Source organism: Rhizobium sp. RSm-3 (genome assembly GCF_001854685.1).
Taxonomy (GTDB): Bacteria; Pseudomonadota; Alphaproteobacteria; order Rhizobiales; family Rhizobiaceae; genus Rhizobium; species Rhizobium ecuadorense.
This window is the reverse complement of the sequence record NZ_MAWZ01000024.1, coordinates 1-54,649: the sequence shown is the minus strand read 5'-3', so window position 1 is coordinate 54,649 and position 54,649 is coordinate 1. Positions and strand designations below refer to the sequence as shown.

Genomic DNA, 54,649 nt, shown 5'->3' with positions numbered 1-54,649 from the left:
CGCGTCCGCGGCCTCTCCGACAGGGCGATCGCCTGGCTGTTCATTGCGCCGGCCATCACCTTGCTGCTGGCGATCAACATCTTCCCGCTGCTTTGGGCGGTCTATCTCTCCTTCACCAATTACCGCGCCAACCGGCCGAATGCGCCGGTCGAGGGCGTCGGCCTTGGAAACTACCAACGCGTCCTCAACGATCCCGATATCTGGCAGGCGATGCAGACCACCGCGCATTTCGTGTTCTGGACGATCGTGCTGCAGACGGTGATCGGCTTCACCCTCGCATATCTGATCGACCGCAAGTTCCGCGGCCATGCCTTCTGGACGACGATTATTCTGATCCCGATGATGCTGTCGCCCGCCGTGGTCGGCAATTTCTGGCGCTTTCTCTACGAGCCGCAGATCGGCCTCTTCGCCTATGCCGTCTCGCTGGTATCGGGCATTCCGACCTCGGATATCCAGATGCTCGGCAACGTCACGCTGGCACCCTGGGCGATCATCATCGTCGATACCTGGATGTGGACGCCCTATGTGATGCTGATCTGCCTCGCCGGCCTGCGCTCGATCCCCGACTATATCTACGAGGCGGCAGAGGTCGACCGTGCCTCGCCATGGCGCCAATTCTGGTCGATCACCGTGCCAATGGCCCTGCCCTTCATCATGCTCGCCGTGCTTTTCCGCGGCATCGAGAATTTCAAGATGTTCGACATGGTGACGCTGCTCACCGGCGGCGGGCCGGGTTCGGTTACCGAGGTCGCCTCGATCACGCTGAAGCGCACCGCCTTCGAAAGCTGGGCGACCGGCCGGGCTTCGGCTTTCGCCATCGTCCTCTTCGTCGCGGTGTTCGGCCTCGCCAACATCTACGTCAAGGCATTGAACAAGGTGAAGCAACGATGAGCGCCGCCAACTCAGCCCATTCGGTCGTCGTACCGAGCCCCTCCAGCAAGCGCATCGCCGGGGCGATCGTCGTGCTCTACGCGCTGATCACCCTCATCCCGCTCGTCTGGATCTTCCTGACCAGCATCAAGTCGCCGCCGGATTCGATCAGCTATCCCCCGAAGATCGTCTTTACGCCGTCTCTCGAAGGCTATTGCAACCTGTTCACGACGCGCACCCGGCAGACCCCTGACTATATCGCTTCGCTGCCGGCGCCGGTCGGCGCCTGCGATGAGGTGACGCGCAAGCGCAACATGGTGATCGCCGGTCCGTCGAATTTCGTGCCGCGCTTCGTCAATTCGCTGGTGATCGCCTTCGGCTCCACCTTCCTCGCGGTCTTCCTCGGCACGCTCGCCGCCTATGGCTTCTCGCGCTTCAAGGTGCCGCTTGCCGACGACCTGCTGTTCTTCATCCTGTCGACGCGCATGATGCCGCCGATCGCCGTCGCCATCCCGATCTACCTGATGTATCGCGAGCTCGGCCTGTCGGACACGGCCGTGGGTATGATCCTGCTCTATACTGCCGTCAACGTCTCGCTCGCCGTTTGGCTGCTCAAAGGCTTCATCGACGAAATCCCGCGCGAATACGAGGAAGCGGCGATGATCGACGGCTATACGAGGCTGCAGGCTTTCCGCAAGGTGGTGCTGCCACAGGCCACGACCGGTATCGCCGCCACCGCGATATTCTGCCTGATCTTCGCCTGGAACGAATATGCCTTCGCCGCCCTTCTGACCTCGGGCGAGGCGCAGACCGCGCCGCCCTTCATCCCGACGATCATCGGCGAAGGCGGGCAGGACTGGCCGGCCGTTGCCGCCGGCACGACGATCTTCCTGATCCCGATCCTCGTCTTCACCATTTTATTGCGCAAGCAGCTGCTGCGCGGCATCACCTTCGGAGCCGTCCGCAAATGACCCACCTGATCGAAACACGCACCCCTGCCCGTCCGAAACGGCCGTTCTTCCTGCGTCGCGGCCCGATGGAGGCCATTGCCACCGCGCTGATCGGGCTCGGCTTCCTGATGCTGTTCCAGCCCTTCCTGCTGGTGCTCTACACCTACTCGCTGGTCACCCTGCTTGCAGGCACTGTCATGTTCATCATCGTCTCGAAATTCCCGGAGTGAACCATGGCGGATATCCGTATCGAAAATCTCCGCAAGGAGTTCGGCAGCTTCGTCGCCGTCCAGGATTCGAACTTCACTGTTCATGACGGCGAGTTCCTGGCGCTGCTCGGGCCTTCGGGCTGTGGCAAGACCACCACGCTTCGCATGATCGCCGGCCTCGAGCTGCCGAGCAGCGGCAAGATCTATCTCGACGGCGAGGACGTCACCTTCAACCGCGCCAGCGCCCGCGACATCGCCTTCGTCTTCCAGCTCTTCGCGCTCTACCCGCATATGAACGTGCGCAGGAATATCGGCTTCCCCTTGCTGTCGCAGGGCATGGCCAAGGCCCAAATCCGTCAGCGCGTCGAAGAGACCGCTCGGCTGCTGCAGATCGATCATATTCTCGACCGGTCGGTATCGGGCCTCGCCGGCGGCGACCGGCAGCGCGTGGCACTCGGCCGCGCCATTGTCCGGCGGCCAAAATGCTTCCTGATGGACGAGCCGCTCGGCACGCTGGACGCCGAGTTTCGCGAGATCATGGTCCATGAGCTGCGCGAACTGCACAACCGCATCCATGCCACGACAGTCTACGTCACCCACGACCAGCACGAGGCGATGGCGATGGCCGACAAGATCGCCGTCATGAACCATGGCGTCATCGAGCAGTTCGGCACGCCGCAGGAAATCTACGCCAAGCCGGCGACCATGTATGTCGCCGATTTCATCGGTTCGCCGCCGATGAACTTCATGCGCTTCACCTCGGGCCTGAAAAGCGGTGACTGCTCCATCCTGCTCGACGGCATCGATGTCGCCGTTCCCGAGATCCATCAGGACATGGCCGAAAGCGCGCTGGCGCTCGGCGCGCGGCCGGAGCATATCCGCTTCAGCGACGCCTCGCGGCTGCGCGGCGCCGTCTATGGCAGCGAATATCTCGGCACCAACCAGGTCGTGGCCGTGGAAACCCGGGGCGGGCTGATCAAGGCCCGCGTTCCCGCCAATCGCAGCTTCCGGATCGGCGAGACCGTCGGCCTCGAATTCAACCCGGAAAAACTCGCGCTCTTCGACTGCACATCGGGCCGCGCGGTCCCATCCCAGCTCTATCAGGAGACCCGGCATGGCTGATGTCGTCCTCAGAAACCTTACCAAACGCTTCGGTGATACCCAGGCCTTGGCCGATCTCGATCTGTCGATCCGCGATGGCGAGTTCGTCGTGCTGCTCGGTCCCACGGGCGCCGGCAAGACCACGACGCTGCGGCTGATCGCCGGCCTTGAAAGGCCGGATGGCGGCCGCATCGAGATCGGCGGCCGCGATGTCGCCGCCGAAGCGCCCGCCGAGCGCGACGTCGCCTTCGTCTTCCAGCAATATTCGCTCTATCCGCACATGACGGTTTACGAAAACCTCGCCTTCCCGCTGAAGGCGCCGGTCCGCAAGCTGAGCGCGGAGGAGATCGACCGGCGCGTGCGCGAGGTCGCGCGTATGGTCCGGATCGACCACAAGCTGGAGAACCGCTCGACCAGGCTTTCCGGCGGCGAGATGCAGCGTGTCGCCATCGGCCGGGCGCTGGTGCGCCGGCCGGCGATCTATCTGATGGACGAGCCGCTCTCCTCACTCGACGCCAAGCTGCGCGCCGAACTGCGCCTGGAGCTGAAGCGCATCCAGAAGGAATTGGGCTCGACGCTGCTCTATGTAACCCACGACCAGGTGGAAGCCATGACCATGGCCGACCGCATCGGCATCGTTGCCGAGGGGCGGTTGATGCAAGTGGGAACGCCGCGCGAGATTTACGGCAATCCCGCCAACCTGCATGTCGCCGCCCGTCTGGGCCAGCCGCATATCAACCTTCTGCCGGCGGACCTGCTTCCGGGCGGCAAGCCGCCGGCCGGCACGAAGACGGTCGGCGCCCGCACCGAGCATCTCGACATCATCGTCGGCAAGGATGCCAATGCCGAGATCGACTGGATCGAGCATCTCGGCGACCAGAACCATCTGCACATCAGGGTTGCCGATCCCAGGCAGCCTGCGCGCGATCACAAGCTCGTCACACTTGCAGATCCATATCGGTCGATCGCGCCGGGCGACCGGATCAGCCTGACGCTGCGCGATCCGCTTTATTTCGATGCGGCTGGACAGCGCCTGTCCTGACCGCCAAACAGGCATGACAACGGCATGAAAAACAAACAGACGGGTCTCAATCGATGAAACACTTCTTCAACCGCAGGGAAAGCATCGTTACCGAAGCTCTGGACGGTCTGCTTCTGACGAGCGGCAGCGATCGTCTCGCCCGCCTCGACAGCTTTCCCGACATCAAGGTGATCCTGCGCGCAGACTGGGACCAATCGAAGGTGGCGATCATCTCAGGCGGCGGCGCAGGCCATGAGCCTTCTCATGCCGGCTTCGTCGGCAAGGGCATGCTGACAGCAGCCGTATCCGGCGAAATCTTCGCCTCGCCGAGCGTCGATGCCGTGCTGACGGCGATCCGCGCCGTGACCGGCCCGAAGGGCGCGCTGCTGATCGTCAAGAACTATACCGGCGACCGCCTGAATTTCGGCCTTGCCGCCGAAAAGGCGCGCGCCGAGGGCTTCGACGTCGAGATGGTCATCGTCGCCGACGACATCGCCATTCCCGGCATCAACCAGCCGCGCGGCGTCGCGGGCACGCTGTTCGTTCATAAGATATCGGGCTATCACGCCGAAAGGGGCGACGACCTGAAGACGGTCGCCGCCCACGCCGCAGCTGCTGCCGGCGACATCGTCTCGCTCGGCGTGTCTCTCTCCACCTGCAGCGTGCCCGGCCAGGCGCATGAGGACCGCCTCGGCGAGGGCGAAGGCGAACTCGGCCTCGGCATCCACGGCGAGCCCGGCGTCGAGCGCATCACGCTGCAGCCGGTCGCCGATATCGTCGCCACCATGGTGGCCCGCCTGTCGCCCGCGCTGCGCGAGGGGGCAAGCCATGCCCTCCTCATCAACAATCTCGGCGCGGTGCCGCCGCTCGAAATGGCTGTGATTGCCAATGCCGTGCTGTCCTCGCCGCTTGGCCGCCACGTCCGGATGATCATCGGCCCGGGGCCGATGATGACCGCGCTCAACATGAACGGTTTCTCGCTGTCGCTGATCGGGCTGGATGGCGCTCGCGAGGCGGCGCTGATGGCAGCGGTCGAGCCGCATGCCTGGATGCCGGCCGTCGAACGCCACGAGATCCGGATCATCGCCGCACCGAGGACGGCGGCCGAATTGAACGGCGCTGTTGTGGCCGGGGAGAACGCCCGCAACCGCCGCCTGATCACGGCGCTCTGCGAGCATCTTATCTCGCAGGAAAGTGAACTCAATCGGCTGGACGGCCGCGTCGGCGACGGTGATACCGGCTCGACGGTGGCGACAGGCGCCCGCAGTGTGCTTGCCCGCCTCGACACGCTGCCGCTCGACCGGCCGGCGGCGACACTTGCCTCGCTCGGCGATATCCTCGGCACCAGCATGGGCGGATCGAGCGGCGTGCTGCTGTCGATCTTCTTCACCGCTGCGGCAAAGGCCATGGCTGACAAAGCCGACCTCGCCGCCGCACTCCTTGCCGGACTCGACAGGATGACGTTCTATGGCGGCGCCGCAGTCGGCGACCGGACGATGGTCGATGCGCTGTCGCCTGCCCTGCAGGCGCTCGCCTCCGGCGATGTCGCCGCAGCGGCGAGCGCCGCAGCAGCAGGTGCGGAGTCGACCAAGGCGATGACGAAGGCAGGCGCCGGACGCGCCTCCTATGTCGGCGAACGAGATCTGGTGGGCGTTGCCGATCCCGGTGCCGTCGCGGTTGCCGGCGCGTTCGGCGTGGTGGCAAGCTTCGCCTGACCGGAGTAAAGTTTGTGAGCCGTGCGGCAGATGCGGCGATAGGGAGGATGACAGTGCAGGCGGAACCGATGCTTGTTGCGGGATTGATCGAGGTGTGCCGCGCGACGATCGCGGAAAACACCGATCATCTCTGCGCGCTCGATCGGGCCATCGGCGATGGCGATCACGGAACCAACATGCGACGCGGCTGCGAGGCGGTGAGCGCCGAAGGCGAAAGCCTGTCCAGCCTGCCCTTCCCCGACGCCGTGGAAAAGATCGGGCTGACGCTGGTGATGAATGTCGGCGGTGCGGCCGGCCCGCTCTACGGCACGCTGCTGATGGAGATCGGCCGTGAGCTGCGCAAAAGCGAGGAAAAGGCCGATTTTTCGCTGGTACTGAAACAGGCGATCGATGCCGTCGCAAGGCGCGGGCGGGCGCATGCCGGCGATAAGACATTGCTCGACGTGCTCTATCCTGTGCATGCCGCGCTGGAGAAGCGGTCTCCGCTCGGTGACGTCGCCCGCAAGGCCGAACGCTCCGCCAGCCGCACGGCTGAGATGAAGGCGATGCGCGGGCGCGCGGCCTATCTCGGCGACCGTTCGATCGGCCATGTCGATCCCGGCGCGTCGAGCTGCGCACTATTGACCACGGCGATCTGCCGCTATCTCGGGGAGCACCGTCCGGAATGAATGGAAAGACCGCAAATGTGGGCATCGTGATCGTCTCCCATTCGCCGCTTGTGGCACGGGGCATTGCCGACATGGTGCGGCAGATGGTCGGCGACTGCGTGCCGCTGTCCTGGTCGGGCGGCAACGTCCATGGCGAGCTCGGCACCGATGCCGGCGGCATCCTGAGAGCGATCGAGGCCGCCTGGTCCGATGCCGGCGTTGCCGTCTTCGTCGATCTCGGCGGCGCCGAAACCAACAGCGAGATGGCAATCGAAATGCTGGGGCCTCCCCGCTCGGGCCTCGTCTCCATCTGCAACGCGCCGCTGGTCGAGGGCGCCGTCATCGCCGCCGCCGAAGCGTCGGGGGGCGCGTCGCTGGCCAAGGTCGTCGCCACAGCCGAGGAACTGTCCCCCTGATGAGCAGCGGATTACGAAAAGAGAAACAGGAGCCCGAGCCATTGCCCGAGCCATTTAAGGTGAACTGCCAGACGGAGGTGGAGGTCAAGCATGGCGTCGGGCTGCATGCCCGCCCCTCCGTCACCTTCACGCGGCTTGCCAAGTCCTTCCCCTGTTCGATCGAGATCGCGGTCAACGGCAGCGATGTCTGGCTGAACGGCAAGAGCATCATCAAGATCATGGGCGCGAGAATCCGTAAAGGGTCGATCCTCAGGATCCGCGCCGACGGCATCCTCGCCGAAGAGGCGATCCGCGCGCTGAAGGAACTCATCGAGCGCAACTTCGATGAGGAAAAGAAACATGGCCGAACCGCTTAGGCTGAAAGCAAAGAGCGCATCCCCGGGCATCGGATCCGGCCCGGCCTTTCTCGCGGAGGAGCTGAAGGCTCCTTCCGCTGCCGAGCGGCCGGGCGCTGGTCCGGCGCCCCAGACCGCCAGCGGATACGGCGCGCTGGAGAAGGCGATCGATATTTCGATCGGCGAACTCGAGCGCCTAGCCGAGGGGGCCGACGCCGAAAGCCGCGATATCATCGATTTCCAGATCGAGGTACTGCGCGATCCCAGCATCGCCGAAGCGACCGGCGCGCGCACGGAAGCCGACGAGAACGTCGTCTTTGCCTGGGTCGCCACCCTCGACGCCTATATCGGTGAACTCGAAACGGCCGACGAAGAGCAGATGCGGGCGCGCGCCGTCGATATTCTCGACATCAAGAACCGTGTGCTCGGCGCGCTCGCCGGTACCCCGACCGCCGATTTCCCGCCCGGCTCCGTCTTTGTCGGCAAGGACATGGAGCCGAGCCGCTTTCTCGCCCATGACTGGTCGAAAGGCGGCGGCATCGCGCTGTTTGCAGGCAGCACAGCCGGCCATGTCGCCCTGCTCGCCCGGGCGAAATCGGTGCCGATGGTGGTCGGCACGGGCCGCTTTTCGGCCGAAGACGGAGATCCTGTTCGCGTCGACGGCGATGCCGGCGCGGTCGTCCTTCAGGCCGGCCGGATGCCGATCCCGCCGCTGGCGCCCGCACACCCCCCTACCGGCGACATGCAAACCGAAAGCGGCGAGCTACGCACGGCGGATGGCGTGCCGATCCTCGTCTCCATCAATATCAACGACCCCGCCGAGATCGGCGCGCTCGATCCGGCAACGGCAGGCGTCGGCCTGATGCGCTCGGAATTTTCGATCACCTCGATCGCCGATGCCGCCAACGAGGAGCGGCAGCTGGGGATCTATCGCCATGTGCTGGAGCAGGCAGGCGAAAGGCCGGTGATCATCAGAATGCTAGATATTGGCGGCGACAAGCCCCTTGCTGGCCTCGAAGACCTTCCGGCCGTCGCCCCGGGTCTGCGCGGCGTCCGGCTGTTGCTTGCCCAGCCCGAGATCGCCCGCGTCCAGGCACGCGCCCTGCTGCGCGCCGCCGTCTTCGGCAGGCTCTCGGTGATGCTGCCAATGGTGACCTTTCCCGACGAAATCGACAGGATGCGCGCGATATTCCGCGAGGAGGCCGAAAAACTCGGCCGCCGTTCCCAGCTCCACCGCATGCCGCCGATCGGCATGATGGTGGAGGTGCCGGCAGCTGCATTGATGCTCGACACCTTCGGGTCGGCGGCATTCTTTTCGTTCGGTACCAATGATCTCACGCAATATCTTGCCGCCTCTGCCCGAGAGGACATCGACGCCGATGCCGGCAAGGCAGCGCCCGCCGTGCTCCGGCTGATCGCCCAGGCGGTGAAGCTTGCCGTCGGCAAGCCGGTCAGCATCTGCGGCGACATGGCCGGCGACCCCAGCTATCTGCCGGGACTGCTCGCCGCCGGTCTCCGGCATTTTTCCGTGGCGCCGGCCCGGCGTCCCGCGATAAGATCGGCGATCGTCGGACTCAATGCCGATGGCACAAGGGCAGCCGGAGAGTAGGATGGCGCGCGAAGACACTGAAGACGCCATTATCGCCTACAAGTCCATTCTGGCGCAGATCATCGACAACAGGCCGTCGGGCACGCGCCAGCGCCTGGCGACGGCGCTTGGAAAGCACCGCAGCTTCGTCACCCAGATCACCAGCCCGACCTATGCGACGCCGCTGCCGGCGCGCCATCTCGCGACGATCGTCCGCGTCTGCCACTTCAGCGCCACTGAGGAAGAACGCTTTCTCGAAGCCTATCAGGCCGCCCATCCCGGCAAGCTGCCCGACCTCGGCCACTCCGAGAAATTGCGGCACCTGTCGCTGATGGTGCCGGATTTCGGCGACGACAGGAAAAACCGCCTGCTGGAAGAGGCGATCTCCGATCTGGTGCAGAAGATCGTCGCAATATCGGGTGCGGAATGACGCGTGAACCGCTTGACGTGATGTAATGCCTTTGGCCTTGGGAGGGGCTTGATGAAGAAGTTCATGAACACCGCGGAAACCATGGTCGCCGAAAGCGTCGAAGGCTTCGTGCGCGCCCATGAGACTTTCGTGATGTTCGGGCAGGAGCGCAAATTCATTCGCCGCCGCCATCTTACCTCGGGCAAGGTGGCGCTGATATCAGGTGGCGGCGCCGGCCATGAGCCGATGCATATCGGTTTCGTCGGCCAGGGCATGCTGGATGCCGCCTGCGTCGGCCATATCTTCACCTCGCCGACGCCGAGCCAGATCATTGCCGCCATCGAAGAGACCGATACCGGCGCCGGCTGCCTGCTCGTGGTCAAGAATTACGACGGCGACCTGATGAATTTCGAAATGGCGATCGAGATGGCCGGTGACCGCCACAGCCTCGACATGATCGTCGTCAGTGATGATATCGAAACGTCGAGAACAGGCGAAAGCCGAGGCCGGCGCGGCGTCGCGGGAACGCTCATCGTCGAAAAGATCCTGGGGGCTGCGGCCGAACGCGGCATGCCGCTTGACGAGCTGAAGCAGCTCGGCGAAGGGTTGAACACGCGCATCCGCTCGATGGGAGTGGCGCTGAACGGTGTGACGGTGCCGCAGACCGAGCGCGCGACGTTTGCGCTCGGACCCGGCGAGATGGAAATGGGCGTCGGCATCCACGGCGAGCCCGGCCATGCCAGGCAGCCCTTCGCCACCGCCGACGCCATCATCGGCCATCTCTGCGAGACCATCTTTGCCGACATCTCAGTGCCGCCGGGCAGCAGAGCACTGCTATTCGTCAATGGCCTCGGCGGCACACCGCCTGCCGAACTCTACCTCGCCTATAATGGCGCCCGCCGTTTCCTCGAGGAAAAAACCATCCCGATCGAGCGCTCACTGGTCGGAACCTACGTCACCTCGCTCGACATGCAGGGGCTATCGATCACGCTGGCTTTGCTGACCGACGAGGAGGCCGCGCTCTGGGACGCGCCGGTGACGACTGCAGCGCTGCATTGGCAATAAGGGTGTACCACAGACGTCAGATGTAAAGCGCCGCCATCTTCCGCCAGGCCCCGGCGCGGTGGGCGCGGCCGTCCCAGACATGCAGCTGATGGCGAATATTCTTTTCGCCAAGCAGCCGGCTGAGATAGCGGTTATTGTCGAGGAAGGGATCGGCATCGCCGATGGTCAGCACGATGTCGATCTCGCGCAGCCTGTCCAGCCGCCAGTCCGCGCCGAGGCCGGGCAGAAAATGCGTCGGCGTGTGGTAATAGACGCTGTCGTCGTAATAGCCCTCGAACAGATCGCCGAAGGCTTCCACCTTCATCGTCAGGTCGTAGCGCCCGGAAAAGGCGACGAGCTTGCGGAAGAGATGCGGATGGCGGAAGACGAGGCTCGCCGCCTGGAAAGCGCCGAGGCTGCATCCATGCACGATGGTGCAGCAATGCGAGTTCTTCGCCGCATCAATGGCAGCACCTCGTTGAGGATATAGTCCTCCAAAGCGGCATGCCGGCGGATGCGATCGGCCGGATGGCGGTGGAAACCGTAAAGGCTGTCTGCCGCTAAGCCCTCGATGCAATAAAGCTGGAGATGGCCTGCCTGCAGTTTCTCGGCAAGGCTCGCGACCAAGCCGAGCTGCTCATATTCGAAAAAGCGCCCTTCCCGCGTCGGAAAGACCAGCACCTTGGCGCCGGCATGGCCGAACACCAGCATCTCCATGTCTCGATGCAGACGCTGACTGTACCAGCTGAGATATTCGCGGTTCATGGCACCCTGAAGAACTGTCCGATCTTGTCGCGCAGAGCCGCCTCTTGCTCAGCACTTTCAGGGTAATCGAAATGCCCGGCGTCCAGGATGAAGATTTCATTAAATTTCGGTAGCGAATTGGCGACAGCGAACTGGCAGGGCGGCGCGACGGCGGGATCGAAAAGCGCCACTGCCGTCAGCATCGGCACTTTGATCCGCCGCGCGGCCGTCGCCGCATCGTAGAAGCTGAGCGTCTCCAGCAGATCTCCATGTTCCGCCTGATATTCCTGCACCGCTTGCGCGCTGCCGACGCTCGGCAGCTTGAGGCGCAGCGGCTGGTGCCCGAAACTCGGCAGCGCGAGATGCCCGCGGTCGATGCGGTCATCATAGGCAATCGCCATCGCGCCGACACCGCCGCCGAAGCTGATGCCGCTATAGCCGATATGCCCTGAAAGCCAGGGATAGAGCGCGACGAGCGTCGAGACGGCAAGCCAGACATCCTCGACGCAGCCTCCGATGATATAGGCGTCCTTCTTGTCGATATCGTGCAGCACATGCCAGGAGGGATTCTGCGAAATCGGCGGACGGGCACTCAGCGACAGCCCGCGGCAGCAGGGAAAGATCAGCGCCGTTTCCTTGACCGGCAGCTCGAAATCCGGACGGTCCCGCCCGCCGTAACCATGCCCGACAATGAGGCCGCGCCGCACCTGCCCCTGGCGCGGCAGCAATAGCCAGCCGCCGATCCGGAACGCATCCGTGGAGAGATAGACGAGGTCGAGCACGTGCCAGTCTGGATGGGTGAGTTCGCTGCGCGAAAGCACCGGCTGCGGATCGACCGTCAGTGCCTTCCGGTAGCGCGCCTCCCAGAACGCATCGAAACCATCAGGCTCCTCGGGCGGCTCGACCGCCAGCAGGTCTTCGAGCTGCATGCCATAGGTGGGATCGAAATCAAAGGGATGTATCGTCGGAATACTCATCCGGGCTTTGTCCCGTGAAACGGTCGGCTGCGCAAGACATGCTATCTTGACGGTCGAACCGACGGCGAAATGGCCTCGCGCCGCATGCGCGCCCACATGCTGAACGCCACCGCCTAACTCAGCCGTTTCATCGAAGTCGATTTCTTCCCTAGGGAAGCGGGCAGTGGTATTTATAGTGAACCAAAGTCATCATCAGCTCGTCGCCGGTCGCTTCGCGTATGCCGGGATTCTCTTCCAGGAACGTGCAGAGCGTATTGCCGATCGCTTCCGCCGTGATTCCCTGGGGAATACAGACGTTGACGCCAACGGCAATTGCAAAATGCGCCGAGTTCACCATCCTGCTGGGTCGGGGAGCGGCTTCGGTAAAAATGCGACGGGCGAGATACTCGTCACTATTCCATTTGTCCAACCAACCGGCAACATATCCGACGACAAACTGCCGGGATCCGCTGCAATCAGAATAGAGTATGTTGCCGCTGGATAGTCCGGCGGGAATCTTTGCTGAAACCGTTGCCAACAGCGTGGCGATAAGAACCCCCGACATCACAGCTCCCTAGCTCTCGATAGCGCGGAGCTTCGATCGGGAAAGTGTCGGAAATGAGCTTCAAAAGTGTCATCTTTTTTGCTGCATTCCAAAGTTGAAATGAGCTACTGTGCTTGCCAGGTCGACAAAACACCGCTGAGTGGAGGCGGCCCGGCCCTCTCCTCCTCTGTGCCTGTCACAGGAATCCAGCCACCGCGTGTCCACGCGGTGATTGAACCTACGACATCGAAAAGAGTCTTCCGCGCCCAAGGACTTGGGCGCACTGGATTCCTGTGACAAGCACAGGAATGACGAAGGAAAGGTTAGGCGCGCCAGACCACACCAGGAATGGCAGTAAGCCGCTGCCGACGCTTCGCCTGGCGGCTCTACCGCGCGAAGGAGGTGCCGAGTTCGAGAATGGTCGGCGCCAGGAGGCTCCTGGCGTGAATATTGATGAACGGCCCGGTCTGCTTTCGCCTGACCGGCCGACAGCGCCCGAGCATACCGGCTCCTGAAAGTTAAACTTCGGCAATGATCAGGTTTCCCAGCTTTCTTGCCGTTGCGCATACAGCCGCTCTCAACTACATCATCCCCGTCAATGGCCGGGTCACCCGGCCACGTAAGCGTTAACGTCACTCAACGCGTATGATCGAACGGCTTTGCGGCTTCGATCTGCGCGACTGTGTCCTGCGGATCGAGCTCCAAAAGCTACTGAGGACACATGGATAACAATCAATTCAAAGAGCAGACTTCACCGGCCCCTGGCATCGAGCGGGTGCGCCACGAGACGCGCCGGCGCGCACTGACGGTTGAAAGCGTCGCCGACATCACCCCCGGCATGCGCCGCATCACCCTGACCGGCGACGATCTTGCCGATTTCACCAGCCTTGCGCCCGACGACCACATCAAGATCTTCGTTCCCGCCGCCGATGGCGGAGAGGAACGCCGTGACTACACGCCGCGCCGCTATGACAATGCCGCGCGGAAATTGACCATCGACTTCGCCTTGCACGAGGCAGGCCCGGTGACGCAATGGGCGATCGGCGCACGCCCCGGCGACCGGCTTGAGATCGGCGGGCCAAGAGGTTCCGCCGTGGTCTCGAAGGCGGTGACGCGATGGCTGCTGATCGGCGACGAAACCGCGCTGCCGGCGATCGGCCGCCGGATCGAGGAGAGTGCGGCCGGAACCACCATCACCGCCATTGCCGCCGTCGCCGGCCCGCTGGAAGAGCAGACCTTCGACACCTCAGCCGAGCTTGATGTCCGCTGGGCGCACCGGCCTCTCTCTGAGGCGACCGACGCCGCTGCCCTGCTGAAACTCCTGCGCACGATCGATATCCAGCCGGAGACCTTCGTCTGGGTCGCGGCGGAGGCATCGGTGACACGCGATATCCGCGCCTATCTGCTGGAGCAAGGCCACCCGCTGAGCTGGATCAAGGCATCCGGCTACTGGGTATTCGGCAAGGCCGATACGACGGAGAAGTTCGGTTAACCCGAAAGATGCCGGCTCTCGCCGCCGCTCCGCAAGCTGGGGCGACGGCCGGACACGCTGTTCGAAAACAGCTGGATACACGTTGCGATTTAATCGGATGCGATGTATGTATCCTGGCATTCAGAGTCTTGATAGGATTCCCCATGCCAACCTCCAAAACCGTGAAACAGCCTGAGATGCCTTTGCCCGCCACCCCAGGCGCGGACGGAAGGAAGCTTTCGAACTTCCTGTGCTTTGCCGTCTATTCGGCCAATCTCGCCTTCGGCCGCGCCTACAAGCCGGTCCTGGACGCGCTTGGCCTGACCTATACCCAATATATCGCCATGGTCGCTCTTTCCGAGGAGGACGAACAAACGGTCAGCATGCTGGGGGAAAAACTGTTCCTCGAATCCAACACGCTAACGCCCATTCTCAAGAAGCTGGAGTCGGTGGGTTTTATCACCCGCCATCGCGACCCCGCCGACGAGCGGCAGGTGCGTGTCAGCCTGACACCGGCAGGACGCGATCTCCTCGAAACCGATCCCAGCTCCGTCCTGATCGACGCCGTCGGCCTCGGCGACGATTTCCCCGTCGTGCAGAAATCGGTGACGCGGCTGCGCGACAACCTGCTGCGGGCGCAGGCCGAACCGGAAAAATCATGATCGCGGCGGATGTCGGCACTCGGTGACATGCCTGAGATCGCAATCGGCGCATTGATCGGGAATGGGAGCGTTCTTCTCGCCAGGCGAAGTTCGGAGCGCAAGACTCACCCGGATCGGTGGAGCCTGCCGGGCGGCCATGTCGAAGCCGGCGAAGACGGCGAGACGGCAATGCGCCGGGAATTGCTGGAAGAAATCGGCGTGACGCCGCAGCACTGGCTGTTTGCCGGAAAGTTCGTTTCTGAGAGCCCGCCGGGGACATCCGCGACCTTCCATGTCTATCACGTCGACCGATGGCAGGGCTCTCCGCGACTTATCGGCGATGAACACACCGCGTTCAGATGGTTTACCGCCGCCGAGATAGAATGCGAAACCGAGCTGGCGCCGCCGCAACTCGTTAAAATACTCCTAAACCTGCTCAAACGGGAATGAGCCCGCAGGCATGATGACGGAGGAGAAGTGGCGCCGCCCCAGCCTACAGCGCCCGCTGCCGGACCACCTCCCCACGTGCGCCCTCCTCCATCATCTCGGCCGCCTTGGCATAACCGCCGCCCATTCCGTCGAGGAAATGCAGGTGCGAATCCGGCCGGCCCGACGGCACGAGGCAGGTCATTAGCGCATGCGACTGGCGGTGCAGCCCGAAATCGATCTCGCCGCGTGCACGTGCCGCAACGAGGATGGCTTCGACACGGTCGATCTGCTCCGGCGCGCAGTCCAGCGTCAAGCGCAGGCCGTCGTCGAACTTGCGAAAATCCGAATTGGAGGCGACCTCCGACCAGCGTTGCGCGCTGACCTGCTTCGCATGTCCCCTCGCTATATCAGTATTCCCGGAAAGCGGATGGGACCGGTGCGGTGCGGCATCGAAAACCGCCAGCACGCGCTTCGCCAGCGCCGCAAAGACCTCCGGGCGCGTCTGGTCGCGAGGCTCGACCAGCAACGACAGGATCTCGCCGCGCTGGCTCGCGAACGGCGCCCAGTCGCAGCTCAAGCCCGTCAGGTCAGGCCGCATCGCATAACGGCTGGGCTTCACCAGAAACCGGCCATTCTTGATCTGCTGCTCCGCCCATTTGAGCCCGCCCCCGGCAAACATCGCATAGGTCGCGCTCTCTGAAGCGGCATAGCGCACGATCCTGACGTCGCGTCCGTTCGCGCGGATTTCGCCGACGGTGACGAGCCCGACACGCAGGTCGAGATGAAGATCGGTTCTGGCGAAGCCCGCGACATCACGCAAGGCCGATGTCGCGGCCATGATGCCGTTCGCCGGCAAGGCGAAGGCTGCTCCGTCTCCGCGAAACACGAAGGGAAAATCGAACGAACCCCAGGCATTGCCGAGGGCGGCGATGATCGATGCGCCGGCATAATTGACGTCTTCATAGCGCCCCGATCGGATCGCCGCGGTCGAGCTGACGACGTCGGTGATTCCGATCAGCCAATCGTCAGGCAACGGTTCGTAGACATCGGGATCGAGCACGAGCGAAAACTCATCATAGGTCTGGCGCTGCTCTGCCTTGCTGTGGATCATGGCATGTCCTCCGGATCGGCAGGGGTGTGCTGCCAGCTCAGAAACGGGTCTGCCGCCGATCGGCAGACCCCCGCTTGAAGATGACGGCGCGAGGCCGGCCCTTCCTGTTCAGACGAGCCTGGTTTCGACGTCGATATTGCCGTGAACCGCCTTGGAATAGGGGCAGATGCCATGGGCTGCCTCGATCAGTTCCTCTGCGATCTCGCGATCGATGCCTGCAAGGCTGACATCGAGCCGTGCACGCAGGAAATAGGAGCCGTTATCGCCGTTGAGCGTGATCTCGGCATCGACCTCCGGACCTGACGGCAGCGTGATCTTCCGCTGCGCGGCGGCGAGCTCGATGGCGCCGATATAGCAAGCCGACCAGGCGGCGCCGAACAGGTTTTCGGCCGCCGGATGCGGCTGCGGCAGCTTGATGTCGAGCGTGCCGTCGCTGCTGCGTGCATAGCCGTTGCGGCCGCCGGCGATATGGGTCTTGCCGGCGAAAAGAAGCTTCTCAGTCATTGTCGTATCCTTCGGGTTTGATAATTTATAGCGCATCCGCTTAAATCGGATACGCTCTAATACGTCGAGCCGAATTCGATGTCAACAACATTCCGATTTAATCGGATACGATTTATTTTACACAGACAAAAAACGTCAGGGGGCGGCAGGCAGGCAGGCTCGACCGGTTGCGCATAGTCACGTCTTGTCCGGGAACGAAGCCCTCTATAGGCTCTGCCTCGAGGCTCGGGGCCTCACGAGAAGGCGGAGTTGAGATGTCCTCCATAACCGAAGGCAATGCGGTGCAGTATGGCGACAGCCGCAAGCTTGCCGCCCGCGCCAGGCTCCATACCGAATATACCATCGCCGAAACGGGCTGGTTTCCGTGGGTTGCCGCGCAACTGCCGCTGAAACCGGGAGATCGCGTCCTCGATGTCGGCTGCGGGCCGGCATGGTTCTGGGCGGCAACGGCAAGTCTTCTGCCGAAAGATCTGCAGCTGACGCTCGCCGACCTTTCGTCGGGCATGGTCGACGAGGCGGTGGCACGCTGCAGCGCACTGCCCTTCGCTTCCGTTCGAGGCCGCCGGACCGATGCCGCGGCACTCGCCTTCGAAGACGGCGCCTTCGATCTCGTGATCGCCATGCACATGCTCTATCACCTGCCCGACCCGGCCGCCGGCATCGCGGAGATGGCAAGGGTGCTGAAGCCTGGCGGCTTTCTCGCCGTCACCACCAATGGCATCGGCAACATGCGCGAAATCTATCGCCTGACGACCGTCTTCGGCAGCACCCCGACCGATCCGGCTGCCGAAGCCTTTGGATATGACGCCGCCGAGCAAATGATGCGGTCGCAATTCGGAAACGTCGCCATGTCGCAGTATCCGGCAAGCATGCGGATCACCGAGCCGGAGGATGTCTTCCTGGCGCTGACCTCCTATCCACCCGGCGAAGGCGCCGACGAGCCTCAGCTTACCCGCTTCCGCCACGCGATCACCGATGCCTTCAGGCAAGGCAGCGGCGCGCTCGATGTCAGCAGGGAGACCGGGCTGTTCCTCAGCAGGAAGCCGGCCTGATCGGATCGCGCCTTTCAGGATCGCGGCCGGCCGTCGTCGAACAGCGTGGCAAGCCACTGGTAGTATCGCGGCTGGTTGGTTTTGAGCTGGTTGCGTGAATAAGGCGGCCGGTCGATATCGCCGAACAGATAGACGCTTGCCGTCACAGCGAAGAATTCGCGGTCATTGCTCATCATATAGGAATCGCCCGGCCAGAGCGCCCGAGCGCTATTGAAGAATTGTTTGATGTCGGAATTGCCAAATCCGCCTGGGAGCATCCGGTCGTTATAAGCATGGAGAAGCTCATGCAGGATGATCGGTTTGTCGGGCTCGAGCCCCCTGACACGCAGGTCGATACCGGACTTGCTGCTGTAATGGCCAGGCCCGAAACCCGCAGCAGCGGGATTGGCCCAGATCCGGATCGTCCGCATGAACTTGAGAATGTCGGGCTTCAGATCGATATGCTCGACGATGTCGAGCTGCCGCTTGACGGCCGTGATCATCTCCCGATCGGGTTCCGCACCCCTGGCATTGGTGAGATCGACCTGCCATCCGTGATAGTTGAAAACAAGCGCATCGGCCGCCGCGGTTCCCGTCGCCGCAATAGCAAAAGCGATGGCGGCACAAAGCGCCAGGATCTTCGAAATCACTCGCACCGGCCCTCCTCGGCATGTCCAACACGAACTGTCGCACAGGCCACACGGCGGCACAACCGCACGGTGACCGGCATGACACCCGGAAAAGCGGATATTGCCGGAGCGGCGCTCAGACCTTCTCTTTCTTCCTGACCTTTTCCTTCGGCTCGACCAGTGCATCCGGCGTCGGCGCCAGAAGCTTGCGCAGCGATGCGATCTTGTCCTTCACCAGTGGCCGGAAACGCGTCGCGCGGTAGGGCATGTCGGCCGCGCCGTAACCTTCCGGCCCGTCGTCATTGCCGCGATGGATTTCCGCGAGCTTCACCCCGATGAACGTGCCGTCGACATAATGGGTGTATTCGCCCACCCAGCGGATCGTATAGATCTCGCCTTTGCGAATAAGCTGGTCGATGCTGACATGCTTGAAGGTGTCGTTGATGCAGACGACCTTCTGGCCGACATGGAAATCATAGCTCATGGATCCAACTCTCAAACGGCAATCCGCCCCACCGATCTATAACGCGCTGGACGGCAGGGATGAACCATTTTCTGCCAGCGGGCTTGTTTGCCGCGACAACAGTCGCACCCGCGCCGCACGGTTCAAGGCAAAGCATATCAGTCGCAATAGACCTTGCCGCTCTTGCGCGAGCGAAGGTCGAAGTGGAAGTGGTTCCAGTGTTCGGGGTTGCTGCCCGGCCCGAGCACCGTGTTGAAATAGCGGCAGCTATCGGTGCGCACCGCCTTCAGGAGCCGGCCCTCGCGCAGCGAAAACAGCCCCTTCTTGCGCACGTCGATCTCGTGGCCGTTCTTCAGCACGAATTTACCGACGTCGATGGCGTTGCCGCGGGCGTGTTCCGACATCGGATTGTATCGCTGCCGGCTGTTGTTCATGCGACGGCAGGAATAGCCTCCGAGCGGCTGGATCGTTCTGATGCCGCTCCAGTAGCGGTAGCGGGCAGACGGCGCCAGCTCGTTCTTCACCCATTTGGCGAAGGCGAGCGTCACCTGGCAGTTGAGAGTCACCGCCGGCTTGACGCCGATATTGCCGGAAAGCCCCTTCAGCGATACCGGATACGGCACCTGGCAGGCCGGCCCGTTCGAGATCGGCGGCTTCTCGTCGAAGAGCACACCCATGCGCTTCAGCTCGCGCCGGCAGGCAAGTTCGGAGGTCGGCATGATGCTGGGGTCGACGGGTGCTGCCGGCTCGCTCATCATCGGATTGTTCGGCCGCAGCATCGCGACCTCTTCGCTTTCGTCCTCTTCCGGAACGCGCGCCGGCGCCACCACAGGGCTGCCGTCGTTCCAGGCGGGCGCCCGGCTCATTTGTGCCTGTGCCGCCGGCTGCGGCATTGCCTGCGGTGCGGACTGGTTCAGCTGTGTCGGATTGTCGGTGCCGATCCCGTCGACGACGGGCTCGGTGGCATTGCCCTCGGCGATCTGCTGCTGTTGCTCCTGCGCCAACCCGACGACGGGCTCAGCCCCGAGTTCGTCATCCATATTGACGCCGCCGGAAGGGATCGCAAGGTTCTGCGTGCCGCCCCAATTGTCGCTCGGTTGGCCCGCGGCCAACGCTTCGTCGCTGTCGATCATCGGCAGCCTGCGCCCGTTCTGCGCCTTTGGGGCGGCATGACCGGTGCCGGCAAGGTTCGGCGTGTCGAGATAATCGACGGAACCCTGGCTGTTGCCGACGGGCGCATTGGAAACGGGATAGGAGGCCTGGCTTTCCACCGGCGCCATGCGCACCGAGGGCGCCATGCGCGCGGCCGGCGCCCGTGCCGGCGAGATCGAGCTGACCCTGGTTCCGCTGTCGACATTGGCCGGCGGCACAAGCCCGTCGCTGATCGAACAGGTGGTCAGCGCCACCGAGAGCAGCAGAGGCAAAAGGGATCGCCGTGGAAAGGAAACAAACGCCATACTCTTATCGCTTCCGCAGGCCGACTGGGCAGTGACAGAAAAAACTCACTCCAATTTTAATTAAAAACGGTGAATGAAAACTTACCGGCACAATCTGAACGCGACGGAGAGGAAAAAGGCCGCTTTCGCGGCCTTGATCTGTCGTTTAACTCACGCTGCCCGTGTGTATCGGGCTCCAGGCGATTGCCCTGCCCCGCGCAGGCGGAAATTCGAAAGCAGCGTCTTCAGCTGGGTGCTCTCGTCGGCGAGCGTGCGGCTTGCCGCCGTCGTCTCCTCGACCATCGCGGCGTTCTGCTGCGTCATCTGGTCCATATGGTTGACGGAACCGTTGATCTCGTTCAGCCCGGTCGACTGTTCGCGTGCCGCGGTCGCGATCGAGGCGACGTGATCGTTGACCTGGTTGACTAGCGCCTCGATCTCGAGCAGCGCCTCGCCCGTCGAGCGCACCAGCGCCACCCCGCCCTCGACCTCGGTCGCCGACCGGCTGATCAGTTCCTTGATCTCCTTGGCTGCATTGGCCGAACGCTGGGCGAGTTCGCGCACTTCCTGGGCGACGACGGCAAAGCCGCGTCCCGCCTCGCCCGCCCGCGCCGCCTCGACGCCGGCATTCAGCGCCAGAAGGTTCGTCTGGAAGGCGATCTCGTCAATGACCGAGATGATCTGATTGATGCGGCTCGACGATTCCTCGATCCGGCCCATCGCCGTCACCGCGTTGCGGACGATGTCACCGGAGCGTCCGGCGCTCGCCTTGGTCTCGGCCACCATCTCGCGCGCCTCGTTCGCCCGCTCGGATGCCGTCTTGACCGTAGCGGTGATCTCGTCGAGCGCAGCCGCCGTCTCTTCGAGTGCGGCCGCCTGCTGTTCCGTCCGCTTCGACAGGTTGCCGGTCGCTTCGCTGATGTCGGAAGCACTCTCGTTGACGACGCGGCTCGATTCGGCGATCGCCTGGATGACGCCGTTCAGGGCATCGACAGCGGCGTTGAAATCGCCTCTCAGCTTGGCGTAATCCTCGCCGATATCGCCGATCGCAACCGTCAGGTCGCCGCCGGCGAGCTTCTCCAGACCGACGCCGAGCGCCTGCATCGCAAGCGTCTGACGCTCGGAGGCCGAACGCAGGCTTGCCTCGTTGCCACGGCGCTCGTCCTCGATCTGCCGCTGCCTCTCGTCTTCCCGCCCGCGCAGCGCGCTACGCTCGTCGACGGAGTCGCGCAGCACCAGCAGCGCCTTGGCCATCTGGCCGATTTCGTCGCGACGATCGCTGCCTGATATCTCCACCGATGCCTCTTCGGCGGCGATCGCGTTCATCGCCGTCTTCAGCCGGGCGATCGGCACTGTGACGCTGCGCACGATGGCATAGGCGATGGCAATCGTGGCGGCCGCACCGAGCAGGCAGAGCACCGCCGCCCAGATCGCATTCTGGCGATAGAGGGCGGCAAGGTCGTCGGCATAGACGCCGGTGCCGACGATCCAGCCCCAGGGCTCGAAGCCGGCGACATAGGAATATTTCAGCACCGGCTCGTCGGCGCCCGGCTTCGGCCAGTAATAATCGACGAAGCCCCTGCCGTCCTTCTTCACCTTGTTGACGAATTCGACGAACAGGAACTTGCCGTTCGGATCCTTCATCTGCGAAATGTCGGTGCCGTTGAGCGCCGGCTTGATCGGATGCATCACCATTGTCGGATGCATGTCGTTGATCCAGAAATAGCCGTCGGCGCCGTAGCGCATCGCGCCGATCACGTCCTTGGCGGCCGCCTGAGCCTGCTCGCGGGTCATCGTGCCCGCCTGCTCCATCTTGTAATATTTGTCGAAGATGCCGATCGCCGTCGCCTCCATCTTCTCCAGCCCCGCCTTCCGCTCCGCCTGCAGCTCGGAATAGGAATAGTTCAGAAAGAACACCATCGTCGCCGCGAGCACGGCAAGCGTGAAGCCGACGAGGCAGTAAAGGCGTGTGGAAATCTTGATGTTGCGCATGAGGTTCCCGGCGATTCTTCTATGTGAAATCGTGCACATACTGAAGCAGCGGAATTACTGGAGCGTAAAGTTTAATAAGAAGATGATTAAATAACGTAAGGTGAGGCTTGGGTGACGGAAATCAAAGGCTTGAAATCGAATGAAATTTCAAACGACAACGGCGGCAACAATTTTCCGCCAGCCGCCTGCAGCGCCCTGCTATGCCGTCTTTTACAGCCCATGGCCTTTGCACTAGGGTGCTCTCAGTGAATCGTCGGCCGATGCCGCACCATATGGAGACCCCTCAATGACCGATGCCGCCAAGCCAAGAGGCGAATTGACGCTGCGCACGCTCGCCATGCCGGGCGATGCCAATCCGGCCGGCGATATCTTCGGCGGCTGGGTCATGGCGCAGATGGACCTTGCCTCCGGCATTCGCGCCGCCGAGCGCGCCAAGGGCCGCGTCGTCACCGCCGCCGTCAAGGAAATGGCTTTCGAGCTGCCGGTCAAGATCGGCGATACGCTGTCGGTCTATACCGATATCGACCGCGTCGGCCGCACCTCGATCACGCTGATCGTCGAAGCCTGGGCGCATCGTTCCCGCTACGCCAAGATGGAAAAAGTCACCGCCGGCACCTTCATCATGGTGGCGCTTGACGAAGAGGGCAAACCGAAGATCGTCCCCGCGGAGTGACAAGTTAAGGCCGGGGGATAAGGGATGGAAACGGTCAGCTCGCCGGATGTCTTCCTTCACATCAAGGTGGTGATGGGTGAGACGCGGTCCCGCAAAGCGGGAGCAATCGATCCAGTGAATCGATTGCAGCGTCGAACGCCCTGAGCCAAGCGAAGGGCCGGGCGGCCGCAAACAGCCGCAGCAACTTTCGCTTCCTTTAGAGCACTCGGCCCTTCAATGGTTCCCCGACCCAATCAACCCAGCTTTGCGAGACCACCCCTCACACCGTCAAAAACTGCGACCCCTTATCAAACCCCAACCCCGGAAAGATTTTCCCCGTCAGATCGCCCACGCCGACATCGAACTGCCGATAGAGCATCGCCGCCGCCACCTCGCGCACGTCGGCGGTCGGCATCAGGTCGCGGTCGTCGAGCAGCTGGCCGTCACTGAGCCCGGGCCACTTGCCGAGGATGCGGCCGCCGTTGATTGCGCCGCCGGCAAGAAGGGCGCAGCCACCGGTGCCGTGGTCGGTGCCGGCGGAGCCGTTCTGACGGGCGGTCCGGCCGAATTCGGTCATCGCAAGCACCACGGTCTTTGCCCAGATCTCGGCCCCAAGCGTCGTCTTCAGCGTGTTGATCGCCTGCGCCAGATCCTGCGCCGGCCGCTTGAACTGGCCGGCCTGGCCGATATGCGTGTCCCAGCCTGATATGGAGAAGCTGGCGATGCGGTAATCGCCTTTCAGCATATTGGCCGCAAGCTCTGCCACATCGGCGGTCTTTTCGCCGCGCTGACCGTCCGGCTCGACCATCATCGAGGCAGTGTCGGCCCGCGTCGCCTCGGCGAGTGCCGCCGCAAACGGCGGATCGCCGGCATAGAGCCGCGCCAGGAATTGCATCTCGTCGCGCGCCGGCGCCAGATTGGAGTCCGACGCCCAGACATCGACGTCGTTCGGTCCGGAGAGGATCAGCTCGGTCGAGGTATTGACGTCGATCGCCTTGCGCACATCCGAGCGCGGAATGACCGCGAGCGCCCTGTTCAGCCAGCCGGTCTTTTCCTCGGCGACATGCTCGCCGCCGGATTCCAGCATGTCCTGCCCGTCGAAATGGCTGCGCTGGTCGCGATAGGGCGTCGACACCGCATGCACGAAGGCAAGCTCCTTGCTTTTCCAGAGCGGCATCAGATCGGCGGCTGCCGGATTGAGGCCGAAATGTCCGTCGAGATCGAGAAGCCCGGTATCGGGCGTCAGCGCCAGCGTCGGGCGGAGCGCGGCAAAACCGGCGTCGCCATAAGGCTGCACCAGATCCAGCCCGTCCATCGCGCCGCGCAGCACGATCGTAACGAAGCGCTTGTCGCCAGGCATCGCCGCGAAAGTGACCGGCGTGAAGACGGGAGCGGCGGCGAGACAGCAGGCCGAGGTCAGAAAGCTGCGGCGGGAAAGCGAGATCCGGTTCATCGACAGCGTCATGGGCGGGGGCCTCCTGAGCAGGTTCCGGAAAAGTGTCCGGCGGTTTTCCGGTCAGAACCTGCGACAAAACAAATGAGCTAAGCAGACGAAGCGTTGGCTTGCCAACGAAAGTCTGCTTAGCGGCGGTTGAACTCGGGCGATGCCAGCACCAGCGTCAGCCCGCTGATCTTGTTCGGCGCCTGCGACACCACGCGGATCGTCTCGTCGCGTGCAGCATCCCCAAGCGTCGATTTCAGGAACTCGCGCGGGTCCTCGTCGCGGCCGAACTGCGCCGCGGCCCGCCTTGCCCAGGCCAATCGCTCGGCCAGCTGGCTGCCGGTGATCCAGGCGGAAAAACCTTCCTCGAAGCCGGCCGGACTCGGCGGCAGCCAGGTCGGCTGCCCCATGCGCTTCAGCGCCCCCTGCCCCAGCGCTCGCGCTGTCCGGAAGGCTTTGAGCCGCTTGTCCCTCGCCTCGCCGGCAGGATCCGTCGCCACCGCAGATCCGGCCATGCCAGGCGTATTCGCCGCCATGTCGCCCTCCTCAGTGCCCTGCTGGTTGGCCGCCAGGAAGCTGCCGACAACGCCGTTGACCGGCCCCGCATTTAGTGCCCTCAGACCGGCGACGACATAGTCGAAGGGCTGACGCGCCTTGGCGCCTTCGTTCTGCCAGGCGACGGGATGGTCGAGCATGGCGGCGTAGACGGCGGTGAGATCGCCATCCGTCTTCTTCCAGGTGGCTGCCATGTCGGACACCATGCCTTCGTCGGGCTGGTCGGAGACGAAATGCACTGCCAGTTTGCGGCTGATATGCGCCGCCGTCTTCGGATGGACGGAAAGATCGTCGAGCATGTCGAGATAATCGTCGCGCGAGCGCTTGCGCCCGCCATAGCTGACACCGAGCACCTGATGCGCGCCCGGCTCGGCGATATTCGGCCGGAAGGCGATGTCCATCTCTTTGCGGTCGATGGTCAAGCCTGTCAGCACCATGGCCGCCGCCGTCACATCCGCCTGGCTGTAGCCGCTGCCGGCGCCGAGCGTGTGCAACTCCAGCAGTTCGCGGCCGAGATTTTCGTTCAGCCCCTTGTTGCGCTTGATGCCGCCGTCCGAATCCGGCCCGAGCGAATCCGCCTGATCGAGATAGATCAGCATGGCCGGATGGGCCGTGGCGCTGCGCAGCAGATCACCGAACTTACCCGACATGAACGGCCGGATCGCCTCAGCCTCGTAGAGCGGCACGATGAGGCGCATCGGCAGGCTCTTATTGGCGCTGGTGGAGAAATGATCGGTCCAGAAGGTCGAAAGCCGCTCGTAGAATCCGTATGGCGATAGCACCGCCTGCATCAGCCGCAGGTTCGCATCGTGCTGGAATTGCTGCTGCGCTTGCCGCTGTACGCCCTTGCGCATCTCGCGCTGCGCCGTATCGTCGGTCACCGTCTTGGCGTCCTGCCGAATCTGCTTCAGCTGTGCCTGCAGGCTGAGGATCGCGCGATGGCGCGTCTCGGGACCGCCGAGCGGAAAATCCGGCGTTGCCGCCGCCCCCTTGCTGAGCTGACCGATCAGCTCATCCTTGCTGCTGGGCGGCGCCTCGCCCGGCCGGAAACCATAGCCGAACCGGATCGCCGCCATCGTCGGGAAAGAGAGGCTCATGGCCGGTCAACTCCTGATCACGTGGTAGTGACAGGCTGCCAGCCGATTGCGACGCCAATCTGTAGGAAATGTGGCGATATCAGGACATGGACGATTTGTAATCTGTTGAAAAAGCTAAGATTTACGCCCGAAAGATGAAGGATGCTCCGATTGCGATGAGCGCGAAGCCGATCGCATGATTCCAAGTCAGGTTCTCGCCGAGCCAAAAGATCGAGAAGCCGGCAAAAACGAGGAGCGTGATCACCTCCTGCATCGTCTTCAGCTGCGCCGTCGTGTAGACCGCCGAGCCGATGCGGTTGGCCGGCACCGCCAGGCAATATTCGAAGAAGGCGATGCCCCAGCTGACGACGATGGCCAGGAAGATGGCGCTGCTCTTATGCTTGAGATGGCCATACCAGGCAAAGGTCATGAAGATATTGGACGCAAACAGCATGACGACGGGCCAGAGGGCGGCGGGAGAAAAGGACATGGAGCAACTCGGCTGTGGAGGAAATGGTCGATCCGGCGAGATACCGGCGGGCATTACCTAGCACGACGCCATTCGACGGCAAGCCCCAGAGCGCGGACCGATCGTCTCAGGCCACCGAGGCGATGCGGATTGCCGGCAGCAAAACGTTTGTTTTAGTCACCAGGATATTCGTATCTATTGTCGGACAGATTCAAAGCGTCGCATGGACAGGGGACCATATGGACAATCTAGCTGCGATGCAGCAACCCATTGCTTTGCCTTCACGCTACTTCTGGCAACGCCTTGCAGCCTTTGCCATCGACATCCTCATCTTTCAAGCCATCATCCTTGTAGCGGCTTATAACATTTCGACCGCCCTTCCCCCGAGCCTCCGTTTCCCCGGCTGGAGCTCGATTGAGTGCGTCCCGGAGGTGCCGTCTCAGCTTGCCAAGCAAATCGAAGCAGGTTGGCCGTTGAAGCCGAACGAACTTCGCACCACTGCAATCTGCGAACTGCGCCAATTCGGGTTTGGAAAGTACCGATACCTGCAGACAACAGTTCTGATGGAACCGTGGGATTACGTGACGCCAACTCAAGTGCTGACCATCCCTCTGGACGCAGACGGCAATCCGGTCGCCAGAACCATACCTGCCTATTCCAATTTGATATCAGGCATAGCCAGCACCGCGCTGATCATGCTGGCTTTCGCCTGCTTTTCCGCGAATAGCCGCCGCACAGTCGGAAAGGCGGTTTTCTTCCTCGAAGTAACGACTGTGGATGGCAAAGGCCCCGACTTCGGCACCGCCTTGAAACGCGAAATCCTGAAGTTCAGCCCGAACCTGCTTTTCAGTGCCGCCGCATTCGCGATCTCGCTGTTTCCGGCCTATCCGACGCGAGACTTCGATGCCTTGCTCGCCATGTTCCAAGACGGATATACGCCTTCAGACATCAGTACGATTTGGCTCTACGGCATCTGGACAGTCACGATCATGGCCTGGTGGCTCCTGCCGTTAGCTGAGTGGAAAGGACAGGTCTTTTACGATCGCATCTGCGCCTGCAAAGTCGTGTCGCCCCTGGAGGCGAGCCGTCCCATTGATGCACGGACCGGGCAAAACAGGCCGCGGATGTACCGCAGGCTGGCGCCTATTCGCGGTGGCCGCCGCCGGAGACGAAGGGCATACCTGAGAGTACCGTATTGAGCAGCGAATAGGAGGCCGCGCACTTGGCGCAGCCTCCATCGAAAAGAAGTCAGGCGCTATGCACCGCGCCATGCGGCGCTTGCTCCTCCTCCGTGCCGAAGCGCACATCCTTCTTCTCGTAGCCGAAGCCGGCAAGCGCCGCGACGACGAGCGCCACAACAGCCGCGACGATCAGCAGCGCATAGGCGTAGTCACCGTCCCAGCGGACCGCCAGCCCCGCCTGCAGCGTCGCGTTGCCCGAGGCGAGCAGGTTGCCGAGCTGATAGGCGAAGCCGGGAAAGGTGCCGCGCACCTCGTCCGGCGACAGCTCGTTCAGATGCACCGGCACGATGCCCCAGGCACCCTGGACGAAGAACTGCATCAGGAAGGCGCCGATGGCGAGCAGCACCGGCCCCGGCGCATAGGCCCAGAGCGGCGCGACCGGCACCGCGATCAGCGCGGCGGTGACGATCGCCCGCTTGCGGCCGATCCGCTGCGACAGCGCCCCGAAGAACAGGCCGCCGCAGATCGCGCCGATATTGTAGACGATGGCGATGGCGCCGACCGTATGGGTCGAATAGTTGCGCTGGGTCTCGAGGAAGGTCGGGTAGATATCCTGCGTGCCGTGGCTGAAGAAATTGAACGCCGTCATCAGGAGCACCGCCCAGATGAACAGCGGAATATTCTCCCGCAGCACCGTCAGGAACGGCCGGCGCCCCGCCGCCTGCCGCTTGAGGAAGGCCGGGCTCTCCTCGACATTGCGCCTGATGTAGAGCACCAGCAGCGCCGGCACCGCGCCGACGAAGAACATGCCGCGCCAGCCGATGACGGGAAAGAGCAGGAAGAACACGATCGAGGCAAGGAGATAGCCCGAGGGATAGCCGGCCTGCAGGATGCCCGAAACGATGCCGCGGCTCTCCTCCGGCACTGTCTCCATGACGAGCGAAACGCCGACGCCCCATTCGCCGCCCATCGCGATGCCGTAGAGCGCCCGGAGCACCAGGAATATGGTGAGCCCGGTGGAGAAGCCGGTCAGGAATTCGAACAGCGAATAGAGCAGCACGTCGGCCATCAGCGTGATGCGCCGCCCGTAGCGGTCGGCCGCCAGCCCGAAGATCAGCGCGCCGAGCGCCCGCATGGCGAGCGTCAGGAAGATCGCCACCGAGACGGCGGGAACATCGGTATGGAATTCCTCGGCGATATATTTGAGAACGAAGACGAGAATGAAGAAATCGAAAGCATCGAGCGTCCAGCCGAGATAGCTGGCGATGACGGTGTTGCGCTGCTGCGGCGTAAGCCGGCGCAGGCTTTCCAAAGCGGACATATGAATTCCTCCGTCCGAAAGCGGCGGCGAGGCGGTCAATTCCGGATGCCGTCGGAAGGGGTGCCCGAACCGGGCGGGTTGCGGCTGTCAGGGGCTGCGGTTGCGGGAAAGCGCATTCGCAATCGGAGACAGCGGAAACAACGGCGGCGATGCTGGCCGGGTTCCATCACGTTTGTCGTGATCGGGAGCGGCGGCTCGGTGGAGGGAGCACCTCCCAGCGCTCCTTATCCGCGGGGCGGCACCCACCAACCTCCCTCATGCTGAGGTGCGCAGCCCGATAGGCGAAGCCTCGAAGCACACGCCGCAACATTGCTTCTTGCATCCATCACCCGCGGGACACCCGCCTCGCCTTCGAGGCCCCTGCGGGGGCGCCTCAGGATGAGCCTCTCTCGAGCGTCGGAGCATCCGCAACGTGACTCAAGCCACCCTACCCCGGCACGCCCAAGCCACCGACGCAAACGACCGCGGCCCATCCGGCTCGCCGGCTTCATACGCGGCTCTCATGGCAACGCCGAGCGCCTTTCGCTTCGCTGACTCAAGCCCCCAGACATACTTGCCGAGCGGCCCCTCGCCTGCGGCGATCGGCCCCCAATAGTCCTCGAAGGAGCCGTATTCCATCCGGATCAGCAGCGACGTCTCCTCGATGTCGACAAGGCCTTGACTGACAAAACTCTGCTTCATCTCCCCCGGCCGCATCATCGGCTGGAAGCAGTATTTGCGGCGCAGCGGCAGCGCGTCCGCGTCGAGCATGACAGCCGTGTCCCACATCATCCTCATGACCGGCATGCCGCCGTAATGGTCCCAGACGGCGGCCGCAACCACACCGCCGGGGCGCACGACACGCGCCATTTCCGAAACAGCCTTGCCCGCCTCCGGCACGAAATGCAGCACGAGCAGCGACATCGCCCGGTCGAAGCGGTTGTCCTCAAAGGGCAGCGCGCAGGCGTCGCCCTGCCGGATCGCGATCCGCGGATCGGTATTGCGCCGTGTCGCCGCCTCGACGAAAACCGGCGAATAATCGATGGCGGCGATCTCCTTCAGGCCTGGTCTTTCCGCCAGCGTAAAAGCCAGGCTGCCGGTGCCGCAGCCGACATCGAGCACACGCTCCCCATCCGCAAGCCCGGCGAAATCGATCAGCATCGGCGCCAGCCGCTTGCTCCAGCGCCCCATCAGCCGCTCATAACCATCAGCACTTTCGACATGGAAACTCGACGGCATGGAAGCCTCCCTCTTCAAGGATGATCTATCGCCGCAGAGCCGAGCGGCCCGTCGCTTTGCGCGAGGCGGCTCGGGCTCTCCGTCGTCCCCGGTTCAGGCCGGGTACGACGGAGAGTGTATCAGGCGGATGCCTTGCCGAGAACGCTCCAGTCGAAGCCGCGCGCCCAATCGGCATAGCTGTGCCAGCCGACATCGGGAAAATCCCGGCGCAGGGCAGCGATGTCGACGTCGTAACCGGTGCGGTCGAACCATTCGAACATCAGCGCCGCGTCCTCGCTCTGCTGGCGCATCGCGGCGATCGGCAGTTCATGGTAGCGTATCGGCCGATCGAGCGCCTCGGACAGGAGCTTCGCCTGCTGCTCGCCGGACAATTCGTCGCCGGCAATATCGAAACGCTTGCCGAACACCTGTTCGCGCCGCTCGGCCAGCGCTGCGACGAAAGCGCCGATGTCCTTGATGGTGATCTGCTGCAGCAGGCGGGTTGGCGGCAGGGCCGCGGCATAGACGCCCTGGCGCAGCCCGTCGATCGCCCAGGGCGCTACCGTATTTTCCATGAAAGCGACGGGTGCGCTGATCGTATAGGGAATGCCGAGGCCTGCAATATGCTTTTCGACGAGGTATTTGCTGTCGAAATGCGGAATGCCGGTCTTCTTGTCGGCATCGCCGACCGAGGAATAGATCAGGTGGCCGACGCCGGCGGCCTTTGCCGCATCGGCAACAAGGATGCCCTGGCGCGTTTCCGCCTCCGTCCCGGCCTCGTAGCTGTTGCCCATCAGGAACATCGTATCGACGCCCTCAGCCGCCCTCGCCACGGATGCGCCATCGTTGAGATCGCCGGCAACGACCTCGACCCCAGCCGAGGCCAGCCGTTTTGCGCCATCGCTATCCGGCTTGCGCGAGATCGCTTTGACGTGGTGTCCCCGCGCGGTCAGGGCGCGAACGACCGCGCCGCCCTGCTGGCCGGTGGCGCCGGTGACCAGAACCCTTCTAATGTCGCTCATCTGTCTGCTCCTTGTTTGTGACTGATAAAGCAAAGTTAGGGCCTGTCGCATTGAACCATAATAGCTTATAGTTGAGAAACATCGTACCATTTGAAGATACAATGCTCGACCTCAACGATATCATGATCTTCGCCCGCGTCATTGAAGCCGGCAGCTTCACCGCCGCGGCGCGTCTGCTCGGCATGCCGAAGACAACGGTCAGCCGGCGCATTGCCGCTCTCGAGCGCGAACTCGGCGTGCGCCTGCTGCAGCGCACGACCCGCAGCCTCAGCCCGACGGATGCCGGCCGCCTCTATTACGAGGAAAGCAGCCAGGCGCTCCGCACGATCGAAGGCGCCAACCTGCGTCTTGCGGAAGCAAGGACGGAGCCCGCCGGGACGATCCGCATATCGGCGCCGGTCGGCTTCGGCGGCCACTTCCTGCAGGAGGCGATCTTCGATCTTCTGGCGACCTACCCGAAGTCGAGGGTCGAGTTGCGGCTGACCGACGACAGGCTGAATCTCGTCGAAAACGGCATAGACCTCGCCTTCCGCACCGGCATTCTTGAGGATTCGACGCTGATCGCTCGCAAGCTCGGCTCTACCCATCGCTTGCTCTGTGCGAGCCCCGACTATCTAGCCCGCTGCGGCGCGGCCGATTGCCCGGCAGATCTCGTCCGCCACGACTGCGTTGTCGCCGGCCAATCCACCCATGCGCAATGGCTGCTTGAAGGCCCGCACGGACAGGAAACAGTTTCGGTGTCGGGGCGCTTCGCCGCCAATGAAATGCAGGCGGTCATGGCCGCAGCGATCGCCGGTTATGGCATCGCCCGACTGCCCCATGGAGTCGCCAATACCTGCATCAGGGATGGGCGGCTACGCCGCGTTCTCGACGATTACACGACCCCGGTCGGCGGCCTGCACGTCGTCTATCCGAGCAGCCGGCACCTGCCGCCTCTGGTCAAGACCTTTATCGAACTCGCCGCCAGGCGGTTGAACGCGGGAGCCGATGGCAACGACGACTTCGCCATCCTATAGCGGTAGCCCGTCACACTTCCTTCAGCACCACCTTGCCGTCGAGGCTTTCGATCAAGGTGGCGCTGGCCTGATTGAGGCCCGCGACTTCCACGGCGATGCCATGTGCCTTGAAGCGCTGCACGACCTTGTCGAGCGCGGCGACCGCGGTGATATCCCAGAAATGTGCCACGGAGACGTCGATCAACACGGTCTTGCCGATCGCATCCTGAACGTCGAAGGCCTCGACGAAGACGTCGGCGGAGGCAAAGAACACCTGGCCGGACACGCGGTAGATCAGCCGCCCCGAGGATTGATCGGACGCTACATCGACGCGCAGCAGCCGAGCGACCTTGAAGGTGAAGAATACGCCGCTGAGCAGCACGCCGACCGTGACCCCGAGCGCCAGATTGGCGGTGAAGACGGTGACGACGACGGTTGCCGCCATTACGACGCTCGACGTTCGGGGATGGACCACCACGGCTCGCAGCGACGACCAGTCGAAGGTGTCGATCGAGACCATGACCATGATCGCCACCAGCGCGGCGACCGGAACCTCGGAGACCCACGGCTTCAAAAGCACCATCAGGATCAGCAGAAAGGCGCCGGCAAACAGCGTCGAGAGCCGGCCACGCCCGCCATATTTCACATTGCTCACGGTCTGGCCGATCATGCCGCAGCCGGCGATGCCGCCGAACAGGCTCGCGGCCGCATTGGCAAGGCCGAGACCGGTGCATTCGCGGTTCTTCGAACTCGGCGTATCCGTGAGATCATCGACGACGCTCGCCGTCATCATTGATTCCAGCAGCCCGACCATGGCAATGGCAAGCGCCGGACCCGCGATGATCCGCAGCGTTTCCAGCGTCAACGGCACCGCCGGCCAGCCGAATACCGGAAGCGAATCCGGCAGCCGGCCGAGATCGGCGACGGTAAGAACGGGAAGCCCTGAAGATACCGAGGCGACGGTCAGGATCAGGACGCAGATCAGCGGCGACGGGATCGCCGTGGTGATGCGCGGCGTCAGATAGATGATGACAAGCCCGGCAGCCAGTACGGCATATTCGATCCAGCCGGCGCCGATTACGTGCGGCATCTGCGCGGCAAAGATCAGGATGGCGAGCGCATTGACGAAACCGGTTCGTACGGACTTCGAGACGAAGCGCATCAGCACGCCGAGCCGCAGCAGCCCGAATACGATCTGCAGCAGCCCCGCCAGCAGCCCGGCCGCGAAGAGATAAGGTAGTCCATGGGCATGCATCAGCGGTGCCGCCACCAATGCGACCGACCCGGCCGCCGCCGAAATCATCGCCGGGCGTCCGCCGGTAAACGCAATGACGATGCCGATGACGAAGGAGGCGAACAGGCCGACTTCTGGATCGACCCCCGCCACGAATGAAAAGGCGATGACCTCGGGGATCAGGGCGAAGGTCGCCACCGCCCCGGCAAGCATTTCGCGCATGGGATTGGCGGCCCAATCACGACGGATAGAGGAAAGCAGCATGGGAAGGAGTCTCGCAAAGCATGGCCCGGCACGCTCTGCCGAGCGGTTGCGTGATGGCATGCAGGTTTTGCGTTGTCTGGCGGATCGGCGGCCAGAAGAGCCACCCGGAGTCTCACCGGGTCCGTGGTGAATGCCCGTGGTATAGACGAGGTTCATACTGCAGCGCAACATTCACTACGCAGGGATCGCCGCAGCCTCCTCTCGAGGCTGCAACGATTGGGAAGCAAGAGCCAGTCGCTTCGTCCGTCGGGCCCTTGGCGTCTACCTCTCGGGATGACGCAGGGTTGGAACGGTCACTCCCCTTAGGACGCCGAAGATTGCCCCGAACAATCCGCCGATGACGATACCTGCGGAACCGCCCGCCAAAGCTCCAATGATGCAACAGGCAATCCATTCCAGACCGCCGGACGCGTCGGCGGTCAGTATGGTCGCGGCAATACCAACCACCACCCCGATCATGCCGAAGACGATCGCTACACCCGTCACGGACTCTGATGGATCGACCGTGCGGCCGCGAGAAGAATGTCCGGCATGATCTTTTGGCGGTTGAGACTGGGGCTCAGTATCTTCCATCGCATTTCCTTCGGTGTGCGCGTCAGCCGCCCAGCGGCTTGTCGTCGTTTTCAAAAAGCATGCGTTCCGCCGCTCCCTCCAAGTCTTCGTACTGGCCATTCCGCAAAGACCACAGGAATGCACCCAGTCCGGCAATCCCCATCAATACGGCTATGGGTATGAGGAACGACAATGAGCTCATTGGACTGCTCCGGCCAGCCTGTTTTTCCGGGCAAGCCGCCACGATGCCAGGCTGTCCTTCCTATCAAGCCGCAACGCATTGGCGACAACCAAGATGGACGACGTTGACATCGCGACTGCCGCGATGAGAGGGCTTGCATAGCCTGATAGGGCAAGCGGGATACTGACAACATTGTAAACGATCGCCAGCGCAAAGTTCTGGCGGATCAGCATGGCAGCTCTTTGCGCCGTCACAAGCGCAACTTCCAGGCCATTCATATCGGCATTCAGCAGGATGAAATCGGCAGCGCTCCGCCCGATATCGCTTCCCGATGCCGGCGCCATGGAAACATGGGCCTTCTTCAGGGCAACAGCATCGTTTATCCCGTCACCAATCATCATCACCTTGCGCCCGCGACTGCGCAGCGCATCGATGACCTCGGCCTTGTCTTTGGGAAGGGCCGCTGCCGTCACCTCATCGATCCCGACCTCACGCGCCACAGCAAGGGCCGCATCCGCAACATCCCCAGTCAGCATCTGCACTGCGATCCCCTGCTCCTTCAGGAAACGCACCGCATTTGCCGACCCCGCACTGACCCGTTCTCCGAAAATGAATGAAGCGAGGACTTCTCGCCCTTGAGTGAGCACCACCGTCGAAGCCGCCGGCCGCTTCATCAAGGGACTGTCCGTCGCCCAGGCTGCTCGTCCAAGCCGATAACGTTCACCGCGAAAGCACGCTTCAAGGCCGTTGCCGGGTATTTCCCTGACATCCTCGAGCGGCAGGGTCTCCGCGTTGCCCCGCGAAGCATGGCTGACGATTGCCTTTGACAGCGGATGGCTCGAATGGCGTGCCAGTGATGCCGCCAGTGAGAGCCCCATCGGCCCGGTTGAGGTCGCAGCGACCAACATCGGGTCGTGCCGTGTCAGCGTTCCGGTCTTGTCGAAGACGACGGTGTCAACCACCGCAAGTCGCTCCAATGCGGACCCGTCCCGCGCGACGACGCCGTGCTTGAACAAGCGTCGGGCGGCAACGACCTGCACCATGGGTACCGCCAATCCAAGCGCGCACGGGCATGAGATGATCAGCACTGTGATGGATATCGTCAGGGAATGGTGGATGTCGTTTGTGGCCAGGAACCAGCCAAGGAATGCCAACAGCGACAGTCCATGCACGACGGGCGCGTAGAGTCGTGCTGCCCGGTCGATGAGCATTCTGTATTCCGACCTGCCGTCCTCGACGGCCCCGAGCATCCTCTGCAGCTCAGCGAGCGTGGAATTCTCCGGCGCGGCCGTGGCTTCCACAGTGAGGGGATGGCCGACGTTCAAATCTCCAGCTCGGACCAGCCCGCCGGGCGCAATGGTCTCCCAGCGACTCTCTCCCGTCACAAGCGAACGATCAAGTTCGGAGATGCCGGTAAGGATCGTTCCGTCAGCCGGAATTCTGTCCCCGGCTGCAATCAAAAGGTGGGTGCCGGGGGCAATGTCGCTCAGCGAGATATAGTCGATCCGGCCCTCCGGGCCTATCACATGCGCGCCCTTCGGCATCATGTCCGCCAGCGAGGCGGCGGCCGAACGCGCCCGCTTCCGCATCATTTTATCAAGCGTGCGCCCGATGAGCAGGACGAAGAGAAGCGATGTGCCCGCCTCGAAATAGGCCTGCCGTCCCTCGGCAAACGTATCGTAGGCGCTCAGGAAGAATGAGAGCAGGACGCCGATGCTGATCGGTACATCCATGTTCACCCTGCCATGCGCGAGCGCCCGCCATGCCGAGCGGTAGAATGTCGCGCCCGAAAAGATGACGGCAGGCAAAGCGAGTGCCGCGGAGATCATATGGAGCGCCTGGCGTATTGACGGGTCAGCGCCCCACCAGACCGAGACGGACAGGAGCATGATGTTCATCGAGCAGAAGCCCGCGACCGCCAGCGCGCGCAATAGTTCCGACATCTCGCCGTCGGACTGGTCATGGTCTTCGGTCGGCAGAACGGCCGTATAGCCGATCGTTCCGATCAAAGCCGCAAAATCCGGCTGGCTGTTGTTTTCCGTCTGCCAGGTGATGGTCAGCCGCTTCGTCGTCAGGTTTGCGCGGACCGAGCGAACCTCGGGCGCTCTGGCGAGTGTCGTCTCCAACCGCATCATGCATCCACCACATCGCATGTCGGGAACTGATAAGACGACCTGCCGGAGGCCACCGCCCAGATCGCGGCTTGCCAATGCCATCTCGTCGACCCCTGGCCTTCGGGGGCCGGGATCGTGGCCTTGCGTCAGATCTGGCGGAGCGCGGCTGGTCATCGTCGGCTACCGGACTGCCTTGTAGGCATGCCAGGTGGCATGCCCAAGCAACGGAAACACGACGATCAAACCGACAAAGCCCGTCAGAACGCTGGCGGCAAACAGCACCAGGACGATTGCACCCCAGACCATGAGGGGCTGCATGTTGTTCCAAACCATCGCGGCGCTTACGCCCATCGCGGTGAACGCGTCGACCCGTTCATCGAGTAGCATCGGAATTGAAAAGACGCTGATTGCGAAGGCAAACCCGGCAAACAGCGCACCGACGGAAAAGCCCACGACGAGCATGCCCCAGCCCTCGGGCGTCGTCAGCAGTAACCTCGTAACGCCGTTGAGACCCGGGAACGGATTAACACCGAAGAACAGCGCATAGATGATCACAGCAGCCCTCATCCAGAGGAGCATGAGCATGCAGAGCACCATCCCGGTGAAGAATACCTGTTTGCCGGCAAGTGGACGCACGCCGAGCATGGCGCGAAGTGTCACGCGCCCGCCGTCCGCCAGCGTCCGGCTCTTGATATAAAGCCCGGCAGCGAAAAGTGGGGCGACGATCAGCAATCCCGCCAATGCGGGAAACAGAAGATAGTCGAGCCCCGATCGGAACAGGGTCAGGACGGTGCCGAACGCGATGAGGAAGACGACGAAACCGTAGGCCAGGCTCGTGAAGGGCTGCCGGACGAGGTCGCGCCAGCCTTGGCGCAGCCAGTCGAACGGAACGCCGACGGGCAGATGCCGCTGCCACTTCGCGTTCCTCGTCTCCTCGATCCCGGATACCTCGCTCAGATATCGGCCCGATTTGTCGTCCTGCGCCATCTGATCTTCCTCCTGTGTTCAGCACGCGGCCGCAGCCGCCCTGAATTCCGCGGGCCGCTGGCCTTTTTCCTTGATGTGCTCGACGCAGGCGGGCTGGCTTGCGATCGCAACATAGACGAGATGGGCGTTGGCTCCGACGAATGTCGCAGCCGCCAGCCCGATCAAAACCCATTTGACGGTTCTCGTCGAAGGCATGTTCCCGGCCGTCATGGCTGCCTTTTCCCCATTCCGCTCACGTAGAGCGCGAGAATTTTGATTTCGGCGGGTGTCAACCGCTCGTCCCAGGTCGGCATGTGACCCTGTCTTCCGCCATGCACGGTTTCGACGATACGGCTGAGTGTTCCGCCGTAAACCCAGCTTGCGTCGGTAAGGTTGGGCGCACCAAGGTCGATCTTTCCCTTGGCGTTGTCACCGTGACAGGAAGCGCAGGTTGTCTTGAACAACTCGCGGCCAGCCTCGATATCGCCGACGCGCTCTTCGGAGGAGGCTGAGTTGCTGAGAGAATAAACATAGGCGGCGACATCGGTCACCTGTTTGCGGTCGAGCATCTCGTCCGCTCCAAACGCAGGCATCTGCGAGACACGGCTGTTCGAGTGACGCGAATTGACACCGACCGTCAGGGTCTCAACGATCCGGTCGGGCTCGCCGCCCCACAGCCAGTCATTGTCCGTCAAGTCAGGATAGTTCTGTCCACCCTTTCCGTCTCGGCCGTGGCAGGCCGCGCAATTGTCTCCGAACAACTGGTGGCCGCTGGCGTTCACCTTGGACATCAATTGTGCATCTGCGCGGATTTCGTCGAAGGAAGCTTTTTCGATCTTCGCGGTCCAGGGAGCGCGCGAGGCCGCGGCTTCCACGATCTTGCGTTCCACCGTCTGCTTCTGGCTGCCCCCGATGAGGCCCTTCGTATAGGTCGTTCCAAGCGGCCAGGCCGGGAGCAGTATCCACCACAGGAGGGCAAACAGATGGGTCACGATCAGAAAGAGGAGCACACCGCGTGGAATCGGCGTATCCAGCTCCTTGATGCCGTTCCAGATGTGACCCGTCGTCCTGCGACCTGTTATCTGGTCGATTTCCTCTATCGCCATGGCTTGTCGTCCTTGTCGAATATCTCCGTTTCTGCCCGGTTGAAGCGAGTTCGATTGGAAGGCCAGAAAGTGTAAACGACCACTCCGATCGAGAATAGAATCAGGTACAGCAGGCCCCACACCTGGGACAGTTCCAGCATGGTTTCGTGGGAAAGGTCCATTTCAATCCCCTTCACATTCAGTTCTTGGGGTTCGGTATTTGCTCGGGCGCTGCAGTGTTTTCGTAGGCCGCGTTTGTCAGACGGCCGACGACCTGGAGATAGGCAACGAGGGCATCCATCTCGGTGACGGTTTTCTTGACGCCATCGAAAGCCGAGACCTGTGTCGCATCCCCGTAGCGCTCGATCACTCCCGACGACTGATCGCTGTCCGGATCGGACTGACCGTAGGCGTCCGCTCCGGCATGGGCGATCATCTCGTCGGTGTACGGAACCCCAACTGCTCTCAAAGCAGCAAGATTGCCGCCCAGATCGGACAGGTCGAGCTGCGTGGTCGCCAGCCAGCGATAGGATGGCATGTTGGACTCCGGAACGACGTCTCGCGGGTTGATCAGATGCGCGACGTGCCAGAGATCGGAGTATTTGCCACCGATGCGAGCCAGATCGGGACCCGTTCGTTTTGATCCCCACAACATCGGATGATCGTATTTGGATTCGACCGCGAGCGAGTAAGGACCATATCGCTCCACCTCGTCGCGCAACGTCCTGATCATCTGGCTGTGGCAGGCGTAACAGCCTTCTCGGACGTATATATCGCGGCCCGCTATTTCGAGGGGAGTATAGACCCTCATGTCAGGCGCGTCTTCGACAGTCTCGTGGATCGTGAACAGCGGAGCGATCTCCACGATGCCGCCGACGCTGCCTGCCAAAACAATCGCAAGCATGAACCCGACCGCCGTCCGTTCCAGTTTTCTGTGTTGTCCCTCTCCCATGTCTCACTCCGCCGGAGAAGGTGCCGCACCGTAGACTTCGGTGTCGAGCGGGGCATCGGCAGACGCGCGGTCAGCGGCCGGAACCATCCGAACCGTCATCCAGATATTAAAGCTCGCCACGACTGCCCCGATGAGAAACAGCAGCCCCCCGAAGGTGCGTGCGATGTAATACGGATACATTGCCAGCAGACTGTCGACGAATGAATAGACGAGTGTGTTGTCCGGCGAATATGTGCGCCACATAAGTCCCTGGATGATACCGGAGTTCCACATGGCGAAGACGTAGATCAGGGTGCCGATCAGCGCCAACCAGAAATGCACTTCGACGAGCCTCGACGAATACATCCGTTCGCGCTTCCAGATGGATGGCACGAGCGTGTATAACGATCCGAAGGTGATCATCGCCACCCAACCGAGCGCGCCCGCATGGACGTGTCCTACGGTCCAGTCGGTATAGTGCGACAGCGAGTTGACGGGTCTGATCGCCATGAAAGAGCCTTCAAACGTCGACAGCCCGTAGAAGAACGCCGCCATCATGATAAAGCGCAGGGTGGCGTCGTCACGAACCCGGTGCCACGCACCATTCAAGGTGAGCAGCGCGTTTCCGGCCGATGCCCATGACGGGACGAGCAGCATCACCGAGAAGGTCATTCCGAGGTTCTGCACCCAGAGCGGCAGCGCTGTGTAATGGAGATGATGGGAACCCGCCCACATGTAGAAGAAGGTGATCCCCCAGAAGCTGATGATCGACAATCGATAGGAAAAGATCGGTCTCTCGGCGCGGATCGGCAGGTAGTAATAGAGCATTCCAAGGAAGCCTGCGGTGAGAAAAAACGCCACTGCGTTATGGCCGTACCACCATTGGACCATGGCATCCTGGACCCCCGACCACACCGTATAGCTCTTCGCATGGCCGAAGGAGACAGGCACCGTAAGGTTGTTGACGATGTGGAGGATGGCGACCACGACGATGAAAGCCAGATAGTACCAGTTGGCGACGTAGATATGCGGTTCCTTGCGCCGCGCGAGGGTGCGCACGAAAAGCAGGAAGTAGACGACCCACACGACGACCAGCCAAAGGTCGGCGTACCATTCCGCTTCCGCGTATTCCTTCGATTGGGTGACGCCCATGAAATAACCGCTGACCGCGATCAGGCAGAAGAGGTTGTAGCCGAAAATGACGAACCAGGGCGACAACTGATCAGCCAGCCTGGCGCGCGACGTCCGCTGCACCACATGGAACGACGTCGCGATGATCGCGTTTCCGCCGAAGCCGAAAATGACTCCCGTGGTGTGGGCGGGGCGTATGCGGCCAAAGCTTGACCATGCCATATCGAAGTTGAGGACAGGCCACGCGAGCTGCGCCGCCGCCCAAACACCGATGAACATGCCGAACACCGCCCATACCATTGTCAGGGCGACGCCGACCTTGATCGGATCGTCGTAATAGTCGGCGAACCGCGTCGCATCCGGCTCTGTGCCGAAGTATGACGTGAGTATCCACCAGAACAGCGCCCCGGATGAGAGGAAAATCATTGTCCCGTGGACGCCCATCGGATCAAAGCGCCCGGCAGCCGACATGGTGATGCCGAGGATCATCAATACGACGAGTATGGCGGATGCGAACTGTCGTTCGCCGGTCGTGAGCTGCCCCATGCTTCCCCACCCCCGATAGCACCGCAGCATCGTGCTCCAGTCGGATCGAAAACGCAAATGACTATAAATCTTGTATTTCTGACACAATCACCAACCGATATCGGAACGAACGCCGGACCGCGACAGCGCCGAAGGCCCTCTCTTCGGAATCTAACCTGCCGAGCGCACAGCGTGTGATGTTCAACGTCGTTCCGCTTGTAAGGGATGACGCTATTGCCAGAGGAAGTCCGGACCCGTGTTCTGGGACGTGAGCTTCAGCCTCCCGTCCGGCTGAACCACATAGGTCTCGAATACACGGTAGCCGAATTGGCCGAGAAAGGTATGTTTGACCACCGTTCCCGGCCGATAGGGGGAATGGACGACCTTGCCGCCATAGGTAAGACTGCCGGCAAGAGGTACAGGACCGCCGGCCGCGCCGGTGCAGGCCGTGAGGGTGAGGAGAATGGCAACAAATGCGTGCTTCATCCGGATGACCTCCCTGGAAGGCACCCATTAAACGACGTCAATCCTGATCAGACCGCTGCCTTGCTGTCGAAATCCTTGCGTCGGGCCTCTGCCCGCGACAGCGCGCTGACAATCCTTTCGTCGGTGAAAGGCTTGGATATCACATCGAGCGCCCCCTCGATACCATTGCCGACATTCTCAGGACTGCCGGTCACGAAGATGACGTCCACCCCGAAGCGGTCGATCAGCCGGCGCGCAAGCTGGGCGCCGCTCAGCCCGTCCGAAAGGCTGAGATCGACGAGCGCCACATCGCTTCTCGGAGCATAGGCGAGCGCTTGCTCCATGGTCGAAACCGGCCCCACCGTCTGGTGTCCGGCCTCTTGCGCGATGCGTTCGAGCTCCAGAGCGATGATATTCTCATCTTCAACGATCATGACCTTCATCAATAAGTCTCCCTGTCAAAGCCGGGGGGCGGGCGCAATGCCGGTAGCGGGTACAACGCGGCTGCCCCAAAATGTTTCCACCCTGCATTGAATTTCTTTGAAGATCTCAGACGCCATCGCTCGATACCGCCGCTACGGACGACAGCGCTTCGGCCGAGCGGAACGCGCCATAACAGACCGAATATGCCGGCGGCGCAGAAGTTCCCGACATGCCGGGCTCAGCCCAGTAACGAATACTCTTCTGTCCGGTGTTCCTACAGAGGCGCGTGCCGCAGCGGGAGGACAGCGGATTTGTGCCGACTTCGGCAGGCCAAGCTGCCCTCACTCGTCTCTGTCTAGGAACCAGCTGATGGCGGCGTCGTTCCGGCATCGCGAGAGCGGCAATTGCCGCATGGAATGAATGCGGGTGATCCCACCCTCGCCGTCCGTATCGACGTCCATGCAGGCGCAGGCATAACCGTGCGTGGCATGGGTGTAGACATACTCGCCGGTCGTCAGGTCCGGGATCCTGTCGATTCCCTCGGCCTTGTAGCCGCTGCCATTCTCCATGATGGTCCAGCCGCCGCCGGCATCCATGAGCGACCAGTTGGCCGTCGAGGGATTGTCCAGCCAGCCGCAGCGCCGTTCGGCATGCGCCGCGGCGGGCGCGAGAAGCATCATCAAAACAAGCGCATGCAATCTGGTCATCGCCCCCTCCGCGTCGCCGGCCACTATGCATGCACCGGGGCCGGCAAGGCAATTGCCCTATTGGCGGCAGCCAGGTTCGGCCGTTCTAAGAGCATGATGTTACCCGAAACCACTGACGCTTTTCGGCATCATGCGCTCGTCACGATTTCTCGTTTGCGCTTTCCTCCCGGAACGCCGCCTCGCCGGCATCGGAAACCTCGACCCATTTCTTGTCGGGCGCGGCGTCGGCGACATAGGCATCGTGCCAGTTCCACCACTTGTAGGTCGGGGTCTGGGGATAGCCCTCCGGCGAATCCTCCCAGACTTCCTGGCGGCCGAGCGGGGTGATGTCGAGATAGTTCCAGGTGCCGCCCATCTGCTCGTCGCCGCGATTGTTGATGAAATAGGTGCGGAAGATGCGTTCACCGTCGCGGTAGAACACGTTGGTGCCGTGCCACTCGTCGACGCCGAAATCCTTGTCGAAGTCGTCGGTGACGGTCACCCACGGCATCGTCCAGCCCATGCGCTCCTTCAGGCTGGCGATATCGGCCTGCGGCGCGCGCGAGGCGAAGACCAGAGTCGTGTCGCGGGCGTTGAGATGGGCGACATGGGCAACCTGATCGGCCACCATCGAGCAGCCGCGGCAGGCATGCTCGGGCCAGCCGAAGACGCCGGGCTCGTAGAAGGCGCGGTAGAGGATGAGCTGGTGTCGCCCTTCAAACAGATCGCGCAAGCTGACCCTGCCCTGCGGCCCTTCGAATGCGTAATCCTTTTCGACCGCCATCCACGGCATCCGCCGGCGCTCGGCGGCAAGTGCATCCCGGGCGCGGCTCTGGGCCTTTTCCTTGACGAGCATCTGCTTCCAGGCAGCCTCCCAGGCTGCCTCCGACACGACCGCAGGCTTGTGCATGGCCGGCTGGCCGCCGTTCTGGGCTGTTGTGGTCATTTTGAAATCTCCTGATTGCAGTGAATGCCCGCGCCTCGCCGGGCAAAGCGCGCTTACGTCCGCTGCTTGTCACTGTTCACTGTTGCGGGAGATAGTCTGGCAGCCGATCTCGGCCAGTGGGAGTAACAAGTGTGGCGCTATTCATATGTCGCCTTGGAGAGTTGCCAAAAGCAGGCGAGTATCGGAAGCTTGTTCTTTGGCTATCAGGCGATGGATTGTTCGATATGACGACAGCCTCTTCCAGTGAGCCGACCAGGCACGGCAGCGCCAGGATCTGCCGCGGCTGCTGGGACCAAATGCACATGCCGATCCCGATCGGCGGTCCGCTCGCTTTGCCCTTCCGCGCCTTCGGCATCACCCGCAGCAAGATGAACCCCGATATCTGCACGATCTGCGAACGGTCCTTCCAATATGTCAAAAAGCAGCGCCAGATCACCGTCGGCGCCACCATCCTGTTTGCCGATATCAGGGGCTTCACCGATCTGTCCGAGCGCATCGAGGCGGTACGCTTGAGCGAGATCGTCAGTCTGTTCCAGGATCGCTGCGCGCAGGCGATCTGGGCGCATGACGGCATCGTCAACAAGCAGATGGGCGATGGCCTGATGGCAATCTTCAATTTCCCGATCGTCAGCAAGGATCACGCCGCCGCCGCGATCCTCGCCGCGCAGGAGATCCAGCGCAACTGCGCCGCCGCACTGAACAGCCTGGCGCTCGAGGCCCTGCCCGGCCGCACCCTCGGCGTCGGCGTCGGCATCCATTCCGGCGAAGTGCAGATCGGCGAATTCTCGAGCTTCCGCAGCGATTTCACCGCCATCGGCGGCGTCGTCAACCAGGCCGCCAGGCTGGAATCCCAGGCCGCCGCCGGCGAGATCCTGATCTCGGCGGAAACGGCGGCGAAAGCTTCCGACCTGGCGGCGGGCGCCGAAACCCGCATGCTGGCCCTGAAGGGCATCGAGCAGCCGGTGCAGGCACGTGTGCTGGTCAAGCACTGAGCGACGGCGATTGCGGCCTGCTCAAAGCATCATCCCGCCGCCAACATGGCAGCCGCAGTTTCTCACGCTATGATTGCGAAACATATTCGATTACCAGCCGGTTAATCCTGCGGAAACAAACATCGCTTATCTCTAAGCCGTTTTAACAGCTGGGGTTTCTCATGGGCAGTTTTTCTCTGTTTCACTGGTTGATCGTCTTGATCCTGTTCGGCGTGCCATTATTCTTCGTCTTCAGAAAACCGCTGGTTGGGCCGAACCGCTTCGGCGGCCGGCCGCCGGCCATGGGTTTCGGCCAGGCGATTGGAAGCTATTTCAAGAACTATGTGAACTTCAGCGGCAGAGCGAGCCGATCGGAATTCTGGTATTCGGCACTCTTCGTCTCTCTCGTCGCCATCGCTTTGCTTGTCGTGGATCGGACCCAAACCTTGAACCGGATCTGGTCGCTGGCCACGTTTCTTCCGTGGATCGCCGTGGCCGCCCGACGCCTTCACGACGTCAACCGAAGCGGATGGTGGCAGCTTCTCGCACTATTAGTTCCCATTGGATCGGTGGTCGTGCTCGTATGGTACTGCAGGGCGTCGACAGTGGATGATTCCAGGGAAGCCGTTTTTGCTTGAGCAAAGTGTGAGGATGGTCCTCGCGGTTTAGCCGGTCCGAGGCACCGGTCATCGTCGTTACGCGGACTGCGGGGCGCGCGGTCCGCTTCTGACGGCATCCGGAAGGGACCGGCGAGGTTGGCAAAAGCCCGCCTCTGCCTCAGTACTTCATGTTCCGTAATTCAGGAAAATCATAGTAACGCAGCCGCTTGTCATGGCAGCGAGGGACATTTTTTGACAGGTCCACAATCATGTTGTTTTTCAAGGTAAGGCCGATATAAGACCAGTCCGGATTGCTGCGTTCCGTCGTGCGCGTGCAATAAGCATATATCTGCTTTTCCGGATTCAGCAGGACTACGCTCGAAATCTCGGCCTTTACGAAGTTCCCCGCTTTAATGGTTCCCCGCAGCGCGTCGACGTACTCGCGTCGAACGGCGCTGGAAGGCGGCCGCTGGGAATCTGCAACGGATTGCGGCACCGGTGTTTGGCAGCCGGCCAGCACCAGCAGTGCAGCGCAGACAAGGTATTTGTTTTTCATTCGGCTGGATCTTTCTCTACGAAAATTGACGAACCGAGCTTTCCTGATGGCGGCGCTCCCACGACGCTGGAGGCAAATGACGCCGCCGCTCGCCAAAGCCTGGAGCGGCAACGCAGCCCGAGCCTTCGCGCCTGCTTCAGCTCTTCATGCCGGTCAGCTCAGGAAACGGGTAGTAGCGCAGGCGCTTGTCTTTGCAGCGATTATCATTTGCCGTCCCGCCGAGGATTTGGCTATCCGTGAAGGAGACGCCGAGATAGGCCCAGTCTCCCCAGCTGTGCTTGGGCACCACGCGTACACAGTAAGCATAAATCTTCTTGTCAGGATCAAGCAGCACCACGCTCGAAATCCGGGCCCAAACCACCTCTCCCGCTTCGTGTCTATAACTTCTCTTGAACACGATGTTGACGAAGTTCTGCCGGACGTCACTCGAGGGCGGACGCTGGGAATCCGCAACGGATTGCGACACAGGGGCGTTGCAACCGGCCAGCATCAGCAGGGCAGCGCAGGCAAGAAGTTTTATTCTCATTCAGGTGAATCTCCAAGAATCGGAGCGTAATAAACGCTGCGCATTCCTACAAACACAGCGGGAACAATATTTGCAATACACGAAAATAAACTTATTGCCCCCTACGCATGTGACCGCGTGAGCGTGGATACGGTGGATACGGCTGCGTCGCTCGACTTATACTAGAGGGTTCGAAACAGAGCTTGCGATCCCATTCTCATCATCGGCGATCGCCACGCCGGCTTCCAGCGCCGCGAGGATAAAGGCCTGCCGCACTGTCTCGGCCGGCATCCGCCCGGCAAGCCAGGCACGGCAGAAATCGATGGCTCTCTGCTGATGGACGCCGTCATGGATCGGCCAGTCGGAGACCAGTGCATAAAGCGCATCCTGCGGTGAGCGGAGAACCAGCCGTTCGCCGGCATCAAGATCGATCGAGATCGTTTTTTTCCAGAAGGCGGAATGGTCGCTAATGGCAGTCGCACCTGCAGCTGAATTGACCACGAATAACTGCCGAAGGTCAATCTCGGTTCCAGTATGGGGCCGGTGGCGTCACTGTTGGAAAGGCCGTGCGCCGCGGAAGGATGCAAGAAGCAGCGTTGCGGCGCGTCCTTCGAGGCTCCGCCCGATGGGCTGCACACCTCAGGATGAGGAACGTCGGGGATGCCGCGCCGGCACTCAAGAGAGACCTTGAGATGACCGCCAGAACCCAAGAGAGCCTCATCCTGAGGTGCCCCACAGGGGCCTCGAAGGACGAGGCGGGTGCGCCGACCTAGCGGCGCCACGTCCCCCACGTGTCCTGGCAATGGAGCCGCGGCGCCGCCCGCTATCAGGCGGGCAACTTGCAGCCCTTGCTCATGCCAGCGGACTGCATGGCGGAAACCTTGCCTTTGGATGCAGCAATTTCGCCTTCCTTGTCTCCCCCCGCAACGCTGCCGATCGGGACGCCGACGAGAAAGACGCCGAAGGCATCGCCGTTCGCCGCACTGATCTGCTGCTTCGACAAGTCGTCCAGCTTGGCCCGCTCTCTCTTGAGTTCGCCGGCAAGAGCTTCGCAGCTGAGGTTCGTATAAGCCGCCATCGGAATATCGACCTGCACGATGGCGTCAGGACGTTTGGCGCAACTGGCCAGTGCAGCGGTCGCCGCGAATGCGATAATGATCTTTTTCATGAATGGTCCCCAATTCCCGCAGCAGCTGTAACATCACCGCCCGCAATACGGGAGACGGACAGACCTTCAACCACAGACTTTTGTTTATTCGGCCGCAGCCCGTTCGAGAACCTGATTGCGGGGCTTCCTGCGTGGGTTCCTCGGCAAAACTATTCACCCAATCCGAACGATTCATTCGTTTCCCTTTTGTACTCTTTGCCTCTTCCCTTTCGCGCTGACTCTCTCCATATTCCCGCCATGGCCAAATCTCCGAAGAAATCTCCCGCCCCGAATGGCTTCGAGGAAGCCCCGCAGTCGTCCTTTGAAGGCGCGCCCCTCTCCGGCTCCGTCGCCGATTGGGTGAAGCAGCTGGAGGCCGATGCCGAAGCCTCGGGCGTCGAGACCCAGCGCCAGATCGCCTCAAAGGCCGGCAAACACCGCAAGAAGGTGGAGATTGCTGCCTCGAAATCAGCAAGAGGAACGTCGATGGGCGGCTCGACCGACCCGAAGACGCGCGCGGCCGCCGGCCTCAATCCCGTGGCCGGCATGAATACGACGCTGGAGGAGGCTTCGTCGCTGCAGGCCGGCACCGCCGTCACCGCCACCGTCGAGGCACTGTCGGCGCTGATCGAAAGCGGCAATCCGCTGCACAAGAACGGCAAGATCTGGACGCCGCACCGCCCTGCCCGGCCGGAAAAATCCGAAGGCGGCATTACGATCCGCATGCAGTCGGATTACGAGCCGGCCGGCGACCAGCCCACAGCCATCCGCGATCTCGTCGAGGGGCTGGAGAATGGCGACCGCAGCCAGGTGCTGCTCGGCGTCACCGGCTCCGGCAAGACCTTCACCATGGCCAAGGTGATCGAAGCGACGCAGCGCCCGGCCGTCATCCTGGCGCCGAACAAGACGCTGGCTGCCCAGCTCTATTCCGAATTCAAGAATTTCTTCCCCGACAATGCGGTCGAATATTTCGTTTCCTACTACGATTACTACCAGCCGGAAGCCTATGTGCCGCGCTCCGACACCTATATCGAGAAGGAAAGCTCGATCAACGAGCAAATCGACCGCATGCGCCACTCGGCGACGCGCTCGCTGCTCGAACGCGACGACTGCATCATCGTCGCCTCGGTCTCCTGCATCTACGGTATCGGCTCGGTCGAGACCTATACGGCGATGACCTTCCAGATGTCGGTCGGCGACCGGCTCGACCAGCGCCAGCTGCTGGCCGACCTCGTCGCCCAGCAATACAAGCGCCGCGACATGGATTTCACCCGCGGCTCCTTCCGGGTGCGCGGCGATACGATCGAGCTCTTCCCCGCTCACTTGGAGGATGCCGCCTGGCGCATCTCGATGTTCGGCGACGAGATCGACGCCATCACCGAGTTCGATCCGCTCACCGGCCAGAAGGTCGGCGACCTGAAATCGGTGAAGATCTACGCCAATTCGCACTATGTCACCCCGCGCCCGACGCTGAACGGCGCCATCAAGTCGATCAAGGAGGAACTCAGGCTTCGCCTGGCCGAGCTGGAGAAGGCCGGCCGGCTGCTGGAGGCCCAGCGCCTGGAGCAGCGCACTCGCTACGATATCGAAATGCTCGAAGCCACAGGCTCCTGCCAGGGCATCGAGAACTATTCGCGTTATCTCACCGGCCGCGACCCCGGCGATCCGCCGCCGACTCTGTTCGAGTACATCCCCGACAACGCCCTGGTCTTCATCGACGAGAGCCATGTCACCGTGCCGCAGATCGGCGGCATGTACCGGGGCGACTTCCGGCGTAAGGCGACGCTGGCCGAATACGGCTTCCGGCTGCCCTCCTGCATGGACAACCGGCCGCTGCGCTTCGAGGAATGGGACGCCATGCGCCCCGACACCATCGCCGTTTCGGCCACCCCCGGCGGCTGGGAGATGGAGCAGTCAGGGGGCGTCTTCGCCGAACAGGTGATCCGGCCCACAGGCCTGATCGACCCGCCTGTCGAGGTCCGCTCGGCCCGCACCCAGGTCGACGACGTGCTCGGCGAGATCCGCGAAACCGCCGCCAAGGGCTATCGCACCCTGTGCACCGTGCTGACCAAGCGCATGGCCGAGGACCTCACAGAATATCTGCATGAGCAGGGCGTGCGCGTCCGCTACATGCACTCGGACATCGACACGCTGGAACGTATCGAGATCCTCCGCGATCTTCGTTTGGGTGCTTTCGACGTGCTCGTCGGCATTAACCTTTTGCGCGAGGGTCTCGACATTCCCGAATGCGGCTTCGTCGCCATCCTCGACGCCGACAAGGAAGGTTTCCTGCGCTCCGAGACCTCGCTGATCCAGACGATCGGCCGTGCCGCGCGTAACGTCGACGGCAAGGTCATCCTCTATGCCGACCAGGTCACCGGCTCGATGAAGCGGGCGATGGAAGAAACCGGCCGCCGCCGCGAAAAGCAGATGGTCTATAACCAGGAGCACGGCATCACCCCGGAATCGGTCAAGGCCAGGATCTCCGACATCCTCGACTCGGTCTACGAACGCGACCACGTCCGCGCCGATATATCAGGCGTCTCCGGCAAAGGCTTCGCCGATGGCGGCAACCTCGTCGGCAACAACCTGCAGACCCATCTCAACGCGCTCGAAAAGAGCATGCGCGACGCCGCCGCCGACCTCGACTTCGAAAAAGCCGCCCGCCTGCGCGACGAAATCAAACGCCTCAAGGCCGCCGAACTGGCTGTCATGGACGACCCGATGGCCCGTGAAGAGTCGAAGGCGATGGAGGGCAGAAACGGCCGCCCCAATGGTAAGAACAAAGCGGCGGGCTCCAGTAGCAGCCCTCATGGTGAGGAGGCCCAGAGGGCCGTCTCGAACCACGAGGGCGGGCGTGGAACCTCCTACTTCGCCAAACCCTCGATCGACGACATGGGCCCAGGCACCGACACCGCCACCCCGCTCTTCCGCAAACCCGCTCTGGACGACATGGGCCGCGACATCGCCGAACCCGCCAAGAAGAGCCTGTTCCGCAAAAACGACCTCGACGAAATGACCGTCGGCCGAACGGAAAAGCCGGTCATCGGCGCTCTGCCGGAGAAGCCGGAAGCCGCCAAGGGCACGAAGCGGTTTTCACCGTTGCTGGAGGGCCAGCCGGAACGCGATAATGGCTTGCGGCCGGTGGTGCGCGGAAAGACGGGTGTGGGGAGCTATGAGGACCCGGGCGAGCAGAAGCGCAAGGGGCGCACAAAAGGGAAGACTGGGCGGCCGGGGCGGTAACAGAGAAGCGGCGAGGTGACGGAGATATATGCTAACTTGAAATAAATGCGCTATTACGCAAGTATTCTGGCGAATACATCAACAAACCGCCTCAAGGAACGGCAATTATTTTCTGGTAAAGTCAAAAAATCTATTATTGCGCTAAATTTTGCCTGATCGACCGTTTCTGAGTAAAACCTGTTCGGCTTGAGGACGTGTTGCTCGAAATACCCCTTTGCATCTCTGATTTGATTTAAGTTGTTGACGTTCGGAATCGGATCCACGCAGTCTTGGTGGCCAGCGAAACATTGAACCGCCGACAGGAACCAAGTTTCATACTCGCGTGATGGAGCCACAAAATGTAGCTCTATTTTACCCTCAGGAACCACGACGTTCTGCTGTATCGTCGCCTTGAGTTCAACGGGACAATCATCGTCAGCGTCGCACATCACCAAAACCAAACCCTTGTCAGTCGGTGCCGACATCCTTTCCTTCAGTCGGTTGAAAACGAGAGTGGAAACCGGAGGCCATTCGGAGGGCTGCTTCATTTTTCCTTTCGGCATGCGATAAGGATGAAGAACTTCAAATTCATAATGTTCAAATCGATTGTTCAACAAATTCCGTATTAAAACCGGAATAGCGCGCTCGTCCCCTTGACCCTCGACAATTGGAAATACATAGAGCATTCAGCTATTCCACAAATTCATTTGAATAGGCTTAGTTCTATCTGGCTCAAGCTGATTTTTTCGAAGTAAATCCCCCGGACTCATTAAGTTTTTCCTGACCACCTCTTTGCTGGCGCTGTCCGCAGGCAGTATTTTTGTATCCCCGTCGTTCGAGCGTACAATTCTTATGTTATCTATCCCCACGGCCTGATGATCTATGAGGTCGGGGCTGTGCGTAGTTATAAGAATCTGCTTGCTTTTGGATGCCTCCACTATTGCATCCGTAATTACGGCACATGCAGCTGGATGAATGGTTGACTCGGGCTCTTCGATGCCAAGTAAGATGTTTCCATGACTACTCGAAGAACGCTGAAATAAGGCGACTAATATACCTAGCGATCGGAGTGTCCCGTCAGACATTTGAGAGGCGAAAAATCGCCATGGATTTTTTTGACCAACTACGCGCTGCAGGAATTCTATCGTTTCGGACGGTCCCAAATTTTTATGTTGTATGCCTTCTAGCTGCTCCACGATTTGGCTCATATACTCGCGGATTCTTCCAAACTCGTACGGATAATTGCTCTCCATATTCCTGATGACGGAGGCGATGTTCTTTCCCGTTCTGAGCAGAAACTCCCCACTATCATGAGCCAAGGGAAGCCTAAAATCTTCCGGGTAAATATTATAAAAGCGCATAGTTGACAGCGCGTCAAAAACCTCACGGACTGGCCGAATGCTTGAAAGTAGCTGTAAAGACAGCCTGTCGTCAGAAAGGCTGTCTGGCGCAATGCTTTCCGAACTAAATATTTTCAGACCATTCTCATACCTAATCTCGGTTAATCCGACCCCCTCACCGGACACTGCTAAATATTCCCTTTGCACTTTGTGCGACCCATCAGCTGCAGCACCGACTTGAAATGAATAGGTGGCGTTGCGACCTGAGGGCAGCGATATCCGAAGGCTAATGGCAAAATTTGTGGGATGTCCGCCAGAACGCTTACGAACCGCGGACAAACCTGAACGCTGACGAATAGCGAAATCTAACGTCGAATTTAAAGCATCAGATACAAAGTTAAGCGAGTCGATAAAGTTGCTTTTCCCGCTACCGTTAGGACCAACCAAAACGGTCAGATCGGACAGATCAACAACGCACGCGCCGATGCTCTTGTAATAACGCAGACTGACTTGATTGATAATTCTCATGATTTTAGCCTTCAGCGAGCAAGGATGCTGCGCTTCGTGTGATGGTAGCGATACTCTAACCCGAATAAATACCCTTTAAACGATATCCCCAAAAACCAGACGATTTAAGATCGAAGCGTTTGCCGTGAACGAATCGCGGCTGATCTCGGGAGCGACGAGTTATCCGCACGAGCGGCGGCGAAAGGCGCATGTTGACTTCGAGCGCACCCTGCCTCGTTTTATAGAGCTGCGCCCCACTCACCCACACCCCATTCTCCCCGTCCCCGCCACCAGCGCAAAGTAAATCCGCTCCACCCGACAGGCAGCACTCCTGGCGCTCGCCTCATACCCCGCCGCCGGCCATCCGCGTCGAGGGCTGCCGTCGGCCGCGATCAGCCAGTACCAGCGCTCGTCTGACCCCGTCAGATCGATCTTGAAGATGCGCCCCATGCAGGCCTCGCCGTGGAAGCCGATGAAATCGTCGCCGGGCTTTTCCTTCCAGGAGTGACGCCATCTTCCCCTCGGCGTCTCGCCGCTGATGACCATCTCCCAGCTCTTCCAGCCATTATAGTCCGATTGCGCCGTCAGCGATCCATCATAGGGTTTCGGCTCGATCTGCAGGCAGCCTTCCAGATACTCCGCGACCGAGTTGCAAACGCTGCTCCATGCTTCGTCACTGTGCCAGGTCAGCTTGTAGGCGAACTCATCGGAGACATTCTTCAAGGCTGCGGCGACGGCAGAGGCGACGCCTTCCCGGCTCGCCGGTTCACCGCGCAGCCTGATGCGGAGATAGGTGCAGAGAAATTCCGCCGTATCCCAGGCGATCGGCTCGATGACATGCAGCTTTCGGCGCTTGCCGACCTCATAGCCGCCGAAATCCCGGATGCGACGCTGAGGCTGTTTGCGAAGGGCATTATTGAGGAACGATCTCAGAAGCGTTCCGATATCGTCTAGCATGCGTTTCCTCTCCTGATGAGGATGTCTCTGCCGCATGGTTTCGTGAATGGCTCCGCCCGAGCCGGTAAAATCAGAGCCATCCCGACAAAACCGCCGCGCGCTTTTGCCGGAACTGCTCTAGGGCCTGCCGTCAGTTGAGCGAAATGAAAGCGGCGACGAGCTGAACTGCTCCGAGAAAGGTGGCGGCGAGTTTGTCGTATCGCGTTGCTATAGCTCTGAATTGTTTGAGATTATTAAAGAAACGTTCGATGAGATTGCGCTCGCAATAAAGTGCGAAGTCTGTTGGTCTGCGCGTAATGCGATTGGCTTTTGGCGGAATCACCGGGGTGATGTGGCGGGCTTTGAGATGGTCGATGAGTGCATCGGCATCATAGGCTTTGTCAGCCAAGAACGCCTGAGGATCAACTTCCTCTAGAAGAGGCTGGGCCTGCGCCAGATCTGATGCCTGGCCCGGCGTCAGTGAGATCGCAACCGGATTTCCGAGCGCATCGGCGATCACATGGATCTTCGTCGTCAGTCCCCCACGGGATCGGCCGATCGCCTGGTCCCCCCTTTTTGCGCGCCAGCACTATGCTGGTGGGCGCGCACGACGGTGGAATCCAGCATCATATATTCATTGTCGTGATCGGCGGCCAAGTGTTTGAATATACGCTCGAAGACGCCGCCTTCGCACCATCGGCGCATCCGCTTGTGGACGATCTTCCAGTCTCCGAACCGCTCAGGAAGATCGCGCCAGGGTATTCCAGCACGGTATCTGTAAAGCACAGCTTCCACGAACAGGCGATTATCGGCCGCCGTGCCGCCAACATGACCTTCCCGCCCAGGCAGAAGGTCCTTGATCCGATCCCATTGATCGTCTCGCAATCCATAACGACGTGTCATAACCAGCCCTCCAGTGGCCGGTCTGCTATGAATCACATAAAATCCGATTTGGGAATCTTGCCCAGCAAGGCATGGAACTGACGACACACCCTAGATCAGGATGATTTTAGGCCGGATCGGCCAAAAATCTGAATCCTGTTCTAAATTAAAGAGTTAGAGCATGATGTCGCCCGAAAACCGCTCACACTTTTCGGCATCATGCTCTAGGAGCTGTGGACACTTATCTGAGCCATAGGATTGTTGCGGCCAGAGCGATCATGGCTTTGTAGTTTCGAACGGTTTTCTCATATCGTGT

General features: G+C 61.7%; 57 protein-coding genes, 2 pseudogenes and 1 other annotated feature (1 of these 60 cut by a window edge). Of the genes and pseudogenes, 22 read left to right on the top strand and 37 right to left on the bottom strand.

Annotated features, from left to right (window positions below; genetic code table 11):
• The 12 genes in view from BBJ66_RS19350 to dhaK are tightly spaced (at most 53 nt apart) and all read left to right on the top strand, a layout consistent with a single transcriptional unit that may run on beyond the window.
• Positions 1 to 891 carry the 3' portion of a carbohydrate ABC transporter permease gene (locus BBJ66_RS19350; protein ID WP_071089623.1) on the top strand. Its footprint begins 78 nt before the window's first position, so the window shows 891 of its 969 coding nt (coding positions 79-969); its start codon lies beyond the left edge, outside the window; it ends in the stop codon at positions 889 to 891.
• Positions 888 to 1,841 (top strand): carbohydrate ABC transporter permease, encoded by a 954-nt coding sequence (locus BBJ66_RS19345; RefSeq protein WP_071089011.1) that lies wholly within the window; start codon positions 888 to 890, stop codon positions 1,839 to 1,841. The genes BBJ66_RS19350 and BBJ66_RS19345 overlap by 4 nt, the downstream gene beginning before the upstream one ends.
• Complete coding sequence (locus BBJ66_RS19340; RefSeq protein WP_049731833.1) at positions 1,838 to 2,050, top strand: hypothetical protein; 213 nt, start codon at positions 1,838 to 1,840, stop codon at positions 2,048 to 2,050. Before BBJ66_RS19345 ends, BBJ66_RS19340 begins: the two co-directional genes overlap by 4 nt.
• Before the next feature lie 3 nt (positions 2,051 to 2,053).
• Positions 2,054 to 3,151 carry an ABC transporter ATP-binding protein gene (locus BBJ66_RS19335; protein WP_071089010.1) on the top strand — a complete coding sequence of 366 codons (1,098 nt, stop codon included), beginning with the start codon at positions 2,054 to 2,056 and terminating at the stop codon, positions 3,149 to 3,151.
• Complete coding sequence (locus BBJ66_RS19330; RefSeq protein ID WP_071089009.1) at positions 3,144 to 4,172, top strand: ABC transporter ATP-binding protein; 1,029 nt, start codon at positions 3,144 to 3,146, stop codon at positions 4,170 to 4,172. Before BBJ66_RS19335 ends, BBJ66_RS19330 begins: the two co-directional genes overlap by 8 nt.
• A gap of 53 nt (positions 4,173 to 4,225) precedes the next feature.
• Positions 4,226 to 5,866, top strand: coding sequence for a dihydroxyacetone kinase subunit DhaK (locus BBJ66_RS19325; RefSeq protein WP_049731830.1), 1,641 nt, complete (start codon positions 4,226 to 4,228; stop codon positions 5,864 to 5,866).
• Positions 5,867 to 5,913: 47 nt separating this feature from the next.
• Positions 5,914 to 6,534 (top strand): dihydroxyacetone kinase subunit DhaL, encoded by a 621-nt coding sequence (gene dhaL, locus BBJ66_RS19320; RefSeq protein WP_049731829.1) that lies wholly within the window; start codon positions 5,914 to 5,916, stop codon positions 6,532 to 6,534.
• Entirely contained in the window at positions 6,531 to 6,929 is a 399-nt protein-coding gene (gene dhaM, locus BBJ66_RS19315; RefSeq protein ID WP_049731828.1) for a dihydroxyacetone kinase phosphoryl donor subunit DhaM, read from the top strand. The genes dhaL and dhaM overlap by 4 nt, the downstream gene beginning before the upstream one ends.
• Positions 6,929 to 7,285 (top strand): HPr family phosphocarrier protein, encoded by a 357-nt coding sequence (locus BBJ66_RS19310; RefSeq protein ID WP_049731827.1) that lies wholly within the window; start codon positions 6,929 to 6,931, stop codon positions 7,283 to 7,285. The genes dhaM and BBJ66_RS19310 overlap by 1 nt, the downstream gene beginning before the upstream one ends.
• Positions 7,269 to 8,873 carry a putative PEP-binding protein gene (locus tag BBJ66_RS19305; RefSeq protein ID WP_071089008.1) on the top strand — a complete coding sequence of 535 codons (1,605 nt, stop codon included), beginning with the start codon at positions 7,269 to 7,271 and terminating at the stop codon, positions 8,871 to 8,873. Before BBJ66_RS19310 ends, BBJ66_RS19305 begins: the two co-directional genes overlap by 17 nt.
• 1 nt (position 8,874) lies before the next feature.
• On the top strand, positions 8,875 to 9,282 hold the full coding sequence (locus BBJ66_RS19300; protein WP_010001912.1) for a hypothetical protein: 408 nt from the start codon (positions 8,875 to 8,877) through the stop codon (positions 9,280 to 9,282).
• Between the two features lie 51 nt (positions 9,283 to 9,333).
• On the top strand, positions 9,334 to 10,326 hold the full coding sequence (gene dhaK / locus BBJ66_RS19295; RefSeq protein ID WP_071089006.1) for a dihydroxyacetone kinase subunit DhaK: 993 nt from the start codon (positions 9,334 to 9,336) through the stop codon (positions 10,324 to 10,326).
• Between the two features lie 16 nt (positions 10,327 to 10,342).
• Here dhaK and BBJ66_RS19290 read toward each other — a convergent pair.
• From BBJ66_RS19290 to BBJ66_RS19280, 3 genes and pseudogenes are all read right to left on the bottom strand, one after another.
• A pseudogene (locus BBJ66_RS19290) lies at positions 10,343 to 11,070 on the bottom strand (esterase family protein).
• Positions 11,067 to 12,026 (bottom strand): acetylxylan esterase, encoded by a 960-nt coding sequence (locus BBJ66_RS19285; RefSeq protein WP_071089620.1) that lies wholly within the window; start codon positions 12,024 to 12,026, stop codon positions 11,067 to 11,069. Before BBJ66_RS19285 ends, BBJ66_RS19290 begins: the two are co-directional and overlap by 4 nt.
• Positions 12,027 to 12,174: 148 nt before the next feature.
• Complete coding sequence (locus tag BBJ66_RS19280; RefSeq protein WP_071089004.1) at positions 12,175 to 12,570, bottom strand: Rap1a/Tai family immunity protein; 396 nt, start codon at positions 12,568 to 12,570, stop codon at positions 12,175 to 12,177.
• Between the two features lie 700 nt (positions 12,571 to 13,270).
• Between BBJ66_RS19280 and BBJ66_RS19275 the strand changes: the two genes are divergently transcribed.
• From BBJ66_RS19275 to BBJ66_RS19265, 3 genes are all read left to right on the top strand, one after another.
• Entirely contained in the window at positions 13,271 to 14,041 is a 771-nt protein-coding gene (locus BBJ66_RS19275) for a siderophore-interacting protein (protein WP_071089002.1), read from the top strand.
• A 143-nt stretch (positions 14,042 to 14,184) separates the two neighbouring features.
• On the top strand, positions 14,185 to 14,682 hold the full coding sequence (locus BBJ66_RS19270; RefSeq protein WP_071089000.1) for a MarR family winged helix-turn-helix transcriptional regulator: 498 nt from the start codon (positions 14,185 to 14,187) through the stop codon (positions 14,680 to 14,682).
• A gap of 27 nt (positions 14,683 to 14,709) precedes the next feature.
• Positions 14,710 to 15,111: an NUDIX hydrolase gene (locus BBJ66_RS19265; RefSeq protein ID WP_071089617.1), complete on the top strand. Its 402-nt coding sequence runs from the start codon at positions 14,710 to 14,712 to the stop codon at positions 15,109 to 15,111.
• A 43-nt stretch (positions 15,112 to 15,154) separates the two neighbouring features.
• Here the strand turns inward: BBJ66_RS19265 and BBJ66_RS19260 are convergent, their stop codons facing one another.
• Entirely contained in the window at positions 15,155 to 16,201 is a 1,047-nt protein-coding gene (locus tag BBJ66_RS19260; protein WP_071088998.1) for a DUF3095 family protein, read from the bottom strand.
• A 108-nt stretch (positions 16,202 to 16,309) separates the two neighbouring features.
• Positions 16,310 to 16,705: an Ohr family peroxiredoxin gene (locus BBJ66_RS19255; protein ID WP_071088996.1), complete on the bottom strand. Its 396-nt coding sequence runs from the start codon at positions 16,703 to 16,705 to the stop codon at positions 16,310 to 16,312.
• Positions 16,706 to 16,959: 254 nt separating this feature from the next.
• On the opposite strand from BBJ66_RS19255, the gene BBJ66_RS19250 reads away from it, so the two are divergent.
• Entirely contained in the window at positions 16,960 to 17,757 is a 798-nt protein-coding gene (locus BBJ66_RS19250; RefSeq protein WP_071088994.1) for a class I SAM-dependent methyltransferase, read from the top strand.
• A gap of 14 nt (positions 17,758 to 17,771) precedes the next feature.
• Here BBJ66_RS19250 and BBJ66_RS19245 read toward each other — a convergent pair whose 3' ends face one another.
• The 4 genes from BBJ66_RS19245 to BBJ66_RS19230 form a co-directional block, all read right to left on the bottom strand.
• The gene (locus tag BBJ66_RS19245; RefSeq protein WP_071088992.1) at positions 17,772 to 18,392 is read right to left on the bottom strand and encodes a hypothetical protein; all 621 of its coding nucleotides are present in this window, start codon (positions 18,390 to 18,392) and stop codon (positions 17,772 to 17,774) included.
• Between the two features lie 109 nt (positions 18,393 to 18,501).
• Positions 18,502 to 18,849, bottom strand: a complete 348-nt coding sequence (locus BBJ66_RS19240) for a CAP-Gly domain protein (protein WP_071088990.1) — start codon at positions 18,847 to 18,849, stop codon at positions 18,502 to 18,504.
• Between the two features lie 137 nt (positions 18,850 to 18,986).
• Positions 18,987 to 20,285: an extensin-like domain-containing protein gene (locus tag BBJ66_RS19235; RefSeq protein ID WP_071088988.1), complete on the bottom strand. Its 1,299-nt coding sequence runs from the start codon at positions 20,283 to 20,285 to the stop codon at positions 18,987 to 18,989.
• Between the two features lie 150 nt (positions 20,286 to 20,435).
• Positions 20,436 to 22,256 carry a methyl-accepting chemotaxis protein gene (locus BBJ66_RS19230; protein ID WP_071088986.1) on the bottom strand — a complete coding sequence of 607 codons (1,821 nt, stop codon included), beginning with the start codon at positions 22,254 to 22,256 and terminating at the stop codon, positions 20,436 to 20,438.
• Positions 22,257 to 22,542: 286 nt separating this feature from the next.
• On the opposite strand from BBJ66_RS19230, the gene BBJ66_RS19225 reads away from it, so the two are divergent.
• A complete protein-coding gene (locus BBJ66_RS19225; RefSeq protein WP_071088984.1) occupies positions 22,543 to 22,929 on the top strand; it encodes an acyl-CoA thioesterase in 387 nt (128 codons plus the stop codon).
• 259 nt (positions 22,930 to 23,188) lie between these two features.
• Here the strand turns inward: BBJ66_RS19225 and BBJ66_RS19220 are convergent, their stop codons facing one another.
• From BBJ66_RS19220 to BBJ66_RS19210, 3 genes are all read right to left on the bottom strand, one after another.
• A complete protein-coding gene (locus tag BBJ66_RS19220) occupies positions 23,189 to 24,373 on the bottom strand; it encodes a DUF1501 domain-containing protein (RefSeq protein WP_071088982.1) in 1,185 nt (394 codons plus the stop codon).
• A gap of 116 nt (positions 24,374 to 24,489) precedes the next feature.
• Positions 24,490 to 26,001: a DUF1800 domain-containing protein gene (locus BBJ66_RS19215; protein WP_071088980.1), complete on the bottom strand. Its 1,512-nt coding sequence runs from the start codon at positions 25,999 to 26,001 to the stop codon at positions 24,490 to 24,492.
• Between the two features lie 121 nt (positions 26,002 to 26,122).
• Complete coding sequence (locus BBJ66_RS19210) at positions 26,123 to 26,470, bottom strand: DMT family protein (RefSeq protein ID WP_071088978.1); 348 nt, start codon at positions 26,468 to 26,470, stop codon at positions 26,123 to 26,125.
• Positions 26,471 to 26,493: 23 nt separating this feature from the next.
• On the opposite strand from BBJ66_RS19210, the gene BBJ66_RS19205 reads away from it, so the two are divergent.
• On the top strand, positions 26,494 to 27,648 hold the full coding sequence (locus BBJ66_RS19205) for an RDD family protein (protein ID WP_071088976.1): 1,155 nt from the start codon (positions 26,494 to 26,496) through the stop codon (positions 27,646 to 27,648).
• Positions 27,649 to 27,697: 49 nt separating this feature from the next.
• On the opposite strand, the gene BBJ66_RS19200 is transcribed toward BBJ66_RS19205, so the two are convergent.
• From BBJ66_RS19200 to BBJ66_RS19190, 3 genes are all read right to left on the bottom strand, one after another.
• Complete coding sequence (locus BBJ66_RS19200; RefSeq protein ID WP_071088974.1) at positions 27,698 to 28,951, bottom strand: MFS transporter; 1,254 nt, start codon at positions 28,949 to 28,951, stop codon at positions 27,698 to 27,700.
• Between the two features lie 417 nt (positions 28,952 to 29,368).
• On the bottom strand, positions 29,369 to 30,169 hold the full coding sequence (locus tag BBJ66_RS19195) for a class I SAM-dependent methyltransferase (RefSeq protein ID WP_071088973.1): 801 nt from the start codon (positions 30,167 to 30,169) through the stop codon (positions 29,369 to 29,371).
• Positions 30,170 to 30,288: 119 nt separating this feature from the next.
• On the bottom strand, positions 30,289 to 31,170 hold the full coding sequence (locus tag BBJ66_RS19190; RefSeq protein WP_071088971.1) for an NmrA/HSCARG family protein: 882 nt from the start codon (positions 31,168 to 31,170) through the stop codon (positions 30,289 to 30,291).
• A 101-nt stretch (positions 31,171 to 31,271) separates the two neighbouring features.
• Between BBJ66_RS19190 and BBJ66_RS19185 the strand changes: the two genes are divergently transcribed.
• On the top strand, positions 31,272 to 32,186 hold the full coding sequence (locus BBJ66_RS19185) for a LysR family transcriptional regulator (RefSeq protein WP_071088969.1): 915 nt from the start codon (positions 31,272 to 31,274) through the stop codon (positions 32,184 to 32,186).
• 10 nt (positions 32,187 to 32,196) lie between these two features.
• On the opposite strand, the gene BBJ66_RS19180 is transcribed toward BBJ66_RS19185, so the two are convergent.
• The 14 genes from BBJ66_RS19180 to BBJ66_RS19115 all read right to left on the bottom strand — a co-directional run bounded on the left by BBJ66_RS19180 (position 32,197) and on the right by BBJ66_RS19115 (position 43,668).
• Entirely contained in the window at positions 32,197 to 33,663 is a 1,467-nt protein-coding gene (locus tag BBJ66_RS19180) for a SulP family inorganic anion transporter (protein WP_071088963.1), read from the bottom strand.
• 70 nt (positions 33,664 to 33,733) lie between these two features.
• Positions 33,734 to 33,789: a sequence feature (sul1 is cis-regulatory element that is thought to sense ions involved in sulfur or methionine metabolism; They are found in Alphaproteobacteria), on the bottom strand.
• Positions 33,790 to 33,924: 135 nt separating this feature from the next.
• Entirely contained in the window at positions 33,925 to 34,236 is a 312-nt protein-coding gene (locus BBJ66_RS19175; protein WP_071088961.1) for a hypothetical protein, read from the bottom strand.
• 22 nt (positions 34,237 to 34,258) lie between these two features.
• The gene (gene ccoS / locus BBJ66_RS19170) at positions 34,259 to 34,417 is read right to left on the bottom strand and encodes a cbb3-type cytochrome oxidase assembly protein CcoS (protein ID WP_071088959.1); all 159 of its coding nucleotides are present in this window, start codon (positions 34,415 to 34,417) and stop codon (positions 34,259 to 34,261) included.
• Complete coding sequence (locus BBJ66_RS19165; protein ID WP_083335587.1) at positions 34,414 to 36,684, bottom strand: heavy metal translocating P-type ATPase; 2,271 nt, start codon at positions 36,682 to 36,684, stop codon at positions 34,414 to 34,416. The genes ccoS and BBJ66_RS19165 overlap by 4 nt, the downstream gene beginning before the upstream one ends.
• A gap of 6 nt (positions 36,685 to 36,690) precedes the next feature.
• Positions 36,691 to 37,497 (bottom strand): DUF2189 domain-containing protein, encoded by an 807-nt coding sequence (locus BBJ66_RS19160; RefSeq protein WP_071088956.1) that lies wholly within the window; start codon positions 37,495 to 37,497, stop codon positions 36,691 to 36,693.
• A gap of 18 nt (positions 37,498 to 37,515) precedes the next feature.
• Positions 37,516 to 37,707, bottom strand: coding sequence for a hypothetical protein (locus BBJ66_RS19155; RefSeq protein ID WP_071088954.1), 192 nt, complete (start codon positions 37,705 to 37,707; stop codon positions 37,516 to 37,518).
• A complete protein-coding gene (gene ccoP / locus BBJ66_RS19150; RefSeq protein WP_071088952.1) occupies positions 37,704 to 38,582 on the bottom strand; it encodes a cytochrome-c oxidase, cbb3-type subunit III in 879 nt (292 codons plus the stop codon). Before ccoP ends, BBJ66_RS19155 begins: the two co-directional genes overlap by 4 nt.
• Positions 38,573 to 38,743 (bottom strand): CcoQ/FixQ family Cbb3-type cytochrome c oxidase assembly chaperone, encoded by a 171-nt coding sequence (locus tag BBJ66_RS19145; protein ID WP_071089614.1) that lies wholly within the window; start codon positions 38,741 to 38,743, stop codon positions 38,573 to 38,575. Before BBJ66_RS19145 ends, ccoP begins: the two co-directional genes overlap by 10 nt.
• Positions 38,744 to 38,760: 17 nt before the next feature.
• On the bottom strand, positions 38,761 to 39,513 hold the full coding sequence (ccoO, locus tag BBJ66_RS19140) for a cytochrome-c oxidase, cbb3-type subunit II (RefSeq protein ID WP_071088950.1): 753 nt from the start codon (positions 39,511 to 39,513) through the stop codon (positions 38,761 to 38,763).
• Between the two features lie 3 nt (positions 39,514 to 39,516).
• Positions 39,517 to 41,169: a cytochrome-c oxidase, cbb3-type subunit I gene (gene ccoN / locus BBJ66_RS19135; RefSeq protein WP_071088948.1), complete on the bottom strand. Its 1,653-nt coding sequence runs from the start codon at positions 41,167 to 41,169 to the stop codon at positions 39,517 to 39,519.
• A 210-nt stretch (positions 41,170 to 41,379) separates the two neighbouring features.
• On the bottom strand, positions 41,380 to 41,634 hold the full coding sequence (locus tag BBJ66_RS19130; protein WP_071088946.1) for a hypothetical protein: 255 nt from the start codon (positions 41,632 to 41,634) through the stop codon (positions 41,380 to 41,382).
• A gap of 47 nt (positions 41,635 to 41,681) precedes the next feature.
• Positions 41,682 to 42,056 (bottom strand): response regulator, encoded by a 375-nt coding sequence (locus BBJ66_RS19125; RefSeq protein ID WP_071088944.1) that lies wholly within the window; start codon positions 42,054 to 42,056, stop codon positions 41,682 to 41,684.
• Between the two features lie 321 nt (positions 42,057 to 42,377).
• A complete protein-coding gene (locus tag BBJ66_RS19120; protein ID WP_071088942.1) occupies positions 42,378 to 42,743 on the bottom strand; it encodes a DUF4087 domain-containing protein in 366 nt (121 codons plus the stop codon).
• 139 nt (positions 42,744 to 42,882) lie between these two features.
• Complete coding sequence (locus tag BBJ66_RS19115) at positions 42,883 to 43,668, bottom strand: DUF899 domain-containing protein (RefSeq protein ID WP_071088940.1); 786 nt, start codon at positions 43,666 to 43,668, stop codon at positions 42,883 to 42,885.
• A 224-nt stretch (positions 43,669 to 43,892) separates the two neighbouring features.
• On the opposite strand from BBJ66_RS19115, the gene BBJ66_RS19110 reads away from it, so the two are divergent.
• Both BBJ66_RS19110 and BBJ66_RS19105 read left to right on the top strand, forming a co-directional pair.
• Positions 43,893 to 44,660 (top strand): adenylate/guanylate cyclase domain-containing protein, encoded by a 768-nt coding sequence (locus BBJ66_RS19110; RefSeq protein ID WP_071089612.1) that lies wholly within the window; start codon positions 43,893 to 43,895, stop codon positions 44,658 to 44,660.
• A gap of 161 nt (positions 44,661 to 44,821) precedes the next feature.
• A complete protein-coding gene (locus BBJ66_RS19105) occupies positions 44,822 to 45,277 on the top strand; it encodes a DUF805 domain-containing protein (RefSeq protein WP_071088939.1) in 456 nt (151 codons plus the stop codon).
• 139 nt (positions 45,278 to 45,416) lie between these two features.
• Here BBJ66_RS19105 and BBJ66_RS19100 read toward each other — a convergent pair whose 3' ends face one another.
• The 4 genes from BBJ66_RS19100 to BBJ66_RS19080 form a co-directional block, all read right to left on the bottom strand.
• Complete coding sequence (locus BBJ66_RS19100; RefSeq protein WP_071088937.1) at positions 45,417 to 45,794, bottom strand: hypothetical protein; 378 nt, start codon at positions 45,792 to 45,794, stop codon at positions 45,417 to 45,419.
• A 136-nt stretch (positions 45,795 to 45,930) separates the two neighbouring features.
• A complete protein-coding gene (locus tag BBJ66_RS19095; RefSeq protein ID WP_071088935.1) occupies positions 45,931 to 46,320 on the bottom strand; it encodes a hypothetical protein in 390 nt (129 codons plus the stop codon).
• Positions 46,321 to 46,476: 156 nt separating this feature from the next.
• Positions 46,477 to 46,800, bottom strand: a complete 324-nt coding sequence (locus BBJ66_RS19090; RefSeq protein ID WP_083335586.1) for a DUF982 domain-containing protein — start codon at positions 46,798 to 46,800, stop codon at positions 46,477 to 46,479.
• A 325-nt stretch (positions 46,801 to 47,125) separates the two neighbouring features.
• Complete coding sequence (locus tag BBJ66_RS19080) at positions 47,126 to 47,467, bottom strand: hypothetical protein (protein ID WP_071088931.1); 342 nt, start codon at positions 47,465 to 47,467, stop codon at positions 47,126 to 47,128.
• A gap of 237 nt (positions 47,468 to 47,704) precedes the next feature.
• Here BBJ66_RS19080 and uvrB point away from each other — a divergent pair, with 237 nt between their 5' ends.
• A complete protein-coding gene (gene uvrB, locus BBJ66_RS19075) occupies positions 47,705 to 50,689 on the top strand; it encodes an excinuclease ABC subunit UvrB (protein WP_071088930.1) in 2,985 nt (994 codons plus the stop codon).
• A 53-nt stretch (positions 50,690 to 50,742) separates the two neighbouring features.
• Here uvrB and BBJ66_RS19070 read toward each other — a convergent pair whose 3' ends face one another.
• From BBJ66_RS19070 to BBJ66_RS33365, 4 genes and pseudogenes are all read right to left on the bottom strand, one after another.
• The gene (locus BBJ66_RS19070) at positions 50,743 to 51,354 is read right to left on the bottom strand and encodes a DUF4276 family protein (protein ID WP_071088928.1); all 612 of its coding nucleotides are present in this window, start codon (positions 51,352 to 51,354) and stop codon (positions 50,743 to 50,745) included.
• The gene (locus tag BBJ66_RS19065) at positions 51,355 to 52,536 is read right to left on the bottom strand and encodes an AAA family ATPase (RefSeq protein ID WP_071088925.1); all 1,182 of its coding nucleotides are present in this window, start codon (positions 52,534 to 52,536) and stop codon (positions 51,355 to 51,357) included. It abuts the gene before it with no gap.
• Between the two features lie 237 nt (positions 52,537 to 52,773).
• Positions 52,774 to 53,472 carry a hypothetical protein gene (locus BBJ66_RS19060; RefSeq protein ID WP_071088923.1) on the bottom strand — a complete coding sequence of 233 codons (699 nt, stop codon included), beginning with the start codon at positions 53,470 to 53,472 and terminating at the stop codon, positions 52,774 to 52,776.
• Positions 53,473 to 53,602: 130 nt separating this feature from the next.
• Positions 53,603 to 54,354, bottom strand: a pseudogene (locus BBJ66_RS33365) (IS5 family transposase).
• Positions 54,355 to 54,649: the final 295 nt, after the last annotated feature.

What these genes read in the sequence shown, in the direction of transcription:
- BBJ66_RS19345 (WP_071089011.1), top strand. Translation starts at nt 888, where the DNA reads ATGAGCGCCGCCAACTCAGCCCATTCGGTCGTCGTACCGAGCCCCTCC.
- BBJ66_RS19340 (WP_049731833.1), top strand. Translation starts at nt 1,838, where the DNA reads ATGACCCACCTGATCGAAACACGCACCCCTGCCCGTCCGAAACGGCCG.
- BBJ66_RS19335 (WP_071089010.1), top strand. Translation starts at nt 2,054, where the DNA reads ATGGCGGATATCCGTATCGAAAATCTCCGCAAGGAGTTCGGCAGCTTC.
- BBJ66_RS19330 (WP_071089009.1), top strand. Translation starts at nt 3,144, where the DNA reads ATGGCTGATGTCGTCCTCAGAAACCTTACCAAACGCTTCGGTGATACC.
- BBJ66_RS19325 (WP_049731830.1), top strand. Translation starts at nt 4,226, where the DNA reads ATGAAACACTTCTTCAACCGCAGGGAAAGCATCGTTACCGAAGCTCTG.
- dhaL (WP_049731829.1), top strand. Translation starts at nt 5,914, where the DNA reads ATGACAGTGCAGGCGGAACCGATGCTTGTTGCGGGATTGATCGAGGTG.
- dhaM (WP_049731828.1), top strand. Translation starts at nt 6,531, where the DNA reads ATGAATGGAAAGACCGCAAATGTGGGCATCGTGATCGTCTCCCATTCG.
- BBJ66_RS19310 (WP_049731827.1), top strand. Translation starts at nt 6,929, where the DNA reads ATGAGCAGCGGATTACGAAAAGAGAAACAGGAGCCCGAGCCATTGCCC.
- BBJ66_RS19305 (WP_071089008.1), top strand. Translation starts at nt 7,269, where the DNA reads ATGGCCGAACCGCTTAGGCTGAAAGCAAAGAGCGCATCCCCGGGCATC.
- BBJ66_RS19300 (WP_010001912.1), top strand. Translation starts at nt 8,875, where the DNA reads ATGGCGCGCGAAGACACTGAAGACGCCATTATCGCCTACAAGTCCATT.
- dhaK (WP_071089006.1), top strand. Translation starts at nt 9,334, where the DNA reads ATGAAGAAGTTCATGAACACCGCGGAAACCATGGTCGCCGAAAGCGTC.
- BBJ66_RS19285 (WP_071089620.1), bottom strand. Translation starts at nt 12,026, where the DNA reads ATGAGTATTCCGACGATACATCCCTTTGATTTCGATCCCACCTATGGC.
- BBJ66_RS19280 (WP_071089004.1), bottom strand. Translation starts at nt 12,570, where the DNA reads ATGTCGGGGGTTCTTATCGCCACGCTGTTGGCAACGGTTTCAGCAAAG.
- BBJ66_RS19275 (WP_071089002.1), top strand. Translation starts at nt 13,271, where the DNA reads ATGGATAACAATCAATTCAAAGAGCAGACTTCACCGGCCCCTGGCATC.
- BBJ66_RS19270 (WP_071089000.1), top strand. Translation starts at nt 14,185, where the DNA reads ATGCCAACCTCCAAAACCGTGAAACAGCCTGAGATGCCTTTGCCCGCC.
- BBJ66_RS19265 (WP_071089617.1), top strand. Translation starts at nt 14,710, where the DNA reads ATGCCTGAGATCGCAATCGGCGCATTGATCGGGAATGGGAGCGTTCTT.
- BBJ66_RS19260 (WP_071088998.1), bottom strand. Translation starts at nt 16,201, where the DNA reads ATGATCCACAGCAAGGCAGAGCAGCGCCAGACCTATGATGAGTTTTCG.
- BBJ66_RS19255 (WP_071088996.1), bottom strand. Translation starts at nt 16,705, where the DNA reads ATGACTGAGAAGCTTCTTTTCGCCGGCAAGACCCATATCGCCGGCGGC.
- BBJ66_RS19250 (WP_071088994.1), top strand. Translation starts at nt 16,960, where the DNA reads ATGTCCTCCATAACCGAAGGCAATGCGGTGCAGTATGGCGACAGCCGC.
- BBJ66_RS19240 (WP_071088990.1), bottom strand. Translation starts at nt 18,849, where the DNA reads ATGAGCTATGATTTCCATGTCGGCCAGAAGGTCGTCTGCATCAACGAC.
- BBJ66_RS19235 (WP_071088988.1), bottom strand. Translation starts at nt 20,285, where the DNA reads ATGGCGTTTGTTTCCTTTCCACGGCGATCCCTTTTGCCTCTGCTGCTC.
- BBJ66_RS19230 (WP_071088986.1), bottom strand. Translation starts at nt 22,256, where the DNA reads ATGCGCAACATCAAGATTTCCACACGCCTTTACTGCCTCGTCGGCTTC.
- BBJ66_RS19225 (WP_071088984.1), top strand. Translation starts at nt 22,543, where the DNA reads ATGACCGATGCCGCCAAGCCAAGAGGCGAATTGACGCTGCGCACGCTC.
- BBJ66_RS19220 (WP_071088982.1), bottom strand. Translation starts at nt 24,373, where the DNA reads ATGACGCTGTCGATGAACCGGATCTCGCTTTCCCGCCGCAGCTTTCTG.
- BBJ66_RS19215 (WP_071088980.1), bottom strand. Translation starts at nt 26,001, where the DNA reads ATGAGCCTCTCTTTCCCGACGATGGCGGCGATCCGGTTCGGCTATGGT.
- BBJ66_RS19210 (WP_071088978.1), bottom strand. Translation starts at nt 26,470, where the DNA reads ATGTCCTTTTCTCCCGCCGCCCTCTGGCCCGTCGTCATGCTGTTTGCG.
- BBJ66_RS19205 (WP_071088976.1), top strand. Translation starts at nt 26,494, where the DNA reads ATGGTCGATCCGGCGAGATACCGGCGGGCATTACCTAGCACGACGCCA.
- BBJ66_RS19200 (WP_071088974.1), bottom strand. Translation starts at nt 28,951, where the DNA reads ATGTCCGCTTTGGAAAGCCTGCGCCGGCTTACGCCGCAGCAGCGCAAC.
- BBJ66_RS19195 (WP_071088973.1), bottom strand. Translation starts at nt 30,169, where the DNA reads ATGCCGTCGAGTTTCCATGTCGAAAGTGCTGATGGTTATGAGCGGCTG.
- BBJ66_RS19190 (WP_071088971.1), bottom strand. Translation starts at nt 31,170, where the DNA reads ATGAGCGACATTAGAAGGGTTCTGGTCACCGGCGCCACCGGCCAGCAG.
- BBJ66_RS19185 (WP_071088969.1), top strand. Translation starts at nt 31,272, where the DNA reads ATGCTCGACCTCAACGATATCATGATCTTCGCCCGCGTCATTGAAGCC.
- BBJ66_RS19180 (WP_071088963.1), bottom strand. Translation starts at nt 33,663, where the DNA reads ATGCTGCTTTCCTCTATCCGTCGTGATTGGGCCGCCAATCCCATGCGC.
- BBJ66_RS19175 (WP_071088961.1), bottom strand. Translation starts at nt 34,236, where the DNA reads ATGGAAGATACTGAGCCCCAGTCTCAACCGCCAAAAGATCATGCCGGA.
- ccoS (WP_071088959.1), bottom strand. Translation starts at nt 34,417, where the DNA reads ATGAGCTCATTGTCGTTCCTCATACCCATAGCCGTATTGATGGGGATT.
- BBJ66_RS19165 (WP_083335587.1), bottom strand. Translation starts at nt 36,684, where the DNA reads ATGACCAGCCGCGCTCCGCCAGATCTGACGCAAGGCCACGATCCCGGC.
- BBJ66_RS19160 (WP_071088956.1), bottom strand. Translation starts at nt 37,497, where the DNA reads ATGGCGCAGGACGACAAATCGGGCCGATATCTGAGCGAGGTATCCGGG.
- BBJ66_RS19155 (WP_071088954.1), bottom strand. Translation starts at nt 37,707, where the DNA reads ATGACGGCCGGGAACATGCCTTCGACGAGAACCGTCAAATGGGTTTTG.
- ccoP (WP_071088952.1), bottom strand. Translation starts at nt 38,582, where the DNA reads ATGGCGATAGAGGAAATCGACCAGATAACAGGTCGCAGGACGACGGGT.
- BBJ66_RS19145 (WP_071089614.1), bottom strand. Translation starts at nt 38,743, where the DNA reads ATGGACCTTTCCCACGAAACCATGCTGGAACTGTCCCAGGTGTGGGGC.
- ccoO (WP_071088950.1), bottom strand. Translation starts at nt 39,513, where the DNA reads ATGGGAGAGGGACAACACAGAAAACTGGAACGGACGGCGGTCGGGTTC.
- ccoN (WP_071088948.1), bottom strand. Translation starts at nt 41,169, where the DNA reads ATGGGGCAGCTCACGACCGGCGAACGACAGTTCGCATCCGCCATACTC.
- BBJ66_RS19130 (WP_071088946.1), bottom strand. Translation starts at nt 41,634, where the DNA reads ATGAAGCACGCATTTGTTGCCATTCTCCTCACCCTCACGGCCTGCACC.
- BBJ66_RS19125 (WP_071088944.1), bottom strand. Translation starts at nt 42,056, where the DNA reads ATGAAGGTCATGATCGTTGAAGATGAGAATATCATCGCTCTGGAGCTC.
- BBJ66_RS19120 (WP_071088942.1), bottom strand. Translation starts at nt 42,743, where the DNA reads ATGACCAGATTGCATGCGCTTGTTTTGATGATGCTTCTCGCGCCCGCC.
- BBJ66_RS19115 (WP_071088940.1), bottom strand. Translation starts at nt 43,668, where the DNA reads ATGACCACAACAGCCCAGAACGGCGGCCAGCCGGCCATGCACAAGCCT.
- BBJ66_RS19110 (WP_071089612.1), top strand. Translation starts at nt 43,893, where the DNA reads ATGACGACAGCCTCTTCCAGTGAGCCGACCAGGCACGGCAGCGCCAGG.
- BBJ66_RS19105 (WP_071088939.1), top strand. Translation starts at nt 44,822, where the DNA reads ATGGGCAGTTTTTCTCTGTTTCACTGGTTGATCGTCTTGATCCTGTTC.
- BBJ66_RS19100 (WP_071088937.1), bottom strand. Translation starts at nt 45,794, where the DNA reads ATGAAAAACAAATACCTTGTCTGCGCTGCACTGCTGGTGCTGGCCGGC.
- BBJ66_RS19095 (WP_071088935.1), bottom strand. Translation starts at nt 46,320, where the DNA reads ATGAGAATAAAACTTCTTGCCTGCGCTGCCCTGCTGATGCTGGCCGGT.
- BBJ66_RS19080 (WP_071088931.1), bottom strand. Translation starts at nt 47,467, where the DNA reads ATGAAAAAGATCATTATCGCATTCGCGGCGACCGCTGCACTGGCCAGT.
- uvrB (WP_071088930.1), top strand. Translation starts at nt 47,705, where the DNA reads ATGGCCAAATCTCCGAAGAAATCTCCCGCCCCGAATGGCTTCGAGGAA.
- BBJ66_RS19070 (WP_071088928.1), bottom strand. Translation starts at nt 51,354, where the DNA reads ATGCTCTATGTATTTCCAATTGTCGAGGGTCAAGGGGACGAGCGCGCT.
- BBJ66_RS19065 (WP_071088925.1), bottom strand. Translation starts at nt 52,536, where the DNA reads ATGAGAATTATCAATCAAGTCAGTCTGCGTTATTACAAGAGCATCGGC.
- BBJ66_RS19060 (WP_071088923.1), bottom strand. Translation starts at nt 53,472, where the DNA reads ATGCTAGACGATATCGGAACGCTTCTGAGATCGTTCCTCAATAATGCC.